This window comes from Phormidesmis sp. 146-12 (assembly GCF_052939495.1).
Genome location: NZ_JBJPHS010000038.1, coordinates 1 through 57320, shown reverse-complemented (window position 1 = coordinate 57320; position 57320 = coordinate 1). Strand labels below are relative to the sequence as shown.

At 48.3% G+C, this 57320-nt stretch carries 47 protein-coding genes; 32 read left to right on the top strand and 15 right to left on the bottom strand.

All coding sequences use genetic code 11. The features are described 5' to 3' along the window. Positions 1-244: 244 nt before the first annotated feature. From ACKFKF_RS17155 to ACKFKF_RS17135, 5 genes are all read left to right on the top strand, one after another. Positions 245-1360, top strand: coding sequence for a sensor histidine kinase KdpD (locus ACKFKF_RS17155; RefSeq protein ID WP_446868798.1), 1116 nt, complete (start codon positions 245-247; stop codon positions 1358-1360). A 108-nt stretch (positions 1361-1468) separates the two neighbouring features. Beyond that, positions 1469-1774: a TrkA C-terminal domain-containing protein gene (locus ACKFKF_RS17150; protein ID WP_446868797.1), complete on the top strand. Its 306-nt coding sequence runs from the start codon at positions 1469-1471 to the stop codon at positions 1772-1774. 86 nt (positions 1775-1860) lie between these two features. Beyond that, positions 1861-2988: a universal stress protein gene (locus ACKFKF_RS17145; RefSeq protein WP_446858112.1), complete on the top strand. Its 1128-nt coding sequence runs from the start codon at positions 1861-1863 to the stop codon at positions 2986-2988. 372 nt (positions 2989-3360) lie between these two features. Further along, the gene (locus tag ACKFKF_RS17140) at positions 3361-4899 is read left to right on the top strand and encodes a SagB/ThcOx family dehydrogenase (RefSeq protein WP_446868796.1); all 1539 of its coding nucleotides are present in this window, start codon (positions 3361-3363) and stop codon (positions 4897-4899) included. 516 nt (positions 4900-5415) lie between these two features. After that, positions 5416-6744 carry an NAD(P)/FAD-dependent oxidoreductase gene (locus tag ACKFKF_RS17135; RefSeq protein ID WP_446868795.1) on the top strand — a complete coding sequence of 443 codons (1329 nt, stop codon included), beginning with the start codon at positions 5416-5418 and terminating at the stop codon, positions 6742-6744. 21 nt (positions 6745-6765) lie between these two features. Here the strand turns inward: ACKFKF_RS17135 and ACKFKF_RS17130 are convergent, their stop codons facing one another. The 4 genes from ACKFKF_RS17130 to ACKFKF_RS17115 form a co-directional block, all read right to left on the bottom strand. Then, entirely contained in the window at positions 6766-7839 is a 1074-nt protein-coding gene (locus ACKFKF_RS17130; protein ID WP_446868794.1) for an ABC transporter ATP-binding protein, read from the bottom strand. A 3-nt stretch (positions 7840-7842) separates the two neighbouring features. Continuing rightward, positions 7843-8640 (bottom strand): ABC transporter permease, encoded by a 798-nt coding sequence (locus tag ACKFKF_RS17125; protein ID WP_446868793.1) that lies wholly within the window; start codon positions 8638-8640, stop codon positions 7843-7845. Then, on the bottom strand, positions 8637-9512 hold the full coding sequence (locus ACKFKF_RS17120; protein ID WP_446868792.1) for an ABC transporter permease: 876 nt from the start codon (positions 9510-9512) through the stop codon (positions 8637-8639). Before ACKFKF_RS17120 ends, ACKFKF_RS17125 begins: the two co-directional genes overlap by 4 nt. Positions 9513-9632: 120 nt before the next feature. After that, on the bottom strand, positions 9633-10688 hold the full coding sequence (locus ACKFKF_RS17115; protein WP_446868791.1) for an ABC transporter substrate-binding protein: 1056 nt from the start codon (positions 10686-10688) through the stop codon (positions 9633-9635). Positions 10689-10876: 188 nt separating this feature from the next. Between ACKFKF_RS17115 and ACKFKF_RS17110 the strand changes: the two genes are divergently transcribed. Continuing rightward, positions 10877-11563, top strand: a complete 687-nt coding sequence (locus ACKFKF_RS17110; protein ID WP_446868790.1) for a Uma2 family endonuclease — start codon at positions 10877-10879, stop codon at positions 11561-11563. On the opposite strand, the gene ACKFKF_RS17105 is transcribed toward ACKFKF_RS17110, so the two are convergent. The 3 genes from ACKFKF_RS17105 to folK form a co-directional block, all read right to left on the bottom strand. After that, on the bottom strand, positions 11556-13004 hold the full coding sequence (locus ACKFKF_RS17105) for an FAD-binding domain-containing protein (protein ID WP_446868789.1): 1449 nt from the start codon (positions 13002-13004) through the stop codon (positions 11556-11558). The genes ACKFKF_RS17110 and ACKFKF_RS17105 overlap by 8 nt on opposite strands. Before the next feature lie 596 nt (positions 13005-13600). Then, positions 13601-14155, bottom strand: coding sequence for an NUDIX hydrolase (locus ACKFKF_RS17100; RefSeq protein WP_446868788.1), 555 nt, complete (start codon positions 14153-14155; stop codon positions 13601-13603). A 77-nt stretch (positions 14156-14232) separates the two neighbouring features. Then, positions 14233-14730 carry a 2-amino-4-hydroxy-6-hydroxymethyldihydropteridine diphosphokinase gene (gene folK / locus ACKFKF_RS17095; protein ID WP_446868786.1) on the bottom strand — a complete coding sequence of 166 codons (498 nt, stop codon included), beginning with the start codon at positions 14728-14730 and terminating at the stop codon, positions 14233-14235. Positions 14731-14830: 100 nt separating this feature from the next. Between folK and ACKFKF_RS17090 the strand changes: the two genes are divergently transcribed. The 4 genes from ACKFKF_RS17090 (at position 14831) to fumC (ending at position 22439) form a co-directional block, all read left to right on the top strand. Beyond that, positions 14831-16255, top strand: a complete 1425-nt coding sequence (locus ACKFKF_RS17090) for a carotenoid oxygenase family protein (RefSeq protein WP_446868785.1) — start codon at positions 14831-14833, stop codon at positions 16253-16255. 360 nt (positions 16256-16615) lie between these two features. Then, positions 16616-18715 (top strand): S8 family serine peptidase, encoded by a 2100-nt coding sequence (locus ACKFKF_RS17085; RefSeq protein WP_446868784.1) that lies wholly within the window; start codon positions 16616-16618, stop codon positions 18713-18715. Between the two features lie 82 nt (positions 18716-18797). Then, positions 18798-20978 carry a caspase, EACC1-associated type gene (locus ACKFKF_RS17080; protein ID WP_446868782.1) on the top strand — a complete coding sequence of 727 codons (2181 nt, stop codon included), beginning with the start codon at positions 18798-18800 and terminating at the stop codon, positions 20976-20978. A gap of 66 nt (positions 20979-21044) precedes the next feature. Next, complete coding sequence (fumC, locus tag ACKFKF_RS17075; protein ID WP_446868781.1) at positions 21045-22439, top strand: class II fumarate hydratase; 1395 nt, start codon at positions 21045-21047, stop codon at positions 22437-22439. Between the two features lie 121 nt (positions 22440-22560). Here fumC and ACKFKF_RS17070 read toward each other — a convergent pair whose 3' ends face one another. After that, positions 22561-22830, bottom strand: a complete 270-nt coding sequence (locus ACKFKF_RS17070; protein ID WP_446868780.1) for a hypothetical protein — start codon at positions 22828-22830, stop codon at positions 22561-22563. A gap of 371 nt (positions 22831-23201) precedes the next feature. Here ACKFKF_RS17070 and ACKFKF_RS17065 point away from each other — a divergent pair, with 371 nt between their 5' ends. From ACKFKF_RS17065 to ACKFKF_RS17040, 6 genes are all read left to right on the top strand, one after another. Next, complete coding sequence (locus ACKFKF_RS17065) at positions 23202-23801, top strand: hypothetical protein (protein WP_446868779.1); 600 nt, start codon at positions 23202-23204, stop codon at positions 23799-23801. 59 nt (positions 23802-23860) lie between these two features. Beyond that, a complete protein-coding gene (locus ACKFKF_RS17060) occupies positions 23861-24118 on the top strand; it encodes an addiction module protein (RefSeq protein ID WP_446868777.1) in 258 nt (85 codons plus the stop codon). Then, a complete protein-coding gene (locus ACKFKF_RS17055) occupies positions 24081-24377 on the top strand; it encodes a BrnT family toxin (protein WP_446858139.1) in 297 nt (98 codons plus the stop codon). Before ACKFKF_RS17060 ends, ACKFKF_RS17055 begins: the two co-directional genes overlap by 38 nt. After that, positions 24364-24720, top strand: coding sequence for a hypothetical protein (locus ACKFKF_RS17050; protein ID WP_446868776.1), 357 nt, complete (start codon positions 24364-24366; stop codon positions 24718-24720). Before ACKFKF_RS17055 ends, ACKFKF_RS17050 begins: the two co-directional genes overlap by 14 nt. Before the next feature lie 48 nt (positions 24721-24768). Beyond that, positions 24769-27423, top strand: coding sequence for a COR domain-containing protein (locus ACKFKF_RS17045; RefSeq protein ID WP_446868775.1), 2655 nt, complete (start codon positions 24769-24771; stop codon positions 27421-27423). Between the two features lie 103 nt (positions 27424-27526). Further along, a complete protein-coding gene (locus ACKFKF_RS17040; RefSeq protein ID WP_446868773.1) occupies positions 27527-30181 on the top strand; it encodes an efflux RND transporter permease subunit in 2655 nt (884 codons plus the stop codon). A 54-nt stretch (positions 30182-30235) separates the two neighbouring features. Here ACKFKF_RS17040 and ACKFKF_RS17035 read toward each other — a convergent pair whose 3' ends face one another. After that, positions 30236-30388 (bottom strand): hypothetical protein, encoded by a 153-nt coding sequence (locus tag ACKFKF_RS17035; RefSeq protein WP_446858143.1) that lies wholly within the window; start codon positions 30386-30388, stop codon positions 30236-30238. A 37-nt stretch (positions 30389-30425) separates the two neighbouring features. Between ACKFKF_RS17035 and ACKFKF_RS17030 the strand changes: the two genes are divergently transcribed. Both ACKFKF_RS17030 and ACKFKF_RS17025 read left to right on the top strand, forming a co-directional pair. Continuing rightward, a complete protein-coding gene (locus ACKFKF_RS17030) occupies positions 30426-30698 on the top strand; it encodes a hypothetical protein (RefSeq protein WP_446868771.1) in 273 nt (90 codons plus the stop codon). Next, positions 30698-31105, top strand: coding sequence for a type II toxin-antitoxin system VapC family toxin (locus ACKFKF_RS17025; RefSeq protein ID WP_446868770.1), 408 nt, complete (start codon positions 30698-30700; stop codon positions 31103-31105). Before ACKFKF_RS17030 ends, ACKFKF_RS17025 begins: the two co-directional genes overlap by 1 nt. Before the next feature lie 19 nt (positions 31106-31124). On the opposite strand, the gene ACKFKF_RS17020 is transcribed toward ACKFKF_RS17025, so the two are convergent. The 3 genes from ACKFKF_RS17020 to ACKFKF_RS17010 all read right to left on the bottom strand — a co-directional run bounded on the left by ACKFKF_RS17020 (position 31125) and on the right by ACKFKF_RS17010 (position 34828). Continuing rightward, on the bottom strand, positions 31125-31268 hold the full coding sequence (locus tag ACKFKF_RS17020) for a hypothetical protein (RefSeq protein WP_446868768.1): 144 nt from the start codon (positions 31266-31268) through the stop codon (positions 31125-31127). Beyond that, on the bottom strand, positions 31252-33603 hold the full coding sequence (locus ACKFKF_RS17015) for a CHAT domain-containing protein (RefSeq protein ID WP_446868766.1): 2352 nt from the start codon (positions 33601-33603) through the stop codon (positions 31252-31254). The genes ACKFKF_RS17020 and ACKFKF_RS17015 overlap by 17 nt, the downstream gene beginning before the upstream one ends. 232 nt (positions 33604-33835) lie before the next feature. Next, positions 33836-34828 (bottom strand): hypothetical protein, encoded by a 993-nt coding sequence (locus ACKFKF_RS17010; RefSeq protein ID WP_446868765.1) that lies wholly within the window; start codon positions 34826-34828, stop codon positions 33836-33838. A gap of 117 nt (positions 34829-34945) precedes the next feature. Here ACKFKF_RS17010 and ACKFKF_RS17005 point away from each other — a divergent pair, with 117 nt between their 5' ends. From ACKFKF_RS17005 to ACKFKF_RS16995, 3 genes are all read left to right on the top strand, one after another. Next, complete coding sequence (locus ACKFKF_RS17005; RefSeq protein ID WP_446858148.1) at positions 34946-35515, top strand: YIP1 family protein; 570 nt, start codon at positions 34946-34948, stop codon at positions 35513-35515. A 39-nt stretch (positions 35516-35554) separates the two neighbouring features. Continuing rightward, positions 35555-36109: a G/U mismatch-specific DNA glycosylase gene (mug, locus tag ACKFKF_RS17000; RefSeq protein ID WP_446868763.1), complete on the top strand. Its 555-nt coding sequence runs from the start codon at positions 35555-35557 to the stop codon at positions 36107-36109. Positions 36110-36410: 301 nt separating this feature from the next. Next, positions 36411-38624, top strand: a complete 2214-nt coding sequence (locus ACKFKF_RS16995) for an ATP-binding protein (RefSeq protein WP_446868762.1) — start codon at positions 36411-36413, stop codon at positions 38622-38624. 361 nt (positions 38625-38985) lie between these two features. On the opposite strand, the gene ACKFKF_RS16990 is transcribed toward ACKFKF_RS16995, so the two are convergent. Further along, positions 38986-39501 (bottom strand): hypothetical protein, encoded by a 516-nt coding sequence (locus ACKFKF_RS16990; RefSeq protein ID WP_446858151.1) that lies wholly within the window; start codon positions 39499-39501, stop codon positions 38986-38988. Between the two features lie 110 nt (positions 39502-39611). On the opposite strand from ACKFKF_RS16990, the gene ACKFKF_RS16985 reads away from it, so the two are divergent. From ACKFKF_RS16985 to ACKFKF_RS16960, 6 genes are all read left to right on the top strand, one after another. Further along, on the top strand, positions 39612-40391 hold the full coding sequence (locus ACKFKF_RS16985) for a photosystem II S4 domain protein (RefSeq protein ID WP_446868761.1): 780 nt from the start codon (positions 39612-39614) through the stop codon (positions 40389-40391). Positions 40392-40834: 443 nt separating this feature from the next. Beyond that, positions 40835-44362, top strand: a complete 3528-nt coding sequence (locus ACKFKF_RS16980; RefSeq protein ID WP_446868760.1) for a response regulator — start codon at positions 40835-40837, stop codon at positions 44360-44362. A gap of 36 nt (positions 44363-44398) precedes the next feature. Then, positions 44399-44761, top strand: a complete 363-nt coding sequence (locus tag ACKFKF_RS16975; protein ID WP_446868759.1) for a response regulator — start codon at positions 44399-44401, stop codon at positions 44759-44761. 5 nt (positions 44762-44766) lie between these two features. After that, positions 44767-46695: a sensor histidine kinase gene (locus ACKFKF_RS16970; protein ID WP_446868758.1), complete on the top strand. Its 1929-nt coding sequence runs from the start codon at positions 44767-44769 to the stop codon at positions 46693-46695. A gap of 473 nt (positions 46696-47168) precedes the next feature. Next, on the top strand, positions 47169-48365 hold the full coding sequence (locus ACKFKF_RS16965; RefSeq protein WP_446868757.1) for an ATP-binding protein: 1197 nt from the start codon (positions 47169-47171) through the stop codon (positions 48363-48365). 316 nt (positions 48366-48681) lie between these two features. After that, positions 48682-49737, top strand: coding sequence for an adenylate/guanylate cyclase domain-containing protein (locus ACKFKF_RS16960; protein ID WP_446858157.1), 1056 nt, complete (start codon positions 48682-48684; stop codon positions 49735-49737). A gap of 294 nt (positions 49738-50031) precedes the next feature. Here ACKFKF_RS16960 and tpiA read toward each other — a convergent pair whose 3' ends face one another. Beyond that, complete coding sequence (gene tpiA, locus ACKFKF_RS16955) at positions 50032-50757, bottom strand: triose-phosphate isomerase (protein ID WP_446868756.1); 726 nt, start codon at positions 50755-50757, stop codon at positions 50032-50034. A gap of 315 nt (positions 50758-51072) precedes the next feature. Here tpiA and ACKFKF_RS16950 point away from each other — a divergent pair, with 315 nt between their 5' ends. From ACKFKF_RS16950 to ACKFKF_RS16940, 3 genes are all read left to right on the top strand, one after another. Continuing rightward, the gene (locus ACKFKF_RS16950) at positions 51073-51591 is read left to right on the top strand and encodes a nucleoside deaminase (protein ID WP_446868755.1); all 519 of its coding nucleotides are present in this window, start codon (positions 51073-51075) and stop codon (positions 51589-51591) included. 378 nt (positions 51592-51969) lie between these two features. Beyond that, complete coding sequence (locus ACKFKF_RS16945; RefSeq protein ID WP_446868754.1) at positions 51970-52929, top strand: orange carotenoid-binding protein; 960 nt, start codon at positions 51970-51972, stop codon at positions 52927-52929. A gap of 334 nt (positions 52930-53263) precedes the next feature. Further along, entirely contained in the window at positions 53264-53590 is a 327-nt protein-coding gene (locus ACKFKF_RS16940; RefSeq protein ID WP_446868753.1) for a hypothetical protein, read from the top strand. Positions 53591-53718: 128 nt separating this feature from the next. Here the strand turns inward: ACKFKF_RS16940 and ACKFKF_RS16935 are convergent, their stop codons facing one another. Beyond that, a complete protein-coding gene (locus ACKFKF_RS16935; protein WP_446868752.1) occupies positions 53719-54585 on the bottom strand; it encodes a hypothetical protein in 867 nt (288 codons plus the stop codon). A gap of 58 nt (positions 54586-54643) precedes the next feature. On the opposite strand from ACKFKF_RS16935, the gene rlmD reads away from it, so the two are divergent. Both rlmD and lpxD read left to right on the top strand, forming a co-directional pair. After that, a complete protein-coding gene (gene rlmD, locus ACKFKF_RS16930) occupies positions 54644-56044 on the top strand; it encodes a 23S rRNA (uracil(1939)-C(5))-methyltransferase RlmD (protein ID WP_446868751.1) in 1401 nt (466 codons plus the stop codon). Between the two features lie 114 nt (positions 56045-56158). Next, positions 56159-57229 carry a UDP-3-O-(3-hydroxymyristoyl)glucosamine N-acyltransferase gene (lpxD, locus tag ACKFKF_RS16925; protein WP_446868749.1) on the top strand — a complete coding sequence of 357 codons (1071 nt, stop codon included), beginning with the start codon at positions 56159-56161 and terminating at the stop codon, positions 57227-57229. Positions 57230-57320 lie beyond the last annotated feature (91 nt).

Here is a 57320-nt window from a genome sequence, read left to right as displayed (position 1 = left end):
GCGAAGGTGGAAAATATTGCTTTTCGGCTTAGACCTCTTATTCCCGATAAAGTCTGTTTATTTGAATCCCCTTTACCTTTAAAGGAAGCGATCGTCTCACGAAAGATTAATCATTCAAATCCAGTGCAATCACAAGTATATTGGGCATTGCCTCAAAAGTTGAGACAGTCAAAACGATTTTGCACAAGTCACTTCAAATCAAGTCACTTCAAATCTAGTTAATCGTCAAAGGAAAGGTTTAACGGTGTGTTCCTTAGCTCCGAGGTTTAATTGCACTCATGAACGTCTGCCCCGTCGCGGTAAACACAAAATTTTTATTGGCATGGCTCCCGGTGTTGGCAAAACCTACAGAATGCTGGATGAAGCCCATCGTCTTAGACAAAGTGGGGTCGATGTGGTCATTGGTTTTTTGGACACCCACGATCGCCAGGAAACCACCGACAAATCGATTGGATTAGAAGTTATTCCGTCCAAAATCACCCTGAGAGAGGGACTCGTCTTGAGGGAACTCGATACAAATGCAGTGATTGAGCGCCATCCAAAATTAGTTTTAATTGACGAACTTGCTCACTCAAACTGTCACGATCGTTGTCAAGATATTGAAGCAATTTTGGCAGCGGGCATTGATATTTACTCCACCGTCAACATTCAACACATTAGCCATTTGAGTCGTCGGGTAGCACAAATCACAGGAACGATCGCAAGTAGCAGTCTTCCAGATTCTCTACTCGACAACGCTGAAGTAATTGTGGTCGATGCCACTCCAGAAACCCTGGAACAACGCTTGCTCAACGGAAAAATTTACCCGCCTGAGCAGATTGACGAGGCTTTGCAGGGCTTTTTTCAGCGTCGCAACCTGGTAGCTCTACGCGAACTAGCCCTTCGGGAAGTTGCTGATCAAATCGAAGGCACTCGCGCAGCCATTCAACGCCGCGAAGATGACTGCAATCTATCAACTAATTTTTGTCAGATTCACGAGCGTGTTTTAGTTTGTATTTCGACTGCTCCCAACTCTTTGCGATTGGTACAACGCGGCGCAAAACTTGCAGACTACATGAATGCTCCTCTTTATGTTTTGTTTGTTCAAAAATCTGAGCGATCGCCCACTAAATCTGAAGCCCGTTTTCTAGAGAGGTGTGAGCGAATTTGTCAAAAGTTTGATGCACAATTTATTCAAGCCACAGGAGAGCCTCTTGGGAAAGAAATCATTAAAGCTGCCCAATCTCATCGGATTACTCAAGTTGTTTTGGGCCAATCTGATCAGTCTTGCTGGCAAGTCTTTTGGCGCGAGTCATTGATCAATCAGCTTGTCCGATCGCTCAAACAAACAGATGTTCACATCATCTCAAACAGCCAGTAAGTCTGAACGTTAGACCTTTACTCTACTCACTTGCTAAAAACTATCCTTACTCTCGTGCCTAGCTGAAACATTCTTCAAAGATTACTCAACTTAGGACAAGGTGTAGCTATGGAACAAGAAAGAATTATGCTCTCAACAAGACCCGTCCAGCCAAGTTTGTTTGCAGTCAAAATTGAGTTCAATAGTAGCTATTGTGGAAGTCAGTTAGCCGATCTTCAGATTCCTGAGAAATGCTTAATTTTAGGGTGCTTGAGACAAGATCGAGTCATTCCCTTGAGCGAGAACCCTACTGTTCGTCTGGGAGATCACATTCTGGCAATGGCGTTTCATCCCATGATGGTTTCAGAGCTTGAGTTTGTTCTCAAAAAAACTTGTCCAGTTTATTATTCACTTCAGACTTGTTCTTTAGAATAAGTAAGACCCTGACTAAAGACATCTGACCGCAAATCCTCAAAAACTTTTATCGGTTACGCTGCTGTCCATATCATCATCTGTGCACGATGAAAAATTTGCCCAATCCCTCTCCTGATATCTCTTACATGCGGGCTGGTCGTCGTGGTAAGCACAAAGCCTTTATTGGCATGTCTCCCGGTGTGGGCAAAACTTACAAAATGCTGGAAGAAGGGCACCGTCTCAAAAAAGAAGGCACTGATGTGGTCATTGGTTTATTAGAAACCCACAATCGCCAGGAAACGATCGCCAAAGCCATCGGTTTAGAACTGGTGCCTCGACAACAGATTACCTGGTCAGGAGTGACGCTGACTGAGATGGATACCGATGCTATTTTGACTCGTCATCCTCAGTTAGTTTTAGTCGATGAGCTGGCTCACACCAACGTTCCTGGCTCTCAGCGAGAAAAACGCTATCAGGATGTTGAGGTGATTTTGGCGGCTGGAATCGATGTGTTTTCCACGGTCAACATTCAGCATTTAGAAAGCCTCAATGATCTGGTTGCGCGCATTACAGGCGTGGTTGTGAGAGAACGGATTCCCGATCGCCTGCTCGATGAAGCGGATGAAGTCGTCGTCGTCGATGTCACGCCAGAAACGTTAGAAGAGCGCCTCAAAGACGGCAAAATCTACGCTCCCGAAAAGATCGATCAGTCTCTACAAAACTTCTTTCAACGACGCAATCTGATTGCCCTACGAGAACTGGCCCTACGAGAACTGGCCGACAACGTAGAAGAAGACGCGATCGGAGTCGAAAACTCAACTCACAAAGCCCCTTATTGCAATGTCCGCGAACGAGTTTTGGTTTGTGTCTCAACTTATCCCAATGCTCTCCAACTGGTTCGACGTGGCTCCCGAATTGCTGGCTATATGCATGCGCCCTTCTATTGTTTGTTTGTTGATGATCCCGATCGCTTTCTCAACAAAGTAGAGAGCCTGCATATTGAAACTTGTGAGCGCCTCTGCCGAGAGTTTGAAGGAGAATTCATTCGGGTTGCAGGACATAACAAAGCAAAAGCGATCGCAGACATCGCTAGAGACTATCGAATCACCCAAATTGTCATTGGCGAAAGTCAGCGATCGTGGTGGAAAAATCTATTACATGGTTCATTAACTCAACAGCTGCTCAAATCTCTCAAGAACATAGACGTACATATCATTTCAGGTGAGAAAGATTGAAGGCATGAGGGATGAGGGATGAGGGATGAGGGATGTCCAAAGTCTTGATCTGATAGTCCTTTGTCAAGAAATCTAAGCTGCTCCAAAAAATGTGTTAGCTTTTCTCTTGTTAAAGAATTTACGTTTGAGGCTCCTGTACGTTGATCATGGTTTGCCAAATTAGATAAGTTTGTTGATTGGCACCGAGGCTGAACGATCGTGATCTGAGCTGTGCTGATTGGCGTGAGAACGATTCATACTGAGATCGAGCAATACTGTAACTTTTTCATCCCTCATCCTTCATCCCTTATCCTTCATCCCTCATCCCTCATCCCTCTTTCATCCCTTTCCATGTCAAGATCAGAGATAGCCGCAGCCCTTCCTTAGAGTCCTATGTCAGATCTTCCTGGATCGATCGCTCAACACTACCACGAGCGCACAAAATACAATCCTGAGACGATTAAAGTCAAAAGTAAGCCCCTCGATTGGAGCCAGCAGCCCGTTCCTTTTAAGGATTACAAACTGGGCACCCCTCTAGACCTCAAACCTTTTTTGAGACAAGACCCCAATGCGTTTGCTCAAGATGCGGTCAAAACCTGGTGGCGCAGACTGTCACATCTGCTGTTTTGTAGCTATGGCATCACGGGCATGATTCCCACGGGGGGCGACCCTCACTATTTGCGATCGTCTCCTTCGGCTGGAGGACTCTACCCCGCAGAAATTTACCTCCTCTCTCGTGGGACTCCGCTGCTCCCGGCTGGGCTGTATCACTATCAGGCAAACACTCATTCTCTCCTGCGATTTTGGGAAAGTGATATTTGGACGACGCTTCAATCTGCCTGCTTTTGGAATCCGACCCTCGAAGGGACACAGTTGGCGATCGTGGTGACAGCCGTGTTTTTTCGATCGGCATGGCGTTATCAGGATCGGGCCTACCGTCGAATTTTCTTGGACTCTGGCCACCTTTTGGGCAATTTAGAACTCGCCAGCGCCCTGAATGATTTTCGCCCCCATTTGATTGGCGGATTTGCAGATGAGGCAGTCAATCAATTGCTGTATCTGGATGCGGATCAGGAAGGTGCGATCGCCGTCATGCCTTTAGCCGATTTGCGAGAAGTTAACCAAAATTTGCCCCTGACGCGGACTGCGCTTCCTGCGACAACTCAGCGAGACTATCCCAAAATTGCCGATGGTGAACTGCTGCACTATCTGCATCACATCACCCAGATTCCTTCTGACCCTGCTGCCAAAGTTAACTGGAAGCTGCCCCCCACAGTTGGCGAACGATCGGATAAGTACAACTTTCCGTTTTGTCTAAAAGTCTCTACCGCGTCACCCGCGATCGCCTGGGGCAGCCAGCTAGAAAATTTAGAACAAGCAATCTTAAAGCGACGATCGACCCGTGGCTACAGTGGCCAATCCCTAACCTTAGAAGAGTTAAATGCGCTGCTTGACTTCACGTATCAACCCCAACACTACATTGACCAGGATTTAGATGGATCGCCCGACTACTTTGATCTAAGTTTGGTCGAAACCTTTATTGCAGTCTCTTCGGTCGATGGGCTAGAAGAAGGCTGTTATTACTACGCTCCGAGAGCGCAAGAACTGCGTCAGATTCGATTTAAAAACTTTCGCCGAGAGCTACATTATCTCTGTCTGAGCCAGGATTTGGGACGCGATGCTGGGGCGGTTTTGTTTCACACAGCCGATTTGCAAAGGGCGATCGAACAATATGGCGATCGGGCTTACCGCTACCTGCATATGGATGCTGGACACCTGGGACAACGGCTCAATCTGGGTGCAATCCAACTCGGTTTGGGAGTCAGTGGCATTGCTGGTTTTTTTGATGACCAGGTAAACGAGGTATTGGGCATTCCTCCAGATGAAGCTGTTTTGTACATTACAACTTTGGGACGATCGCGCCTGCAATAAATGATGAAAATGAAGGATGAAGGCTCTACTCTTCTAAACCAATGACCATGAGTAATTGTTCTTAAGCCAGTGATATTCACTCACCATCATCAATTGAATCAACTCGTTTCTCGATCGCAGATCATTCAAAATAATCATTCAAATATCTTTAGCCCCTTGAATAAGGAGATCTGTTAGAGTACGAATGGTTGTGGATACCAATTCTTCATGAAGCTGGCTGTCTTTTGATCCCTCCTAACCCCCCTTAAAAGCTGCCGTGTACACACAAGTAGATCGATCGGTCATTGCTGAGATCCTTTGCCCCCTAAATCCCCCAAAAATGGGGGACTTTGAGCCGTCGTCATGGCTTTGAACTTTGGAAATCTTTTCTTTGTCAAAGTCCCCCAGCATGGGGGATTTAGGGGGCTAAAGCCGCTTGAAACGAAGCGGCAAGGACTTGTATGTACACAGCAGCCTTAAAAGAGGAGAAAATAAAAGTCTGGTTCCCTTTTTAACGGAGTTAGGGGAATCTGATCTGTGCAAAGTTCTCTAAAGAAGTTCTCTAAAGAGTTGCTGACGATCGGAGTCGGGTGTCACAATCCAGGTTCAAACTTTATTCAACAAATTCCTTTGTCTCTTCAATCTCTCAAAGTCGTGACGATCGGCGGCGGTGCGGCTGGTTTCTTTGGTGCAATCTGCGCGGCTCAAAAGCACCCTCACGCTCAAGTCACTCTACTCGAAGCGGGTCGTCAACCTCTGGCCAAAGTGCGGATTTCGGGGGGCGGACGCTGTAATGTGACTCATGCTTGTTTTGATCCGGCAATTCTAGTTCAGCATTATCCTAGAGGCGGCAAGGCTTTGCGGGGAGCGTTTAGCCAGTTTCAAGCCAAGGATACGGTGGAGTGGTTTACCGATCGCCAGGTCAAACTCAAAACCGAACCTGATGGACGCATGTTTCCAACGACGGACAATTCAGAAACGATCGCCAATTGTTTAATCGAGCAAGCTCACGATGCCGGGGTAAATCTCTGCGTCGGTGCAGGCGTGAAGTCGGTTGAGAAGAAAGACGACGGCTTTAAGATTGAACTGCGATCAGGGGAAGTGTTGACCGCCGATCGAGTGATTTTGGCAACAGGCAGCAGTCCTCAAGGCTACGAATTCGCGCGATCTCTGGGACATACTATTGAATCTCCCGTTCCCTCACTGTTTACGTTCAACGTTGAGGACGATCGACTACAAGAATTGCCCGGAATTGCGGTCGATCCGGTACGGTTGCGTTTACAAGTGGGTGACAGCAAGTTAGAACAGACGGGCGCATTGTTGGTGACGCACTGGGGCTTGAGTGGGCCCGCCGTTTTGAAGCTATCTGCCTGGGGTGCAAGAGCCTTACATGAAGATCACTATCAAGCGACGCTGACGATCAATTGGCTCCCCCAGCAAAATCCTGAAGCACTTCGACAACAGCTATTAGCGGTGAAATCACAACTGCCCCAACGAGCGATCGCTTCTAGTTGTCCTGTCATTTTGCCGCGTCGTCTCTGGGAGCGTCTGACCAATTCTGTCGGCATCCAAAAGCAAACTCGCTGGGCGGAACTTTCTAACAAAACGCTAAATCTGTTGATCCAGGAACTCACTCAAGGACAGTATAAAGTCAACGGCAAAGGCGTTTTTAAGGAGGAATTCGTGACCTGTGGCGGCGTAAATCTCAAAGAAGTTAACTTCAAAACAATGGAAAGTCGCTGTTGCCCTGGTCTTTATTTGGCGGGTGAAATTCTAGACATTGACGGCGTGACGGGAGGCTTTAACTTTCAGAGCGCTTGGACGACGGCTTGGATTGCGGGACAAGCGATCGGTCAGGATGAATAGCACTGTAGATTCAACGTCAAGCTAGGTTTTGATCACAATGCAGTCTTGAGCATTCCAGGAGAGGGTTTGTCCAGATTGGTCGCCCCGCCCGTTACAGAGTTGAGTTACCGTGAGTGAACCGATCGCCGTTTCCATCTGAGATTGCAGCAGTTGACCGATATAAGTAACCGTCTGAATTTTGCCCGCTATCTGGTTGTCCGCTGTACCTAAATGATTGACTTGCAGCCGTTCTGGACGAATCATCAGCGTCACTTTATCCCCGATTTGAACGGAATTGTTGGGCGAAATCGCCTCGATCGTTGCCCCATTCACACTCACACGACAATCGTCATTCGTGACTTCGAGAACGCGACCTTGAAGAAAACTAGCCTTGCCGATAAACTGCGCGACAAATAGAGAATTGGGTCGATCGTAGATTTCTTTGGGTGTACCAAGTTGTTGAATTTGGCCCTTGTGCATGACGGCAATGCGATCGGACAGTGCCAGCGCTTCTTCCTGATCGTGAGTGACGTAGATGAATGTGAGGTTAGTTTGACGCTGCAATTCTCGCAGTTCTTGGCGCACCTCTTCCCGAATTTTGGCATCCAGTGCAGACAATGGCTCATCGAGTAAAAGCACTTTTGGCTGACTGATCAGGGCACGCGCCAGCGCAACTCGCTGCTGTTGACCGCCCGAAAGTTGAGCAGGACGACGATCGCCCAATTCGTCAATCCGAAATCGTTTCAGCGATTCTTGAATCCGAGGCGCAATGTCACTTTTAGAAACGTTGGCGATCGTCAGTGGATATGCAATATTCTCAGCCACCGTCAGATGCGGAAAGAGCGCATAGCTTTGAAAAACCGTGTGAACATCCCGGCGATAGGGCGGCCGCATCGTCACCTCTTCTCCCCCGACAAACACGCGCCCATATTCAGGAATATCGAATCCCCCAATCAAGCGCAGTGTCGTTGTTTTGCCCGATCCACTCGACCCCAACAGCGAAAAAAACTCCCCCGCCCGCACGTCGATCGTCACATCCTGAACCGCATACACCTCCCCCTTCGCCGTCGGATAAACCTTACTCACCGACTCCAAATAAACCACACTATCTTTCATGTTTCATCCCTCATCCCTCATCCCTCCCAGCCTCTGACTCATCAACACCAGCATTGTACTGGCCAGCAAAATCAGAGTAGCGATCGCTGCAATTTCTGGCGTGATATTCGTTCGCAGTCGTCCCCAAATTTCCATTGGCAACGTGTTTTCGCGTCCGGTCAGAAATATGGTAACGATCACTTCATCAAATGAGAGCGTGAACGCTAATAAAGCACCTGCGATCAAAGCGCTACGAATATAAGGAAGAATGACTCCAGTAAAGACCTGTGCTGGCTTTGCGCCTAAATCGTAAGCGGCTTCTTCGAGACTGCGGGGAAACTGACTCAGGCGGGTAAAAATCGAGCCAAGGGCGACAGGTAAACCAAACACCGCATGACCCAAAATCACCGTCCAGAGCGAAAGTTCAAATCCCAAATCAGAAAGATACGCCAGCATCGCTACCCCAGTCACCACTCCAGGCAGCAAAATCGGTAAATTAATCGCAATCCGAAAGGCATTTTTACCAAAAAATTGATAGCGATAAATTGCAAATGCAGCTAATAATCCTAACGTTGTGGCGATCGCCGTCGCCATTGTTGCCACTTTGAGAGAATTGATCAGCGCCAGTTGGAGAGCCGTGTCATGGTAAGCGCGATCGTACCAGTCCAGCGTGAATCCTCGAAACGGCAGAGACAGAATTTTGGAGTCGTTGAAACTCATGAGAATCAGAACAGCGATCGGCAGATACAAAAAGGCAAAAACCAATATTGTCCAGATTCCCAAAAACCACGGTCTGCGCTGAGTTCTCGGTGTTAGAGTCAATTTTCTAGCGCTCCTTGTTTGAGAACGATCGCCAATCCGCTAAACACAATCAACATCACAATCAAAGCAAACGCTGCACCCAACGGAAAATTGTAAGCGACACCAAACTGAGACGCAATAATGTTTCCTAACAGGATGCCGCTAGAGCTGCCAACTAAACTCGGTGTAATAAAATCTCCCATCGTCAGAGAGAATACATTAATGGAGCCTGCCAGAATCCCAGGTGCAACGAGCGGAAGAATCACCCGACGAAAAGTAGTGAACGGAGGCGCATTCAGATCGGCAGACGCTTCGAGAAGGTCGTTGGGTAACCGCTCAAATGCTGTGATGATTGGCAAAATCATAAAGGGTAACCAAACATGCACAAACGTTAAAGTCGTCGAAAACTGATTGTATAGAAAAAGTTGACTGGGTTCTTTGAGCAGTCCGATCGACAACAGCGCCGTATTGAGAATGCCGTTGTAGCCGAGGATAATTTTCCAGGCGAAGACTCGGACGAGATAGCTTGACCACAAGGGTAGAATGACCAGAATCGTGAGCAGACTTCGATAGCGATCGCTATACTTCGCCACAAAGTAACCCAACGGCAGGGCGATTACAATATCGATCAGGGTGACACTCAAGGCAGTCCAGACGGTACGAATGATCACCGATCGATAAGAAGGATTGCTAAAAATCGCCTGAAAGTTTGCAAAACTGAATTCTTTCACCACATCGTAAGACTCCAATCTCCAAATGCTGTAAGAGATGAGGAGTGCGATCGGAATGAAATACAACAGTGACATCCAAAGTAACGGCGGAATTAACGTTGCATACAATCCTAACGATTGAGATTGACGACGCTTTTGTAATGGATTATTGATTGCTGTCATTTAGATGCTAAAAGAACAAAGTGCATCTTCGCACACTAACGAGGTGATTCTAACAGCTAGTCCACGGAGGTGGACTTCGGTCTGATAGCCGCGAATTGATTCTTATTTGATTCACAATCCTTAGCTGCGAATTTCATTCCAGACTTGTACCCAGCGATCGTAGTTGGGGACGTTTTGCCACATCTTAATTTGCTGGTGTAGAGACAGGTCATCCATAAACAATTCTTTGGCTCGTTTTGCGCCCACGGCTTTGACTCCTAATTCAGTTGCACCCGAATAGCCTGTGACATCCATTACGCCTTTTTGGCCGTCTTCGCTCAGGATGAAGTCAACCCACTGATAAGCTGCGTCTGAGTTGCGAGAATTTTTGGAAATCATCCACGAATCTGTCCATCCGGTGAGCTTGCCTTTGGGCGTGACAGAAGCGATCGGGAACCCTTCAGATTTGAGTTGTGTGTAGGTCAACGGCCAGGCATGAGCTAGGACAATTTCACCCGATTGAAATAGGTTTGCCAATTCGCCAGCCGTTGTCCAAAATTTGCGGACATTGGGCCGTAGTTCCAACAGTTTTGCTTTCACGTCTGCCAGATCTGCGTCGGTGAGATTGTAGGGATCGTCTTTGCCCAACCATAATGCAACGTCAGCGATCGTCATCGGGTTGTCGGGCAGTGAGATTTTTCCGGCATACTTGGGATCAAACAGTACATCCCAGGATTGAGGTGCAGACTTGACTTTCTCAGTGTTGTAAAGCAAAACATTCGGCCCCCAGGCAAAGGTTACACCATAAGGTTTTCCGTCAAAGGTATTCCACTTTCCACCTTGAAATGAGTCAAATACAGTGCTGTAGTTTTGCAATTTAGCTGTGTCGATCGCTTGCACCAAACCCGCTTTGTACAACCGTTGAGTAATGTCTCCCGAAGCCGAAATCAGATCATAGGTGCGTCCTTTTCCGGTGCGAAATTTGGCAAACATTTCATCGCTCGACCCGGCATAAGTGGCTTTGATCGTGCAGCCTGTTTTTTCCGCAAATTCTTTAGTAAATGATGAATCGGTGTAGCCTTCCCAAACGATCGCAGACAACTCACAAGTCGCCGCCTGCACAGGTTTCATCGGTAAAAGAATTGAGAATACGCTCACTAAGCCAGCGAATAAGACAATGCTCAAACGGTGCCACATAGTTGTTTCCCCTTGATCCAGATAACAGTAATGATCAACGAAGTCGATCGCTCAGTTGATAAACTTGAAAAATTGTAATATTGATCGCTTTTCTGAATTGTTGGCCATGACCGCAACGACATTGTTTTGACGCGATCGTTGATAATAGAAGTCAACCTAGAAATCAACCCGTTGCCAGGAAACGTCTTATGAATCTGACAGCGCAACAACTAGAGGCTCTGATGCCTGACGCAACTCAACTGTTGAGCGATGAGCCAGAGATGGAAAGTTCTTTGCACTATACGCAGCTTGCTCTGTTGGTGGCTTGTCTAGAGTTTTTGTGGCGCGATCGTACGGACTTTTTTATCGGTGCCAATCTCACGATTTATTTCAGTCGTCAGCAGTTGAGAAACCGGGACTTTCGCGGGCCAGACTTCTTTCTGGTCAAGCAAACTGCCAAAGTGCCGCGCAACTCTTGGGTCACCTGGGAGGAAGACGGCAAATATCCCAACTTGATTATCGAGTTGTTGTCTATTTCTACTGCTGATACCGATCGCAATCTCAAGAAGACGCTTTACCAAGATCGCTTTCGGACTCCAGAATACTTTTGGTTTTCACCAGAGAGTTTGGAGTTTGCCGGATTTCGGTTAGTGGGGCATCAGTATCAACCCATTGCACCCGGTCAGAATAATTGGCTTTGGAGCCAAGAGTTAGACCTCTTTTTAGGAATCGAAAACCGCCAACTTCGCTACTTTACCGCAGACGGAAATCTAGTGCCGACTCCCCAAGAACGAGCAGAACAACTGGCTGAACAGGCTTCTCAAGCCGCTAACCGTTCAAATCAACTGGCTGAATACTTACGATCGCTTGGCATTGACCCCGACACGATTAGCTAACTTCTGATTTGTCGCCTGTGAGTTCTCTTTGCTGTTGATATTGTTGTTTAAAGTGGCGTTGTTGTTGGTTGTGATCGACGATCGGCGCGGGATAGTTGCAGCGATTGCGATCGTATTCCGAAATCGTTCCAGAAATGAGATCTTTCGTATCCACACTGCGAAGCTCTGGTAACCATTTGCGAATGTATTCTGCATCAGGGTCAAATTTCTTGGCTTGACTCGCAGGGTTAAAAATCCGCAATGGTTTTGGATCCATGCCGCTGGATGCACTCCATTGCCAGCCACCATTATTGGCAGACAGATCCCCATCGTAGAGCCTTTCCATAAAGTACTTTTCACCCAATCGAAAATCAACCAGCAAATCCTTCGTCAAAAAGCTGGCTACGATCATTCGGCAACGGTTGTGCATCCAGGCGGTTTCATTCATTTGACGCATCGCAGCATCGACGATCGGATACCCCGTCATCCCCTCACACCACGCCTGAAAATAATCCTCATTGTTCTCCCAGGGAAAGGTCTTTAGCACCTTGCGATAGGCACCCTCCGCCAACTCTGGGAAGTGATACATGACATCCTGATAAAACTCTCTCCAAGCGATCTCTTGCCGCCAAGTTTGAATGCTGGCTTGCGTTTCATCACTGCGGCTTTGCTCCATTGCGTTGATCGTTGCCGCCCAGACCGATCGCACCCCAATTACCCCAAACTTCAATGCAGCACTCAGGATCGAAGTCCCCGGATTAGCCGGAAAGTTGCGCTGTTCTTGATATTCATTAATCGCCGATCGCGTAAATTCTTCTAGTCGATCTTTAGCTGCCTGTTCTCCGGGTTGCAGCATCAGTGGATTGTCCCACACAAAACCGAGATCCTTGGCGCTTGGAAGGGCGATCGTTCCGGCTTGTTTTGCAACCTCGATTTCCGGCTCTGTCAGACCTTCTGCGTTTGCGAGATCAGGGGCGGGGGCTGCTTTGGGTTTGCTGTTCCAGTTTCGCCAAAAGGGACTGTAAACAGTGTAAGGCTCTCCCGATCCCGACTTGATGTCTTCGGGCGAGTGGAGGAGTTGATCCCAAAATGTTTTGACTTCGATGCTGGTCTGATTGAGGGACTGAATGACGGTGCGATCGCGATCGCGGGCGTAAGGCTCTACATCATAGTTAAAGAAGACGGCTTTGGCGTTGAGCGTGTTGGCTAGTCGGGGCAAGCCTTTTCGAGGGTCATCCTGCAAGATCAGAAGTTGGCTGCCTGCTTCGGCATACCGTTGTTGAAGTGACTGCAAACTGCCGATCAGATAAGTGACTCGCGCAGGCGCAACATCGATCAACAGGCTGGGATCAAGACAAAAAACGCCTACCACTTTGGTACTCTGTTGACGCGCAGTAGCCAACCCAATATTGTCAGAAGTTCGCAGATCCCGACGGTGCCAAAACAAGATTAGATCAGACATAGAGAAGACATTAAACCTTGAACTGGGACTTTAGATCTTAGACTTTTTGATGAGGTTGATTAATCCTCTTAAAGTCTCATACCAAACCAAATCAATTTGTTATTACAACCGATCTTCGACCTCCCCCAACACCTCATAATTGTGATAATTGTGGATTTAATAAAACCGACCATTGCGTAGGGTGTGTTGAGCGATAGAGAAAGGCACCGCCAACGGTTGCAATCGGTGCGTCTTGCGTGGCTCAACACACCCTACAAAATCCGATATTATTCAATTCTCATTCCTGAGCAAGGCGATCGTGTGCACAAGTCGATCGATCTGTGTAGCGCCGAGATGCTTTGCCCCCCAATCCCTCAAAATGGGGGACTTTGAGAAAGAAAGGCTTCTAGAAGGCAAAAACTTCTCAGGAGTTTAAAGCTTCTCAGAGATTTAGGGGGCAGCAGCCGACTGAAACGGAGACAATCAACGACCTATGTGTACACCGTAGCCTCAGTAAAGCGGGGATCTAGAAGATCCCACTACTGCCAAGTCCTAATTTTTCGACTGTTTCGCATCCTCTAGATCAAAATTATCAACCCTTCTCCAAAGTCCAACGTCTAAACCCCCTCCAACAAGGGCCGGGCCAGCATCAAGCTACAGATCGATTTTGCGTCTGAGATTGTGCCTTCCTGGATTGCTTTTTCGACTTCTTGAAGTGTCATCAAAACGGTTTCAATGTCTTCGTCGTCGTCTTGGTTGGGTGGATTTTCTAGCAATTCTAAATCGGTTGCCAAAAATGCGTAGATCACTTCATCTGAGTAGCCAGGTGCGAGAAAAAATTCGCCTAGCTTCTTCCACTGGCTTGCTTTGTAGCCGATTTCTTCCTGGATTTCGCGCTCGATCGTCTCTAGCGGATCTTCTCCTGGCTCAACGGTTCCCGCTGGAAATTCTAACAAACGACCCTGTACAGTAAAGCGATACTGCCGGGTCAAAACTAGCTTACCGTCAGGCGTAATGGGCACTGCAAGCGCGCCTCCCGGATGACGAATACATTCCCAGTCACCCTCTGCACGATTGGGTAACCGGAGCCGATTCACTTCAAAGTTGAACTTGCGACCCTTATAGGAAAGGCGCTGTTTCAGGAGTTGAGGAGGTTCTGAACCCAGGGGCATGTGGTAAGGGGGGTGAGGGGTTTAAGGGGGAGAGGAAGGGAGGAGGGAGGAGGGAGGAGGGATGAAAAAAGAGTGGGTTAGGTAAGTTTTTTGAGGTCAGAGGGGTCTAACATTTGGGCGAGTTGGGCGATCGCTCTTCCAGAAACGGGTTCGATCCAGTCGGGGGCAATTTCGGCTAAGGGAACCAGCACAAAGGCGCGATCGGACATTCTGGGATGCGGGATTTTTAGATGAGCCGTGTTCAGGATTACATCATTAAACAGGAGCAGGTCTAAGTCAAGTGTCCGAGGCCCCCATTGTTCTTGGCGGATGCGTCCAAATTGAGTTTCGATACTGAGCAGGGTTTGTAGCAGTTGATCGGGGGTGAGCGTAGTTTTGAGCAGGGCGCAGCCGTTAAGGTAGTCGGGCTGAGGGGGACTGTCTGGCAGGGTGACGGCTTTGGTTTGATACCAATGCGATCGCGTTTCGACTTTGATCCCCATGCTGCAATCGAGCCTTTCTAGCGCAGCGTCTAAAATCAGTTGAGAGTCGCCTAAATTACTACCAAGGGCGATCGCGCAATCTACAAATTCCATTAATTTTTCATTAGACAAGAGACCTTAGATGTTGGACGAGAGACAAAAGTTTAACGTCAAAGGCCCACGCTAGACTAGAAGACTGATTTAGGAGACGATCGTGACCAGTTCCCTGACTAAGAAGACTTGGGCAAAGGCAATTTTACACACGGCAACCGGATTTGAGCCGACTCCTTTGGCGATTTTGTCTGGGGCCATTCCATCGGGCTTACAAGGATCACTTTATCGCAATGGGCCGGGGCGGTTAGAGCGGGGCGGACAGCCTGTAGGACATTGGTTTGATGGCGATGGGGCGGTGTTGGGCGTTCATTTTAGGGCGGCGGGTGCGACGGGCGTTTATCGCTATGTGCAGAGTGTAGAATTTCAGGAAGAAGAACGGGCGGGACGGTTTATCTATGGTGGCTATGGCATGATGCCGCCGGGGGCGATTTGGGATCGGTTTAAGGCTACTAAGAATGCTGGAAATACGTCTGTGTTGGCGCTGCCCGATCGCCTCCTCGCCCTCTGGGAAGGTGGACATCCCTATGGGCTGGATTTAGAAACTCTGGAAACTCGCGGCTTTGATGATCTGGGAGGTTTGCCCAAATCGCTGCCGTTTTCTGCCCATCCCAAACGCGACCCTCAAACAGGAGACATCTACAATTTTGGCGTGAGTTTTGGCAAAACAGCCACCCTAAATCTCTATCGCATCAGCGCAAACGGAACGCTAAAACAAAGAAGCAGTACCGCTTTAGAGGGATATCCTTTACTGCATGACTTTGTGATGGCTGGGAAGTATCTCATCTTTTTTGTGCCGCCCACTCGCCTAAATCCTCTGCCCGTACTGGCTCGATTAAAAAGCTTTAGTGATGCGTTTTCGTGGCAGCCAGAGCGGGGAACTCAGATCCTTGTGGTCGATCGCGACACGCTAAAAGTCGTCAGTCAAGGTGAAACAGCCCCGTGGTATCAATGGCACTTTGGCAACGGTTATTTGGATACAGATGGAAACGCTGTTGTGAGCGTGGTGAAGTATGCTGACTTTAATACAAATCAGTATCTAAAAGAGATTGCTACAGGTGAGATTCAAACAATCGCAAAACCAACACTCTGGCAAATCCGAATTAATCCACACTCTGCAACAGTGCTGGAGATCACTGAACTGCTCGATCGTCCCTGCGAATTCCCCATTGTCAAGCCTCAAGAAGTCGGTCAGCCTGCACGATACACCTACTTATCGATTCATCGGTTGGGGGCAGATTTGAGGCAAGAAGTGTTTGGAGCGATCGCTCGTTTCGATCAATCCACGGGAGCGTTAGTCGAAGCCAATTTGGGAGACAATCACTATCCAACGGAGCCAATTTACGCCCCCGATTCTGAAGATCTCGATCGCGGCTGGATTCTCACCATTGTCTATGATGGAGATCGCGATCGCAGTGAGGTTTGGATCTTTGATAGCGATCGCCTGGATGATTCTCCCGTCTGTCGTTTAGCATTGCCAGAAGTGATTCCTCTCGGATTCCACGGCACCTGGAAACCTGCTGCTTGATTCAAGAGAACGCAAGCAATTTAGAATGCTTATTAGACCTCCTGCGCGAAGCCGGAAACGCCCCCCAAATCCCCCACAAGTGAGGGACTTTGAGCCAAGACTTGCGGTTTCAAAGTCCCCCAGAATGGGGGATTTAGGGGGCACAAGCCGACCCAAACGGAGCAAGACCTAAGCAGCAGGTGACATCGAAAATTCTATTCATGCAGGAGGTCTATTGTTTCCCATTTTTGGAAGAGTTTAGAGGGGAGCGCGATCGAGCATTGTGGCACAAGTCCGATAAACTTAAGGTGATTAGTTCCGTAGCCTGTCGTTTGGGCTGCGTAGTCACCAGGCATCAGACGCTTAAAGGAAGGGACTGCTATGACCAATCCACCGATCGAACCTCCCGCAAATGCCAGTGTTGCCGAAGAGAGTCGGGGCAAGATTCTTCAGCGCGGGGGCGAAGAGTTGGTGATCGAAAAGGTGAACGATCGCTTTGCAGTCCAGGCCAAATCTCAGCAACAGGTTGAAGATTTAGCCAAAAACATTCCCGCTGAAATCGATGCCCAAGCCGGCCCGCCGCAGTTGACGGAGTTTGTCGTCAATCCCACTCAAAAAGATCAGGTGTTAAAAGAGGTGCGCGGATCGGATGCGGTCGATTATGCCAGCAATATTTATCAAATTAAAGACAATCCCGGTTCGCGTATTTACCTGACGAATGAGATCACAATTCAATTTGCGCCCTCTGTAAAAGCCGAAACGATTGCAGCGATCGCCACCGAGTTAGGACTGCAACAAGGGAAAGCGATCGCTGGAATTCCCAATACGTTTGTCTTTCAACTGACCACCAACGCGACCGAAAATCCGGTCAAAATTGCCAATCGATTAATCGCCAAAACAGAAGTTCTCACCGCAGAGCCGAATGTGATTGTGCAAAGTCAGGCGCACTATCGTCCCAAAGATCCGCTCTACCCCAAACAATGGCATCTCAACCACACAGGCGGTCAGGAGTTAGCCGCCAATTCTCATGTGTTTGCCGAACAAGCCTGGGAAACCACGCGGGGAAGCCGTTCGATCGTCGTCGCGGTGATGGACGATGGCGTTGATCTAAACCATCCTGACTTTCAAGGAGTCGGCAAAATCGTCGCGCCCAGAAACTTTAAGGAAGACACCTTCCTCCCGCTCCCTGACGAAACGGATGAAAATCACGGGACTTCTTGTGCAGGGGTTGCGGTTGCCGAAGAAAACGGATTTGGCACAGTGGGGGCGGCTCCCGGTTGTGCGCTAATGCCCATCAAAACCACAGGCTTTTTGGATGATGAAACGATCGAGGCGCTGTTTGATTGGGCGGTCACCAAAGGCGCATCGGTCATTTCTTGTAGCTGGGGGCCGAGCGCCGTCTATTACCCGCTTTCACTGCGACAACGAGCTGCGATTACACGCGCTGCAACCGAAGGACGGAATGGGAAAGGATGCGTAATCTTATTCGCTGCGGGGAATGCAAACCGACCAACCAGCGGAACGATCAATGAATCAGGTTGGCAAAACAATGCACTCACTGGAAATACAAAATGGTTAGGCGGATTTACCGTTCATCCTGATGTGATTACCGTGTCTGCTTCGACCAGTTTGGGTAAGAAAGCAGCCTACAGCAATTGGGGGCCAGATGTTTCTATCTGTGGGCCCAGCAACAATGCGCCGCCGGGAGTTGGCTTGCCTGATTTGGGCTATGTCTACACGCCACCAGAGGTCAGAAGTTCGCTGCGAGGATTGGGGGTGTTTACGACCGATCGCACCAACGCAGACGGCTACGATCAAACCAATTTCACCTCTGATTTTGGCGGGACTTCGAGCGCTTGTCCGTTGGTGGCTGGAGTGGCAGCCCTGGTGCTGTCGGCAAATTCTGATCTGACGGCTCAAGAAGTGCGACAAATCCTTCAGCAGACGGCGGATAAAATTGTCGATGCTGACCCCGATCCGCAGTTTGGGTTACGCAAAGGGACTTATGAGGCGGGAGGACGTTCTGATTGGTTTGGGTATGGCAAGGTGAATGCTGCAAAAGCGGTGCAGGCTGCGACTCAGAGACGATCGATGTTGACGGCTTCGACGCGATCGCTTCAGCTTCAAAATACAACCAGCGTCGTGATTCCTGATAACAATGCTCAAGGAATTGTGAGTGTGATTCAAGTCGGTGATACGGCAGCTTTACGAGAAATACAGGTTGCGGTAGACATTGATCACACGTATTTGGGAGATATTTCGGTCACTCTAATCTCACCTGTGGGAACGTCAGTCACACTACAAGGGAGAACGCTGGGACGCAGAACAAAACTACAAACGATCTACACAATGCAAACCACGTCAACGCTGAGAAAGTTTTTAGGACAACAGACTCAGGGACGCTGGCAGTTAAAAATCGTAGATGCAATTCCGAATGATGGCGGAACGCTGAACTGGTGGAAATTGACGATCGGCGTATAGTTGTTGACAAGCGCGAAGCATGAAAGCAACGGTTGACTAGTCGCTATCAGGGAAAGATCAGAAAAAAGTGTAACAAAAGCATATGGCTAAATTTGGGCTACTGATTGGGGTCAGTGAATATGAACCGGGATTAGCCGCCTTGCCCTGCGCCTCCAGAGATGTAGAGGCACTGAGGCAAGTTTTGATCCAACCAGAGATGGGAGGGTTTGCAGCAGTAGATGTCACTGTGCTAATTGATCCGCAACGTCAACAGATGGAGCGAGCCATTTATACGCTGTTTGCCGATCGTCAAAAAGATGATTTGCTGCTGTTCTACTTTTCCGGACACGGCGTAAAGGACGATAGCGGCAAGCTTTACTTAGCCACTCGTGAAACCAGCAAGGATCGTGGCAGACTAATCAAGCCGACCGCCGTTTCTGCAAGTGCGCTGCATGAGAGCATGAACGAGAGTCGCTCGCAGCGACAGGTGATTATTCTAGACTGTTGTTTTAGTGGAGCGATCGCGCAAGGGTTAACCCTCAAAGACGACGGCACGATCGATCTCAAAACTCAGCTAGGCGGGAAGGGACGGGCGATTCTGACCTCTTCTACGTCTACTCAATACTCGTTCGAGCAGGAAGGAGTAGATCTTTCTGTTTATACCCGTTACTTGGTAGAGGGAATTGGCAAGGGAGCGGCAGATCAGGATGAGGATGGTTGGATTTCAGTCGATGAACTGCATGATTATGCGAGTCGCAAAGTGCAGGAAGCAGCTCCAGCCATGACTCCAAAATTCTATCCTGTTGAAGAGGGCTACAGGATTCGCTTGTCAAAAGCACCCATTGGTGATCCAAAGCTGAAATATCGCAAGCAGGTAGAAGAGATTGCCCGTGAAGAGGACGGAGAAATTTCCAGAATTAATCGCAGCTACTTAGACGCATTGCAAATCAGCTTAGGTTTGTCTGCTTTGGAGGGAGGAGTGGTCGAAGCCGAAGTTTTGGCACCTTATGACCAGCATCAGGAAAACCTACAGCGCTATGAGCAGGTTTTGACCGAGGCAGGTGAACAGCATTATCCAATTCGGGAAAGCGATCGCAATGGATTAAAACGCTTACAGCAAGTTTTGAAGCTGAGAGATGAGGATGTTTCACCCATTGAAGAGCAAGTCCTTGCACCAAAACAGAGAGAGTATGAGCGTCAACAACGGGAAGCTGAGAAATTAGAGCGAGAACGAGAACGAGAACGGGAGAGGGAGCAAGTTAGGCAGCAAGAGGAAGAACGACAGCAACAAGAAGCTGAGAGATTATTACACCAGATGGAAGCTGAAAGATCTGCACGCCTTGAATCGGAGAGACAGCAGGAGCAGGAAGCGTCTCAAATTCTCCAAACAAAACAGGCAGAGTCTCAGCAGCAGGCAGAGAGATTACATCAGCGAGAGGTAGAGGAATCTCAAAAGCAACAGGTAGAAGAACCGCGACAAAATGAGCAGACAGTACAACGTCCAACAAAACAGTCATGGACTCAATGGAAAGTTTTTTCATTAGTAGGTGTGGGAGTTGTGGGAGTCGTTGGGGCGTTCAACCTGTTAACCACTCAGAAAAATCCGCCTCAGCCAACCCCTTCACCCTCAAAAGCGGCACAAGCTTCTAGCAAACCAACCGCTCCACAAGATGCCAAAAATCGACAATTTCCGAACCTTCCTCGCTTAGAAGGTAAGGCAACTGTTGTGATGGTTGTGAACGGATCACCGATTACGATCGAAGTGGATGGAGCCAACTCCCCAATCGCAGCCGGGAATTTCGTCGATCTGGTTCAACGAGGTGTCTACAACGGATTATCGTTTCATAGGGTGGTTCGAGAGCCGCAGCCTTTTGTGGTTCAGGGGGGTGATCCTCAGAGCAAAAATCCAAAGTTTCCATTAGAGCAGTTGGGAACGGGGGGCTTTATTGATCCGAAAACATCGCAAGAGCGACACATTCCTTTAGAAATTAAGCCTGAAAATGCAAGTCAACTCGTTTATAACAAGCCACTTGAGCAGCCTGCAAGCCCTGTGCTGAAGCATACTCGTGGGGCAGTTGGAGTAGCACGGACATCGGTACTTGACTCGGCATCTTCACAGTTCTACTTCGCACTCTCTGATCTCAGCAGCTTCTTAGATGGACAATATTCAGTTTTTGGCTACGTCACGAAGGGAATGGACGTGGTTGATAAGATTCAACAGGGCGATCGTATTGAATCAGCTAAGGTCACTCAGGGTTTAGAGAATTTAAAGCCAGGAAAATAATCTTTCTAAACTCTAGTGCTTAAATTTAGTGCTTAGTTGTGTAATTAGGGGTGAGGAATGAATCGAATGGCAAGTGGAACTCGGAATGAGACGGATAGTATGGGGTCGATCGCTGTGCCAAACGATCGCTATTGGGGAGCACAGACGCAGCGTTCTTTGATGTATTTTGCGATCGGTCAGGATGTCATGCCGAGGGAGTTGATTCGGGCGTTTGGCATTCTCAAAAAGGCGGCGGCGATCGTGAATCATGATTTAGACAAACTGGCTCAAGAGCAGGTCGATTTGATCGCGCAAGCAGCCGACGAAGTGATCGCAGGGAAATTGGACGATCATTTTCCATTGAGCATTTGGCAGACGGGCAGCGGCACTCAGACAAATATGAACGCCAATGAGGTGATTTCTAATCGAGCGATCGAGCTTGCTGGTGGTGAACTGGGTAGTAAAAAACCGATTCATCCCAATGATCACGTTAATATATCTCAATCTTCTAACGATACGTTCCCCACAGCGATGCATATTGCGGCAGTGGAGACGATCACTCAGCGATTAATTCCGATGATCGTCAAATTGCGAGATGCGTTGTTAGATAAATCACAGGCGTATGATGACATCGTTAAAATTGGGCGAACTCACTTAATGGATGCCGTTCCGTTGACATTGGGGCAGGAATTTTCTGGATATGTGGCGCAGTTAAATCAAGCAATTCGACGCATCGAAGCAAACTTGCCTGAACTGTATGAACTGGCGATCGGAGGCACCGCCGTCGGCACTGGGTTGAATACTCATCCTGAGTTTGCAGCGCGATCAGCAGCAGAAATCGCGAAACTCACCCACTTACCCTTTGTTAGCGCCCCCAATAAGTTTGCGGTCTTAGCGGGACATGATGCGATCGTATCCACCAGTGGCGCACTCAAAACGTTAGCCTGTGCCTTGATGAAGATCGCCAACGACTTGCGCTGGATGGGGTCTGGGCCGCGCTGTGGACTGGGCGAATTGATTCTCCCTGCGAACGAACCCGGTTCCTCAATTATGCCGGGAAAGGTGAATCCGACACAGTGCGAAGCGATGACGATGGTGTGTGTGCAAGTGTTAGGAAATGATGCCACCATTGGATTCGCAGGCAGTCAAGGAAATTTTGAGCTAAATGTATTCAAGCCTGTCTTAATTCATAACCTTTTGCATTCTGTTCGCATTCTTTGTGATGCTTGTTCTTCGTTCACCGATCACATGATTGTGGGTATCGAACCGAATCGCGATCGCATTGCTCAGTTTCTCAACGATTCATTAATGCTAGTGACTGCATTGAATCCCAAAATTGGCTACGACAAAGCGGCCCAAGTCGCCAAAAAAGCCTATCAAGAGAATTCTACGTTGCGCGAAGCTTGTATTGCACTAGAGTTTTTGACGGGTGAGGAGTTCGATCGCTTTGTGCGCCCCGAAGAGATGACCCACCCGTCGTAAAACAATGTGAATTTGATGAAACCTTTCGCTGCGGTTGTTAATCTAGACAGCCCCCTAAATCCCCCACGAGTGAGGGACTTTGACTTTTAGAACTCTCATCGGAGACAGATGAGAAAACTATTCATCCCTCATCCCTCATCCTTCTCTTTGACAACACACTCATCACCTCTTGCGAATTGGGAATCGGTAAAGGACGACTCCAAGTAGCCGCTTCTGCAAATCCCCTAGCGTGTAAGTTGCGAATCGTGTCGCTCAAGCCGTCGGGAGAACTAATTAACAACATCAAAACGCGCTCCCAGGCAGGGTCGTAGTCGTAGGGATTGGGGCAAATCAAAGCAGCCCGTTGCGAAGCAGTTCCCTTCGGGTAACCGAGCAGTGATTCAGGGTTCATTGCAATTACTCCTAAAAATGGGGAATCGGGCGATCGCTCAAAATTGCTTTGGAAACGATCGCCCAGACCCAAGACTTGATCGCCCCGCACACATTACAAATCAGGGCAACTTGAGGAGTGGTAAAATACTCCGTTAGCCGCCAGACTGGGTAAATCAGTTTGGGAGGTTAGCTGTCCGGGATTGCTGGTTACAGTCTCGGATAGCGTCAGCGAATAGGCTTTGGGTCGGTTTAGGGCTACTTAATCTCTTCAGAAAAGTAACCTTAATTTGTGAGAATACACGGATTAGCTGCGGCCGTCAAGCGGATGATTTGAACTTGTTACAGAGCAATCAACGATAATAGAAATACTCAATTATTGAATCAACTGCGATGGCTTACAGCGATTTTACCCTGAGAAAAGCCAAAGAAGAACTCAATCTTACTCTCATTGAAGGTGGGCGGTTTTTGCCAAAAGTTGACCCGATCGCTCCCAGTTCATATCTGGTCGAGTTTATGCAGGAAAGTTTGCCATTAGCAGTTGCAACAGGGTCAGAAAAGGCACGATCGGAGCTAATCATTAGCCCTGTTTTGGTGGAAGTCAGGCGAATCCTCGATCGACAGGTGAGCGTTTTTTCGGGAGAAGATTTCACAGTTGCACCCGAAATTGGGCTGAGTGGCACCTGTGATTTTTTGCTGAGTCAATCGTCTGAACAAATGCTAATCGAGGCTCCTGTGTTAGTGATTGTGGAGGCGAAAAAAGGAGATTTGAAAATTGGAATCGGACAATGTATTGCAGAAATGGTTGCGGCTCAACGCTTTAATGCAGCCAAAAATCGCGGGGTTCCAACAATCTATGGAAGTATCACCAGCGGCACACTTTGGAGGTTTCTCAAACTAGAAGAACAGACGATCACGGCTGACTTGACCGAGTATTCGTTGCCCCCGATCGACCAGATCTTAGCCATGCTGGTCTGTATGATGAAGTCATAAATAGGTATGTCTGACAGCGCACGTTAGACTACAAGTAAAATTCAGGAGGTTGTGGGGTCATGAAGTCGATCAAAGAACTCACCGAAGAACTCTTATCTCTACCCAGTGCATCCAGAGCGCTTTTGGCTGAGAAGCTGGTAGAAAGCTTAGAATTTGACACTGATTTGGCAATTCAAACCGCGTGGATTTTGGAGGCAAAGCGGCGACGGGATGAAGTCAGAAATGGAAGCGTTCAAACCATTGCGGGAGAAGATGCTCTGGCGCAGGTAAGGCAAGATCATGAACGTCAGTTACACTTTACACAAGATTCAATTTGAATGGGACAGCAATAAAGCATCGTCAAACTTCATCAAACACAGGGTTAATTTTGAGACAGCTTGCGAAACATTTTTTGATCCGTTTCTACAAGTCGAAGACGCTGGCTACATTGATGGTGAGGAGCGAGAAGCTGTCATAGGAGTCACTGTAGATTGGCGCTTGCTTTATGTGGTGTATGTCCTTCGAGAAGATATAATTCGGCTCATTTCTGCACGGTTGGCAACTAACTCAGAGAGAATTCGCTATGAAGATCAATGATTTGAAGCAGCGATTGAGACAGGATCGCCCAATGATGACGATTCAGTTGAGTGTTCCAGAGGATGTTGTGGAAGATTTACAGCGCATTGCACCTCAGCTTGGCTTTTCTGGCTATGAACCTCTGATTCGAGCTTACATCGGGCAGGGTTTACGGGCGGATCTTGAGCGTTTTGATCAAGATTCTGAGCTATCGAATTTGGTTGAGAGTTTGCGGCGGCATGGCGTGAGCGATGAGGTGATTGCTACGGCTGTTGCTGAAGCAAAGGGCAAGATAGACGCAGCTAAAGTTTCGATCGTGACAACGCCTCCTCACAGCGATCGCCCTTCAGATTTACAGAGATAATTGGGGAGAGCGATCGTCTCAAAATTTACACCCTCCCTCCTCCTCAAGATGACTAGCCAGGAACCTGTAGAGTACGAGACTCCTCATAGCATTCTGGAAAAGATCCAGGAAGCAAAGGACGAACAACTTAAAGAATTAAACTTAGCAGATGTTTGGAATGACGAAAGTCAGAAGCTATCTCAGATTCCGGTTGAAGTTTTTGAATTAAAGCAATTAGAGGTATTGAATCTATCCGGGCATAAAATCACAGTCATTCCTGATGCAATTACCCAACTTGAAAACTTAATAAAACTGGATTTATCAGACAATGAAATCGCGGTGGTTCCGGCTACGATTGCTCAACTTAAAAATTTAGCAAGACTTAATTTATTCAATAATCGGATCACAGTGATTCCGGATGCGATCACTCAACTTCAAAACTTAACAGAACTGTATTTAGCTTACAATCAAATCACGGTGATCCCAGGTGTAATCTCTCAACTTCAAAACCTAGTAGAGTTAGATTTGTACGGGAACAAAATTACGGTTGCCCCTAATACAATCACGCAACTCCAAAATTTGACAGAACTAGATTTAGCTGAGAATCCTCTTGAGTATCCACCTCTAGAAATCGCAGATTTGGGACTCGAGGCAATTAGAGAGTATTTTCGGCAACAGGAAGAAGAAGGAATCGATCGCCTCTACGAAGCCAAACTTCTAATCATTGGCGAAGGCGGAGCAGGAAAAACATCTCTTGCTAAAAAGATTGAGAATTCTAACTATCAGCTTGTTTCTAGAGAGCCATCGACTGAAGGAATTGAAGTGATTCAATGGCGCTTTCCGATGGAGAACGGTAAAGATTTTCGCGTCAATATTTGGGACTTTGGCGGACAAGAAATCTATCATTCAACGCATCAATTTTTTCTTACCAAACGATCGCTCTATCTATTGGTTAGCGACGATCGTAAAGAAGACACCGATTTCCATTATTGGCTCAACATTGTCGAACTTCTCAGCGAAAACAGTCCTTTGCTGATCATCAAAAACGAGAAGCACGATCGACACCGCGAAATCAACGAATCTGCTCTACGAGGACAGTTTACCAATCTCGAAAAAACCTTAGCGACCAATCTCGCGACCAATCGAGGTCTGGATGACATTCTCAAAGAAATCAAACACCAGATCGCTCATTTACCGCACATCGGAACCGCATTGCCCAAAACCTGGGTGAGAGTTCGGGAGGCGCTGGAGAGAGACGATCGTGCCCACATTAGCCTCGACGAATATCTCAAAATTTGCACAGAAAACGGCTTCAAAAAGCGCGAAGATGCCCTACAACTCAGTGGCTATCTGCATGATTTGGGGGTCTGTCTCCACTTTCAAGACGACGATCTGTTAACCGAAACCGTCATTCTCAAACCCAAGTGGGGCACTGATGCCGTTTACAAAGTTCTGGATAGCGAGATTGTGATGGGGAAACTGGGGAGGTTCGATCGCGCCGATCTCTCAGCCATCTGGCACGAACCCACCTACGCCCACATGCGCGGCAAACTGCTGCAAGTTATGATCAAGTTTCGGCTATGCTATCAGATTCCCAACCGCAACGAATATATTGCACCGCAATTACTCACAGTCAATCAGCCTGACTATCACTGGGATGAATCCAACAATCTAATTCTGAGATACACCTACGAATTTATGCCTAAAGGCATTCTCACACAGTTCATCGTATCAATGCACCAATGGCTCGACGAACAGAAATATGTCTGGCGCAGTGGCGTGATTCTTCAGCAAGACAACGCTAAAGCAGAAGTCATCGAAAATTATGGCAAACGCGAAATTAAGATTCGAGTGATTGGTAAAGACAAAAAGCGATTAATGGATATCGTCACTTATGAAATCGATAAAATTCACGCAACTTACAAACGATTAAAATACCAAAAACTCATTCCCTGCAATTGTAAGGGATGCAAAAATCAACAAGATCTCTATTTTTATCCATTAGAAACGCTACGCCGATTTATCGACAATCAGCAGCGCGAAATCCAGTGTCAGAAGAACTTCGACATGGTGAACGTTCTCGGTTTGATCGACGACATCATGGATCGCACCAAACTCTCCAGAGATCCCAGAGATATCGATTACAAAACGCCTCGCGAGATTGCACCCACCCAAGAAGTCTTCATCTCCTACGCCTGGGGCGGCGAAAGTGAGGAAATTGTCAATCAAGTCGATCGCGCCTTCCAGCAAAAAGGGATCACGATCGTTCGCGACAAACGAGATCTAGAATTCAAAGGCAGCATCACCCAATTTATGCAGCGCATCGGTCGCGGAAAATGTGTAATCGTCGTGATCAGCCAAAAATATCTCAAGTCCGAAAACTGCATGTTTGAACTGGTGGAAATCGCTGCAAACCAGTCATTCAAAAATCGTATCTTTCCAATTGTTCTCGACGATGCCAAAATCTACAAGCCTCTCGATCGCATCCAATATCTCCAACACTGGGAACAAGAAAAACAATCTCTAGACGAAGCAATGAAAAGTGTGGGTTCTGAATATTTGCAAGGCTTTCGAGAATCGATCGACCTCTACACCAAAATCAGAATGACGATCGCTGACCTCACCAACACGCTCAAAGACATGAACACCCTGACCGCCAAAATTCACACCGAATCGGGATTTGAGGAACTGTTTGAGGCGGTCGATCGTAAGTTAAACGAATGAACATCCCCCTAACTCAGTCGTTAAAATAGCTCAAACGGCCTGTTGCTTACAGTAGTCTGATAAAGCACTGCGATCGCCGCATCTCACCCCTCAAAAACTCACTATGGCACCTCGCAACCAACCTGTCCGGGAGCGCTTCAACATTTCGCGGTGGGCAATTTCTGCCCCGTGGTTGACGCTGGGCTTCTGGATTGCCGTCACCGTCGCCGGAATTTTGGCATTCAGTTCGCTCAAATATGCGCTGTTTCCAGACATTGCCTTCCCGGTCGTGGTGGTGAATGCGACTGCCCCCCTGTCTACGGCGGTTGAAACCGAACGCCAACTGACTGAGCCGATCGAAGCCTCCCTAAAATCCCTTAAAGGTTTAAATCAGGTCAACGCTTCAACCTATGCCAGTCGATCGGTGGTCAGCATTTCGTTTCAGGTGGGCACCAGTTTAGAAGACTCGACTCGGCTGGTCAAAGAAGCCGTTGAAAAGGTGAGCTTGCCTAAAGATGGGAAGTTTGAAGCGATCGCGCTCAATCTCAACGAATCAGCCGCCGTCAGCTACGCCATTGAGAGTCAGTCTCGCAGTCTCGATGACTTAAAAAAATTAGCCAATGATCAGATTCTTCCTCCGATTCAGAAGATTCCTGGCGTTCTCAAAGTTTCACTACTGGGGCAAGGAAACGCAGCGATCGCAGGATCTCCCATTCCTCAAACGGCGGGAACATTGGCCCGATTTAATGGACAAAATGTGTTGGCATTCCAGGTGATCAAAAGTGGATCGGCGAATACTCTAGAAGTCGTGGATGCCGTCGAAATAGAAGTGGCGCGACTTCAGTCCGACTTATCAGATGTGAAACTGGTTTTGGCCGCCACTCAAGCCGACTACATTCGCAAAGCCAATCGATCGACGATCGATGCTCTCATCGAAGCGATCGTGCTTGCGGTCGTTGTAATTTTTCCTTTTCTCAAAAGCTGGAAGGCAACGCTGATCTCGGCGCTAGCCATTCCCATTTCGCTATTGGGGACGTTTATTGTTATGGCAATACTTGGCTTTAACCTCGAAACGATCACGTTGCTGGCGCTGGCGTTGGTGATTGGAAGCGTCGTGGATGATGCGATCGTCGATGTCGAAAATATCAGCCGTCATATTGATGCTGGAGAATCCCCTCGGCAAGCCGCCTTGTCAGCTACCAGCGAAATTGGGCTTCCTGTGACAGCGGCCACCTTAACAGCCGTAGCGGTCTTTTTGCCGATCGGACTGATGGGCGGCGTGATTGGTCAATTTTTTAAGCCGTTTGGCATTACGGTGACGGCCGCCATGCTGATCTCGATGCTGGTCGCTCGGACACTGACCCCAGTTCTCTCACTCTATTTGCTCAGAGCCAACCCCAACCGATCGCCCGATCACACCAGCGGACTCTGGAACAGATTTGCCGCCGCCTATCGCCGCTTACTAGACTGGTCACTGCGTCACCGAGCGATCGTCGTGGGCATTGCGATTCTTAGTCTGGTGGCGGGTGTGGCGCTGATTCCCCTGATTCCCCAGGGGTTTATTCCTAAGCTCGATCGCGGCGAGTTTAATATTCGGTATACGTCACCGCTGCCCAATCCACAAACCGCGCAAAATCCTGGAGTCGCGCCAGGAATCACAGACGCTAATCAGCCTGCCTCTCCGCCTTTGGTTCTGCCCAATCCGCTGCAAGATTCGCTCAAAGTGGCTACTCAGATTGAATCTGTGATCAGACAGTCGCCCGAAGTGGATAGCGTGTTGACGATCGTCGGGTCGCGTGAAGGTCAGCCCAACAAGGGCATTTTGCAAGTGAAGCTAAAGCCCAACCATTCCATCCCGACTGCCCAGCTACAAGACCAGTTTCGAGCCTCGTTGCCTAGACTAGACGGCGTGACGACCAGTGTAGAAGACATTCCGTTTGTGGAGGCGGGCAACCAAAAACCCTTGCAGTTGGCGATTCGGGGCGACGATGTGAAAGTGCTGTCTCAGACGGCAAACGAGATCAAAACTAAAGTGCAGACGTTACCTGGATTTGCAGATGTCACCGTCTCAGGCAGTCGCCAAGAGCAAGACACGATCGCCGCCATCGATCGCAAAAATGGTCAGCGAGTTGCCTATGTGAGCGCCAATTTGGGCAAAGATTTGTCCCTGGGAGAGGCTACTGAGCGCATAGTGGCTGAGGCAAAGCTGCTGCTTCCTGAGGGAGTGACGATCGCGCTAGGGGGAGATTCAGCAACCAGTAGTGAAATTTTTCAGAGCTTTGGCACGACGCTAGCGCTGTCTGCTTTGTGTATCGTTGTCGTGTTGGTGGCGCTGTTTCGTAGCTGGCTTGATCCGCTTGTGGTGGGCTTTTCGCTGCCGCTGGCGCTGGTGGGTGCAATGCTGGCGTTGTTGTTAACTCGAAGTGACTTTGGCATGATTTCGCTGATTGGCTTTGTCTTCTTATTGGGCTTGACCAACAAAAATGCGATTCTGATCGTCGATTACATCAATCAGCTTCGACAAGAAGGACTCGCGCGCACAGAAGCCATTCTCAAAGCTGGCCCGATTCGTCTGCGACCGATTTTGATGACGACGGCTGCAACGATTTTGGGCATGGTGCCGATCGCGCTAGGTCTGGGGGCTGGATCAGAATTGCGCTCTCCGATGGCAGTGGCGATCGCGGGTGGGCTTGTCACGTCAACGCTACTGAGCTTGATTGTGGTGCCTGTGCTGTATGCCTTGTTTGACGACTTAAAGTTTAGAAGAAAGAAAAGCTAGTCGTTTATCAAGACTCTTTTTGTAACCCTCGGTAGACAATATCGATCGCGGGTTCTATTTTGCGTTCTGAACGTCCTTCCAGGTTTCACCTAAATGGGCGGCACAGCGATCGCGATCGTCCTTCAGGTCTGGGCTGTAGAGCAGATAGTTTTTGAGGCGTTGGCAGGCGCGGCGCAGGAGGCTGTCGAGTTCAACGATTAGCGGCATAATTGAGTGACCCGTTGAATCTTTGAGGAAAGTGGTTATGACCGCGGCAGAAAGAATCTATGAGTTAGTCAAAAGGATGCCGGATGAACAGGTGCGCGAGGTTCTGGCATGGGTTGAGACTTTAAGCGTGAATCATAATTTGCAGACTCAGCCGCGATCTGCTTCAGCAGATATTACTTTGAGAACGAAGCACATTTCAATCGGAACGTTAACGGGGTTGCGGGGAATGGCAAAGCCGCGTGAGCGTACTCCAACCGACGAAGAAGTGCGCGAGGAATATACAGACTATTTGGTGAACAAGTATCAGTGATGAGGATTTTGATTGATACGAATATTGTTTTGGATGTGTTGCTCGATCGCGTTCCGTTTGTGGAAGAGGGAGTTACTTTGTTTGAGATGGTTGAGCGACAGCAAGTTCAGGGATATATTGCTGCAACAACAGTGACGAATGTGTTTTACATTGTCAGGAAAGCGCAGGGTCAAGATACTGCGTTGGATGCAGTGCATCGAATTTTGACAGCATTAGAGCTTTGCCCAATAGACCGTGCGGTGATTGAGCAAGCGATCGAGAGCGGATTGAAAGATTTTGAGGATGGAGTTCAGTTGGCTTGTGCCCAACTTGATCAGATGGATGCACTTATCACTCGCGATCGCAATGATTTTTCAGGTGTAGCCTTGCCAATTTGGTCGATCGCTGAGTTGAGAGTGCGACTGTAGTTCCTACCACAATTCACAATCACTTTTGGGTTCGCTCTCCTTCCCAATTGTCGCCTAGATGGGCAGCACAGCGATCGCGATCGTCTTGCAGTTCTGGGCTGTAGAGCAAATAATTCTTAGCTTTCTTCCCTTTAGATCCCAGATCTTTACCAGGGATTGCCAATAATTGTAAAGCTTGCCCAGTAGTAGGGATGAGATCGCTTTGTAGGCTTTTCTGGCGATGGTCTAGCACCAGCTTTCACCAGGCTCCTATTTTGTTCAATCATCGGACTCTTCAACATTGCGATTTGTGCTTGTCGTAAGGCCTCCGATCTAGTGGGAGCGACTCGCAACTGCTTATAGAACTCAGTCATTAGTTCCGCTGTTGCAAAATCCTCAACATTCCACAGGCTTGCCAGAATGGACTTTACACCTGCCTTTATTGCAAGTCCTGCAAAGCCGAACTTAAACTTCGATTCCTGGTCTCCTATTCCAGTTTCACAGGCACTTAGAACTAATAATTCTACAGATGGGTCGTACCAACCTAACTGGTCTAGCTGATTTAGTCTAAGTTTGGTATCCCAGAACTGAATAAAAGACTTATCAAGTTCTTTAAGTGTAAAGTTCGCGTGAGTTGCAAGATGAATAATTTTGAATGGGTATTTCTGACGCTGCAACTTTAAATTCTGGAGCGTAACCTCCTCATTCAGAAAACTCTTTCCTGAGCGGAGCTTCATAATTTGAGCCACTTCGGTCGCGACACCTGGTAACGCTGTTAAATCTGGTGTCACTTGCTTTGATATTCCCATAACCAGAACTGGAGCATCTCTGAGGTTAACAGGATGGGTATCGGTTAACGAAAAACCAGGCATCATTCCAACACTATATTTTTCAACTAAAAATTTTTGGCCATCATGAAGAGCTGCAATCGGCATGGCGCGGAAGCTAGAGTCTGCTAGAAAAACTAAGTTGTTGATGCCTTGTTTTTGTAACTCTTCTTCTAATGGTTTAATCAACCACGTGTAAAGTTTTTGAGAGGAAACTAGGTAGTTTCTTGATCTAGGGTTTAAAACACTTCTACGAAACTCAAAAACAACTTTCATTACTTCTGAGCGATTTGATTGGGGAACTTGCCACCGAAGTGGCGGCCCTGCGGCAGTAATCAGCAGCAATCCTAAGGGGTCATCTTCACTGGAACGATCACCCTGCTTAGAAGAAATAAAACTGACATAAACAATGGCAGGCTTTTGCCCTGTTTGTTGTGCAATCCTGGCTGGGACATCTCCCACGCCTTCAGTAAGGGCTTGTTGTGAAAGATTGATTTGATTCTGAGCTTGTTTGAGGTCAACATCTAGCTTCTGTAGTGCTGTCACTTTCTGTTGAACTTCAGCCGTCGCGACATTTACCGCTCCCTTGGCTTCTCGCAACCTGCCTTCTGCAATGTTAACCTCTTCATTTGCTATCTGTCGTTTCAGTTCCGCCTCTGCTGTTTGTTGCTTTGCCGCTTGCGTCTGTTGTCCTGCTGCTGCTACCTTGCGCTGGGCTTCGAGACTTTGCTGCTTAGACTCAGCTTGCACCTTCGCCTGCTCTGCCTTTGCTCGATCGACATCTGTTTGTGCCCGCTTCACCTTCGTTTCTGCTAGTTTGACGCGAGCGACGGCCGACTTAAGCTGTTGATCGGCGCGTTGAGTAATCCCCTGTGCCCGTCGTTCTGCGTCCGTTACTTTCTGATTGGCTGCCTGTTCAGTTTTTTGAGCGTTCTCTCTCGTCGATCGGGCATCGCTACGTTCTTTAAATGCCCAGCTTCCCGCGATTCCTGCTCCCATCAAGGCCACCCCAAACACCGCCGAAGCGATCGCTGCTCGTCGTTTGGCATCCTGCACCAGCTTTTCTGCCTTTTGTCCTGCCTCGATCAAAATTTGCGTTGCTTCTTCTGTCGTCCGGCTGGCACGAATGTATTCTCGCTGTAGTTCAGTCGGCACAGGTGTTTTTTGCTCACCAGTCGCTAACCACTGCTCTGCAAACTTAAGATCATCACCTCTGAGAACGAAGCTCTCATTTCGCACCTGGTTTTCCCATTCCACCGCCCGTTCGGTCAACCGCGTATGCGATCGCACATACTCCAAATCCGTTTCGATCGCCGTAATCAAATCAGCAAAGCCACGATCGAACTCATCCGTCTCGCGAAAAAACAGCCAATTGTACTTCGACAACATCGGATGCACTTGGGCTGCCTCAAAACCTTCGCGATGAACGATCGGCACCAATCGCTTATTGTGCTTGACTGCGTGATCGATCTCCTGACGACAAACATCAGACACCACCGAATCAGGACTAATCACAAACACAAAGGTGTTGGTGCCTTCGATGCCTCGCTCGATCTCCTGCCACCAATCAGCCGTCAGAGGAATCGCCTGCCAATCCACCCAGATTTCTCGCTGTTGTGCTCTCAGTGAGTCATGCAGCGTTTGCACAAAAGCTTTATCTTTCCGAGAATAAGAGAGAAAAACGTCAGTCATGCAAACAGATCCAGGATTTCATCCGATGCACATAAAATAGCAATCGAATGATTCAGTCTCCGTAAAACTAAGGAAGTCTTATGAATCGAGTGTGAAGTGCCTCTGTGCGATCGCGCCTCTTCAACTCACCCAAAAATTCCAAAATCTGTCAAATATAAACTTCCGCGCAAAATGCTTGACGACACTGGAGTCACAATCATGGTGGACAATTTTGTTTCCCAAAAAATTGAGCCTACTTGTTGTTAGACCAGATGGGCAACTGATTGACTTTTTGTAGCGTCAGATCGACATAGGTCGTCCGATCGTGGGCCATCGCTTGCCCAAAATAGCCCTGAGCGCCATCGTGCGTATGATTGCCGCTGTCCAAACTGGTAAAGCGTCCCTGTTGACGAGCTTGATTAAACGGAGACTGGATCGCCCACGGCCAGCGAGACGCAAACACCACACGAGGAATGTCATCCACCCAATCGCGATCGCCCTGCAAGTGATACACCCGCTGCGCCGACTCAAACCCCGCCTCACCATCAAACGCACCCCCCGCCGAAACCACCGCTAACTCAGGCTTAATCCACTCGTTTAAATAAGGCACCGCCCCCAGCGCCACCTGCACCCCGCCACTCGTCCCAATCAAAACCACCCGAATCGGCTGACCAGACTGCGAAATCGGGTGAACGGCATTCATACGATCAACGATCGCCGCCGCAATTCCCTGGTTATAAACGGGAGCATAGCGATCGTCCGCAGAAATCGCAAAGCGCCACAAATTCCGAATCTTGATCAAAACATCAGCATTCTTAAACCAGCCTTCTCCTTTTTGGGCAGCTTGCCAGAAGGGAGCCAAAAACCTTTGCCCGGCCAGATCTTGATTTGCCGCAGAATAAGGAAACACATCGCGCACCGTCACACAATTAGGATGAGCCTTTTGCAAGCGATCGAGAAAATATTCCTCCCCCGCACTCAACTCATTGGCCGACGAATCTCCCACCCCCGGTAGATAGACGATGTAGCAGTTAACAATCTTCTGAGTTGCACGAGCAACCGTGGCAGGCAGCTTTTTGGTTTCACGCCTTAAGCCCAGACCTTCGACTCCTTGATTGAGCCACCAGACCAGCGTTCCGATCGGAGCCACCGTCCCCCAAATCAACAGCAGCCCGCCTGCTAAGAAAAACAGCTTCAACGTTTCACCTCGGAGGCGCGATAAAATTCGTTCGATCAGCGACAGCATTTAGTCTCAATAAGGTATGGTTATTTTGGAATTGGCGCAGCAGTTTCGACATCTGTTGCATCAGATCATAGCTCGATCGACCTGTCATCTATCGCCAGTTGTAGGACTGTAACCCCTGTGAGTCGTCAGCCTGCTAGAGAAGGAGTTTGGACAACCTTAATCAAAGCGCTCTCACTGAACGCTGATTTTTATGAGAACGCTCACAACACGCCCAAAACTCATCGTTTAGCATTGACGATTGTATTACTCGCTGCGTTCTCTCACGTATTGGGGACGATGGTCATTTTAATCATCAACCGAGCGACTTTTCCTATATTACCAATTGCGCTTTTTTTAAGTGGTTTGAGTGTTGTAGCAGGCTATTATTTTTGGACATTTACCATTCTCAAAGTTGGTCAGTGGTTGAAACCGATCGACCCCACGTATGGCGATTTACTTGGCCCGATCGGGTTTGCTTATGCGCCTCAAGTGCTCAACTTTTTGACGCTGGTTCCGTTGTTGGGGCGACCGATCGAGTTTATTTTGGCCGTCTGGAGTTTGCTGGCAGTCATTGTGGCTGTGCGACAGGGGTTGGATATTAGAACTCGTCAGGCAGCCTTGATCAGTCTGGTGGGGTTTCCCTTAATCCAGGTGGCGATCGGTTTTGTGCAAGTTTTTACTCAAGAACTGGTCGAGTGGATGGCTTAGAGAAGACGGCTTAGAAAGACGATTTAGAAAGGATTAATTGTGCATAAACCCACGAAAGATGAGATTCGAGCGGCGAGCGGAAAAACCGTTCCAGATATCATTGCGCCCGATTTGCAGATTCTCTTTTGTGGCATCAATCCCAGCCTTTACAGCGTTGTCGTCGGTCATCACTTTGCCCGTCCGGGAAACCGCTTCTGGAAAGCACTTCATTTAGCAGGCTTCACCGATCGCATTCTCTCGCCCTCTGAAGATCAAGACTTATTAAATTTGGGGTTGGGTATTACGAATATTGTCGATCGGGCCACCGCCAGAGCTGATGAATTAGACCCCTCAGAGTTACTACTTGGTCATCAAAACCTGGCCAAAAAGATCCAAACTTATCGCCCCAAATGTCTGGCCGTTTTGGGAATTAGCGCCTATCGAACGGCCTTTTCTCAACCCAAATCAAAAATTGGACGACAGGAAAATGGCTTTGAGAGTACGATTGTCTGGGTGCTGCCCAATCCCAGTGGCTTAAATGCTCACTATCAAATAGATGGATTGGCACGAGTCTATCGAGAACTGTGGCTTGCAATCAGGGAAGCAGGACTTTAGACCGGAGACTTTAGAGCTTTAAACCAACGTGAATTCGATGAAATCTTTCGCTGTGGTTAATCCAGGCAGCCCTCTAAATTTCCCACGAGTGAGGGACTTTGAACCCAAAATCTTGTCTGAAAGTCCCCAAAAATTGGGGGTTGGGGGGCAGAAGCGTTGAAGAACGAAGCAAAAAAACTTCATCGAATTCACGTTAAACCGGAGACTTTACAGACCTACCCAATGTCCAATTTACTCAACCGTTGACCTTGATCTCCGAAGGGGCATTCTAGAGACTAAACGTTTTCCAGGTGTAGGAATAGTGTCACACCCCCGTACACAAAAGTCCGTTCCGCTGCGTCTTATTTTGGTCGTTCCGTTGATTGTGCAAAATTTGACTGCGGTGGTGCTGACGGGCTACTTCTCAGTGCAAAACGGGCAAAAAGCTATCAATCAATTGGTCACAGACTTAGAGAGTGAGATTAGCGATCGCGTCGATCAACACCTGGATACTTACTTAACCAGCCCCAATCAAGTCAATCAGATGAATTTGCGAGCCATTGAACTCGGTCTGGTTGACTTAAAAAATCTTCCGCAATTGGGTCAATATTTTTGCGAACAAATGCAGGTTAACCCAAATTTTAGCTACATCAACTTCGCCAGCTCGATCGGGGAATTTATAGGCATTGAGCGAACGACAACTGGCAAGTTATTGCTAAATGAAACGCTAAAAAGTGATCTAAAAAAACTGGAAGTTTATGAAGTCGATCGTCAGGGAAATCGTACCAAACTTCAAAAAGTTTCTCGCGATCCGGCTGACCTTGAGGTTGAGGACTGGTATACCGATACTGCTAAAGCAAAGCGCCCAATCTGGAGCCAAATCTATCAGTGGGTTGACCAGCCAAACATTCTGTCAATCTCCTCAAGCTATCCTGTTTATGATGTCAAAAAAAGACTTTTAGGAGTCATTGGCATCGATTTGACACTCTCCCAAATTGATCAGTTTCTGCGTCAGTTGAGAATTGGTTCTTCGGGTCGTACCTTTATTTTGGAGCGCGATGGCAATCTGGTTGCAAGCTCTAGTCAACAACCCAGTTATAAAGTGGTTAAAGGTGAAGCTCAGAGGTTGTCTGCCTTTCAAAGTCAAGATCCAACTATTCGATCGACAACTCAAAGTTTGATTCAGCGTTTTGGTAGTTTGAAATCCATTCAAGATGAACAGCAGTTTAGTCTCGATATTAATGGACAAAAAACCTTTCTCAAAGTAAGCGTTTGGCAAGATGATTTAGGTTTAGATTGGCTGATCGTCGTCACTGTTCCAGAATCTGACTTTACAGAGCAAATTAATGAAAATGCTCAAATTACTTTTTTGTTGTGTGTAGTCGCTTCAGCGATCGCCACCCTCTTAGGAGCCGGAACTTCGCGCTGGATTGAGCGATCGATTCGTCACTTAAATCAAGCTTCTCAGTCCGTTTCTGATGGCCACTATGAAGCGATCGCAGAACCAGGAATCCGAGAATTGGGAACCTTGACGCGATCGTTTAACCGCATGACCGAGCAGCTAAAAACCTCGTTTGAAACCTTAGAAAAAACCAACGCCGAACTAGAAGATCGAGTCGATGAACGCACCGAACGGCTGTCAAGCACCCTCCATAGTCTACAAAAAGCTCAGGCTCAAATGATCCAAACTGAAAAGATGTCTAGCCTGGGACAAATGGTGGCAGGAGTCGCCCACGAGATTAATAATCCAGTCTGTTTTATCTACGGCAATTTGACTTATGCCAATGAATATATTTATGAGTTATTAACTATTTTGCAGCTTTATCAAAAGCATTATCCAAACCCTAATAATGAGATTCAAGAACAGTTATTAGACAGCGATTTTGAATTCATTGTAGAAGACTTGAGACGACTGTTTAAGTCGATGCAAGATGGAGCCGATCGCATTCAAGCCATTGTTCTGAGTTTACGAAATTTCTCACGACTTGACGAATCTCAAATCAAACTCGTTGACCTGCACGAAGGGCTAGAAAGTACCTTACTGCTACTTCAACATCGTCTCAAAACAACGGTTAGCCGCAGCCAAATTAGCGTGAGCAAAACCTATGGCGATCTCCCCAAAGTCGAGTGTTATCCAGGGCACCTCAATCAAGTATTTATGAGTATTCTCAACAACGCGATCGATGCCCTAGAAGACAGTATGAAAGTAATACTCAAAGAAGCAAAAGAAATCGCATCGTTGGGAACTTCTGACACGTTTCTACCTACTATTTGGATCGAGACAAAAGTCGTCAACTCTAATTGGATCATGATTCGCATCTGGGACAACGCCAACGGCATGACTCCAGAAACCCTCTCCAAAATGTTTGACCCTTTCTTTACGACCAAAGCGATCGGCAAAGGCACAGGACTAGGCTTATCCATCAGTTACCAAATCGTCGTCACCCAACACAACGGCAACTTGAGCGGTCGATCTGAACTGGGAAAAGGCAGCGAATTTGCGATCGAAATCCCCATAAAACAAGTGCGAGTGTAGGCATCTTTTGAGATTTAAGGAGATTTCCTTTAATAAAACGTCAATAAAGCGTCAGTTCGATGAACGCTTCGCTTGCAGATCCGAGAACGCCCCCTAAATCTCCCACGAGCAGGAGACTTTGAACCGGAATTCTTCTCTTAAAGTCCCCCAAAATTGGGGGGTTGGGGGGCAGAAGCCGTGAACAACGAAGCGAAAAAGTTTCATCGAATTCACGTTAGTAAATCTACCCGGCTGTCTCCATTGAGAGTTCTGAAAGTCCCCCAGAATTGGCGGATTTAGGAGGCTTTCCAAGGTTGGTAACTTCTTTGCTAGAAATCTCCTAAGCGGGCATTTGGTAACGGTTTTTCGCTTCGCTATCCAATTACACATCGCTTGAGTAAAAGTAGCCCTGCAAGTTTTCGGGATCAAACCGTCTCAAAATCGTTGTGGCTTTGCGCGTCAGGGCATCCGACCCCTTAACGACGACCAGATATTTGCCTGCATTCAGCCGATTTCGATACGGTAAAGCATCTCCACCGCCAACAATCAGCCCCACGCCTCCACCGATAAACAGACTCCCCATTCCCCCGGCCAGCGCGCCCAAAACACCCCCGATCGCTTGATTGCCAAACTCACCCGCCCAGGGAAAGGTATCTAGCTTAGTGATCAAGTTAAAGCAAAATCCCGCCACAAACCCAAAAGGCATCAGCCACGCCGCCATCAACTTCGACTGTTTTCGCGCCTGCTCATTGGGATCGATCAAGCCATATTCATCGGCACTCTTATAGCCTCTGCCCAAAATCGACACACTCTCCATCGGCAGCCCGTCCCGCTCCAGAGCCGAGTATGCTTCTTCTGCCTGAATGCGATCGCCCAACACTGCCACTAGATAATTCATAAGTCCCCTGTCCTTTATCGATCGTCACCTGTAGAAATAGTATCCAACGAGTGATGACCCTGCCTGGAGAACAGTCGGTAGAATAAAGATTCTTTTGAAGTATTGTCTCTATGTTGCCAAGAGAAGATTTGCTCAAGGGTGTCGAAAATCGAGACTGTGTTGCACGGGTGATTGACCAGGCAGAACAAGCCGTCAAAACCTGGGAAGTCGTCATGACCGATTTTTTGTCACCTCCCGAACTGGCCGAAGTTCAGCAAGCTTTTGGGCGCTTGTCAGACGTGCAGATGGTGGCCTGGGGGGGCTATCCTCAAGCAGAACGGCAGCGTCTTGCGATCGCCCGCTCCGAATTACCGCTAGACCCCTCCCAGGTCGAAGTCGCACCCCTGAGCATTGCGGGTAATTTTTTGTTTGACCCGGCCAGCCATCGAGACTTTTTGGGGGCGCTTTTAGGAACGGGGATCGTACGCGAAAAAGTCGGAGACATTCTCGTACTCGGAGAGCGAGGCGCTCAAGCGATCGTTGTCAAAGAGCTAGTCGATTTTTTGCAGGCTAGTCTGACTCAGGTGCGATCGGTGCCCGTCAAAACGCAGCCCATTCCTTTAGAAGAGCTAAAGATTCGGGAGCCAAAGAAAAAAGAACTGACGACAGTGGAGGCTTCGATGCGGCTGGATGCGGTCGCCTCGGCGGGCTTTGGCATGTCGCGCAGCAAAATGGCCGAGATGATTTCGGCGGGAGATGTGCGCGTCAACTGGAAAGAAACAACTTCAACGAGCTACACCGTCAAGCCTGGGGATCTGATCGCCATCCGGGGCAAGGGTCGAGTCGAAGTGGGCGAAGTCATGGTTACCAAAAAAGACCGCTACCGAGTGCAATTAACGCGATTTGTCTAGTTCAGAAGCCTTTGTTACGGAGTCTTGCTATCTTGAGCGCCTCTGTGATTTTACAGATTTTTTTGGGCAATATATAAACAAGGGGCTACGTTTTGTCGGTTCAGTTCTGTTAACTCAGTGTTAAAACGGTGTTAAAACTACCAGGTGTTGTGTGGGAACTTGACCGAAGCATCAAGCGTTTGAGTTATAGGGCAGAAAAAAAGTAGTCTGTAGTTGGCTTACGTTCAATCAGGTTTGGCGATCGCTCAGTCGGGAATGCTCTACTTCGTTTTATCAACCGCTTCAGTCATAAAGAATACATTAGTTCCTGACGACTTCCGGATTTTTCTACACAGGCTTGATTGATCTGGTAGGGCTTGGTGAGGGCGAGGAGGTTGCCCCAGGGAGCCAGGTTGTCGTCAAAAAGACGAAAGCGAAGACTCTGAAAGTTTGAGGAGACCAGCGTGAAAAAAAACGGACTCAAACAGTGGCTCGGACAAGTCAGCCTGGTGACGTTGTTAGCAACCTTCACGTTGCCGCTTGCGGTCGTCGTTCAACAATTGGTCGCCGAAATTGATGTCGAAATTCGCTTTACTCAAAACGAGAAACATGGGCTGGAATACAATAAAGCACTGAGGAAACTGTTAGAAAATGCCATCCAATATCGCAGGTTGGCTAATCTTTATCTATCGGGTAATGCCAGTGATGAAGAGACATTATTAGCCAGTCAACGAGCGATCGCCGCTAACATTCAAGCCATTGATATCGTCGATCGTCGGTTAGGAAAAACGCTTAAGACGACTAAAAACTGGACTGCAATTAAGCAAGATTGGGCATCCCTTAAAGCAGAAGAGTTAACCACTGAAAGAAGCTTTGTGCGTCATACGGCTCTGATCGAAAGCATTCTGGCTCAAATTACGCATGTAGGGGACACCTCTAACATGATTCTTGACCCTAATTTAGATGCTTATTATCTGCTAGATGCGCTGATTACCAAACTACCGTCTGCGGTCGAAAAGACCGCCCAAGCAAAAGAATTTGGCACAGAAGTCGCAGCGCGTCAAAAAATTACCTTGAGTGAAGAAGCCCAAATGACGGTCTTTAATTACTCAATTAATACGCCCATGAGCGCGATCGCCAGAGGGACTCAAGTCATTTTTGAATACAACCCCCAAGTGCGGGCAGCTTTACAAACCTCAGTGCGAACTAGCCTCAGCAGCACCAACGATTTTCTACAACTTATTCACGAAGATACACTGCAAACAATTTCGTCGGAATCGATTGATTACTCAGGCGTTGGGAGTCAGGCGATCGCGGATCAGTTCAGGCTTTATGATGCGATGGTGCCCGCTACAGATCAGCTCTTACAAATCCGTCTAGATGACTATGTTTGGCGAAAATATCGAGCGATCGCGTTCACCTCGTTGGTGTTAGTTGCGGTGACTGTCATCTATGGGGCGCTCACTCGAAATTGGCAAAAAAGACAGCAAGTAGAGCAGCGATTGAGAGTGCAATATACGACGACAAAAGCAGTTTCAGAATCAGAAAATCTAGACGAAGCAACCTCCGAAATTTTGCAGACAATCTGTGAAAATCTTAACTGGGAACTGGGCGAACTCTGGACGATCGACCCGACCAGCCAGATGATGCGCTTGGTGAAATGCTGGTGTCGATCGCAAACCAAAGTCGCCGATTTTGCGGCCCACAGTCAATCTAATAGCTTCGCGATGGGAGTGGGTTTGATTGGGCGAGTTTGGGCAGCGACAAAACCAATTTGGATTAGCGATCTCAATCAAGAACCTGGCTTCTTTTTACCCGGAGGGTTGGCTACAAAAGCAAATTTGCACAGTGCCTTCGGCTTCCCAATTTTGCAGGGCGATCGCTTCGAGGTACCCACAAAGGGTCGAGTTATTGCAGTCATGGTTTTTTTTAGTACAGAGTTTCGTCAATTAGATCCAGAAATGCTGCAAATGATTGCCACGGTCGGCACTCAAATCGGCCAGTTTATGCAGCGCAAACAAGTTGAAATTGCCGTACGCCATGCCGAAGAACAATATCGCAGCATTTTTGAAAACTCGACCGAAGGCATCTTTCAAACAACCCCCACTGGCGAATATCTGAGCGTCAACCCGGCTCTCGTTCGCATTTATGGCTATCAGTCACCAGAGGAGTTGATCAGCCATTTGTCTAACAGTAACCAGCGGTATGTAGACCCCGATCGCCACGCCGACTTTGTGCAACTGATCAATCGGGACGATCGCATTGCCGATTTTGAATCTCAAGTCTATCGACAAGACGGCAGCGTGGTCTGGATCAGCGAAAGTGCGGTTGCAGTCCGTGATCACGATGGCAGCCTCTTGTTTTATGTCGGAACCGTACAGGACATCGACGATCGTAAGCGCACCGCCCAAGAACTCTACAACGCCAAAGAAGCGGCCGAGACGGCCAGCCAGTCCAAGAGCCAGTTTTTGGCCAACATGAGCCACGAACTTCGCACCCCCTTGAATGCGATCATTGGCTACAGCGAGATGCTGCAAGAAGACGCGGCGGATCTGGGCGTGACAGAAATTTTGCCCGACTTAGATAAGATTCGCGGCGCAGGCAAACATCTATTGGACTTGATCAACGACATTCTCGACATCTCCAAAATCGAAGCAGGCAAAATGGATCTCTTTTTAGAGACCTTTGAAGTGTCCCTGCTGATTCGAGACATCGAAACCACGATCGAACCCCTGATCGCCAAACACAACAACACGCTACAAGTTTCCTACCCTGACGACATCGGAAAAATGTATGCCGACGTAACCAAAGTTCGACAAGTCCTCTTCAACCTCCTCAGCAACGCCGCCAAATTCACCGAAAACGGCACCATCACCCTCACCATTGAGCAAAGCAGCCCATTCCCCAGTTCCCTCCTCCCTCCTCCCTCCTCCCTCCTCCCTCCTCCCTCCCTCCTCTTCCACGTCTCCGACACTGGAATTGGCATCACCCCAGAGCAAGCAAACCGACTATTTCAAGCATTCACTCAAGCAGACACCTCCACCACGCGCAAATACGGCGGCACCGGGTTAGGACTGGCCCTCAGTCAGCGATTTTGTCAATTGATGGGCGGCGACATTACCGTGACCAGTGAGATTGGCAAAGGGTCAATCTTCACGGTGCAATTACCGATCGCTGTTCTTGATCGCAAACTGGCTCCCCCTCCAGACTCCCTCGTACCTTTTTTAGATGCGACAGGTGAACCCTGCTTCACTGTTTTGGTGATCGACGACGACGTAGCCACTCAAGAGTTAATGGTGCGCGCTCTGACCAAAGAAGGCTTTCGCGTAGAGACAGCCTCGACGGGAGAAGAAGGCGTGAGGCGATCGATCGAGCTGCGTCCTGATGCGATTACGCTGGATGTGTTGATGCCCAAAATGGACGGCTGGGCCGTCTTGTCCGCCCTCAAAGCCAACCCAGACGTGGCAGATATTCCCGTCGTCGTCTTAACGATCGTCGATGACAAAAATTTAGGATTTGCGTTGGGCGCGTCTGACTATTTGACCAAGCCGATCGACTACAAACGACTGTTAGCCATTCTCAGCAAATATCGCCCTGCCGACCCCCACACCGGACAAGTCCTGATTGTCGAAGACGACCTCGCAACTCGCGAATTATTTCAGCGCACCCTCGCCAAAGCAGGCTGGACAGGCATCGTCGCCCCCAATGGCAAAGTCGCCCTCACCTGCCTGTCTCAACAAAAACCCGACCTGATCCTGCTGGATTTGATGATGCCAGAGATGAATGGCTTCGAGTTTATTACCAAACTGCGGCAGGTGGCCGAGTGGCGATCGATTCCTGTAATTGTCGTAACGGCCATGACGCTCACGCCAGCCGATCGGGCCCAACTCAGCGGCGATGTCGAACAAATTTTGCAGAAAGGAGCCTATACCCGTGACGATCTGCTGCAAGAAGTCCGAGAAACGTTAACCAGTTTGGACAAACGGCCGTAGCCCCAGCCCGCTTAAAATTGCTCTAATCAGTCAGCCATGCCTAAAATTCTTTTAGTCGAAGATAACGAAATCAACCGCGATATGCTGTCCCGTCGGCTGTCTCGGCGCGGATTTGAAGTGGTCAGCGCGATCGATGGTGAGCAGGGAATTAAGGTTGCTCAGGCTGAGTTACCAGACTTGATTTTGATGGACATGAGTTTGCCCGTCTTAGACGGTTGGGAGGCGACTCGCCAGATCAAGTCCGTGACGGCGACTCAGCAGATTCCGATTATTGCGCTGACGGCCCATGCGATGTCGGGCGATCGCGAAAAGTGTTTGGAGGCGGGATGCGACGACTACGACACCAAGCCTGTAGAACTGCCGCGACTGCTCGAAAAAATTCAGACCCTTCTCGGATAGACCGCATGATGAAACTAGGAAAGAGCAATTTTCTCACGCTGCGGAGAAGAACCTTACTGATTATTGGTGTGACGTTGGTCAGTTTGAATGCGGCCATCTATACGGTTGCCTCGACGCTGCTGTTGGGCAGTTCTAATCGTGCCGAAGACCAGGACACGCGCCAGATGATGAAGGGCGTTTTGAATGTTTTTAACCAAAGTTTGGAGCAGTTCAACGCAAATTTTGCTGATTGGTCATCCTGGGACGATGCCGCCAAATTTATTCGCGATGGCAATTCAGAATTTATTCGCACTAATTTGATTGATCCGCAGTTAGCCATGCTGCAAGTCAACCTGATTTTATTTATCGATCGCTCCGGCAAGATCGTGTTTGGCACTGGATTTGATTTACAAGAGGGGCAAAGAGTTCCCATTCCCCAGGGCGTAAAACAGCACATTGCAATCGGCGATCGCCTGCTCCAACATGCCACGCCTCAAAGTACGACCACGGGCATTCTCATGCTGCCAGAGGGGCCGATGATGGTGGCTTCTCGCCCGATCGTCAACAGCGCAGGTAAGGGGCCCATTTTGGGCAGTTTGATTGTCGGTCGCTATGTGCGAGAAGAAGACGTAAGTCAGTTGACCCGATCGCTGCAAGTGCCCCTAACCGTGCAGCCACTTTTGGATCGCAAAATGCCGATCGAATTTTTTAGCCCGTCTGCGATGAGACTCGAAAATGCCACCGTCACGGTGCGCCCAATCAATGAGAAAACGATCGCGGGATCTGCGTTGCTCAGAGATATTTACGGCAAGCCCGCCATCATTTTACAGGTGCAAAATCCTAGAGAAATTTATCAGCAGGGCAAGGAAGCGATTCGATTTTTGAGTTTGCTGATTGTTGTCGTGGGCTTTGTGTTTGGGGGGGTGACGCTGCTGCTGTTAGAAAAGCTGGTTTTGTCGAGACTATCGCGCCTGAGTGACGAAGTGGCAGAAATTGGGGAAAGTGGCAATCTATCGCTGCGAGTTTCTGCCCCTGGCAAAGACGAGCTTTCTAATCTGGGCACTACGATCAACATTATGTTAGGCGTATTAGAGCAATACGAACAAGAACTCCAGAAATCAACCAGCGAGATTCAACAGGCCAAAGAAATTGCAGAGCAAGCAAACTGGGCCAAGAGTCAGTTTTTGGCTAACATGAGTCACGAGTTACGCACGCCGATGAATGCAATTCTGGGATACAGTGAAATGCTGCAAGAAGAAGCGATCGATTGCGGACAAGATAGTTTAGTTCCAGATCTACAAAAAATTAACAGCGCTGGCAGGCATTTGTTGAGATTGATCAATGACATTCTCGATCTCTCTAAAATTGAAGCTGGAAAGATGGATTTATACCTCGAAAGTTTTGAAGTTCATCCTCTGATTCAAGAAGTATCTAGCACAATTCAGCCGCTCGTTGAGCAAAACGGCAATGTCTTGATTGTTCACTGTGCTGACAATGTGGGCTGTCTCTATGCTGACCTGACCAAGACGCGCCAAAATTTATATAACTTGCTGAGTAATGCCTGTAAATTTACGGCTCAAGGCACGATCGCGCTGACGGTCGAAAAAGGCGCTGGGGCGGGTAATTCTCACCCCTCACCTTCCAAGGCTGATGCGTCACTCAAACCTCAATCGTTTATCATATTTCGCATTTCTGATACTGGAATTGGCATGACAGCAGAGCAGATAGAGAGAGTGTTTCAGGCGTTTACGCAGGCAGACGCATCGACGACTCGCAAATATGGCGGCACCGGGTTGGGATTAGCGATCGCCCAAAGATTTTGTCAAATCATGGGGGGCACGATCGCCGTCGAAAGTGAATATGGCAAAGGGTCAACCTTCACAATGTATCTGCCAGTCGGTCAAGACCCCAAAATTTCACTGTCCGCAACACGAGAGAAAATGCAGTCGCTCTAAATCAAACAACACAGCTTGCATCGATCGCGGTTAGTTTGAGAATTGCTAGAGAAAACACTGAAATATCGGCTAGATGACCAACGAAGCCGTTAAAAGTAATCACAAACGGGAATAACTAACTGAGCGGGACTGAAGATAGACCTTAGACGTTAGACCAAACATAAATTCGCTGAATTCGATAAATGTATTCGCTGCGTTTTTCCACTAGGAAACGCCCCCTAAATCCCCTACCAATGAGGAACTTTGAGCTAGAATTCTCCTCTTAAAGTCCCCCAGAATTGGGAGATTGGGGGGCAAAAGATTTGATCGACGAAGCGAAAAAACTTGATCTCTTCGAGTTACCCGTAAGGGGTCGAACCAACGCTAGACCAAAGACCAAACATTAAAGTCCAACGTCCAACGTCTAAAGTCTAAAGTCCCGGCTACAACCCCGACTACTGCCGTTAAAAACACGCATAACCCTGGATCGAACCATGAGCGATACCCTATGGATCATCAGCAGTGCCAGCCTTGTTTTCTTGGTGCAGGCTACTTTCTTATGTTTAGAATCTGGGCTGATGCGCCATCCAAAGTATCGGAGCGCCTTCAAAAAATTGACCGATTTTAGCAGTTCCGTGCTGTTTTTTTGGGCGGGTCATGGACTAATGTTTGGCGCTTTGATGGGATTGGTTTTGCTCACGGGCAAGTCATCTTTAAGCAGCGGTCTGGCCGTATTGACGGGGGCGATCGGGACTCATCTCATTCATCGATTCACAGCCTTACGGGGCACGGTTCACTCTGATCTAGACGCTGAAACTTCCTGTACCCAAATGTTTCAAGAGATCGCCCAGCGCAAACAAATCGAACAAGAACTGCAAGCCGCCAAAGAAAAAGCCGAAGCCGCCAACCGCACCAAAAGTCAGTTTTTGGCCAACATGAGTCACGAACTTCGCACACCCATGAATGCGATCATTGGCTACAGCGAAATGCTTCAAGAAGACGCGATCGAACGCCAACAAACTGAGTTTCTCCCCGACCTTCAGAGAATTCACGCCGCCGGAAACCATCTCCTGGGACTGATCAACGACATTTTAGACCTCTCCAAAATCGAAGCAGGCAAAACCGAGTTATTTGTAGAAAGCTTCGATGTCGCCCAACTGATCCAAGAAGTCGCCTACACCGTCAAGCCGCTAATTACCCAAAATCACAATCAGCTAATTGTTTGCTGCCCAGAGGCGATCGGTTCTCTCAACGCAGATCTGACCAAAGTTCGGCAAGTTCTCTTCAACCTCCTCAGCAACGCCGCCAAATTTACCGAAAACGGCACCATCACCCTCACCGTTGAGCAAAGCAGCCCATTCCCCAGTTCCTCCCTCCTCCTTCCTCCCTCCTCCCTCCTCTTCCGCATCTCTGATACCGGAATCGGCATGACCCCCGACCAGTCCACCACCCTGTTTGACCCCTTCACGCAAGCGGACACCTCAACCACCCGCAAATATGGCGGCACCGGACTGGGACTGGCCATCTCTCGTCACTTTGTCCGTATGATGGGCGGCGATATTTTTGTCGAGAGCGCTCTAGACCAGGGATCGACCTTCACCGTCTCACTCCCGATCGTCGCTTCAGAATTTTTGCTCGATCACGATGGCCCAATTAACGGAGACTCGATCACGCTTTGTGCGTCGCTCTGAAATTTTCTAAATCCCCCGATAAGGGCAGATTTTGAACCAGGAATCTTAAAGCCCCCAAAAATTGGCAGCTTGGGGAGCAAAAGCCTTCAACACCAGAGCTAAGAAACTTTACCAACCTTAATTAGCGCTCTCTAGAAAATTTTCCAGAAACCCATTTATCTTCGTGAAAAACGACTCAGGACAATCAGTTAGCGAATCTTGATTTTTTGAAGGGCAAAAAGCAGAAGGCATAGAATAATGAAACTAAGCTTGTAATCTAAGCGACGGGTTAGGTCAGATTGTGCAACTCGATGCAGCAGTAGAGCGGAACAGTGGAATGAGTGACGAACAGGGAACTGTGCTGATTGTGGACGATATTGAGACAAACCGCGATTTGCTCTCTCGTCGATTGAAGAAGCAAGGGCACACGATCGTAATGGCCGAAAACGGACAGCAAGCGCTATGTCTTCTACAGGAGCAGTCTGTCGATGTCGTGTTGCTCGATATTATGATGCCGCAAATGAATGGCTACGAGGTTTTAGAGCATCTCAAAGCCAATCCTGCCCTGCGCCATATTCCCGTGATCATGATTTCTGCATTAAACGATATTGAAAGCGTGGCGCGCTGCATTGAGCTAGGGGCCGAAGATTATTTGTTTAAGCCGTTTAACCCGACGTTGCTCAAAGCTCGGATCGGGGCCTGCCTCGAAAAAAAGCGGCTGCGCGACCAGGAGCAAGCTTATCTAAAACGTCTGCAAGAAGAACAAGAAAAGTCAGAACGCTTGCTGTTAAGCATTTTGCCCAAGTCGGTCGCCGAACAACTGAAACAAAGCTCCAGCACGATCGCTGACACCTTCCCCGAAGCGACGGTTCTGTTTGCGGATATTGTTGGATTCACGCAGCTTTCGACTCAGCGATCGGCGATCGAGATTGTCACTTTACTCAATAAGATCTTTTCTGCCTTTGACCAACTGGCGGATTTGCACGGCTTAGAAAAAATCAAAACGATCGGCGATGCTTACATGGTGGTTGGTGGACTGCCTACGCCCAATGAGTTTCATGCGGCTGCAATCGCAGCAATGGCGCTGGACATGCAGATTGCGATCGCCGACTTTAATCAAGAAACGGGCGAGTCTTTTAGAATGCGAATTGGCATTAGTACCGGGCCGGTCGTCGCTGGCGTGATTGGCACTCGCAAATTTATCTACGATCTGTGGGGCGACACCGTAAACATGGCCAGCCGCATGGAGTCGCAAGGCTCGGCCGGATGCATTCAAGTCACCGCTTCGACCTACGATCGTCTGTTCGATAAATACTGGTTTGAAGAGAGAGGGGCGATCGAGGTGCGCGGCAAAGGCGAAATGATCACCTACTGGCTCAGGGGCAAAAAGTAAATTTAAGGCAACCCTTTTGACATCCAGCCTGTAAATTTAACGTCAGTTCGATGAACGCTTCGCTTCGCTTTTAGATCCAGGAACGCCCCCTAAATCCCCCACGAGTGAGGGACTTTGAACCAGAATTCCTCTCTTAAAGTCCCCCAAATTGGGGGGTTGGGGGGCAAAAGCCGTGAACAACGAAGCGGAAAACCTCTCATCGAATTCACGTAAATTTAACAACTTAAAATGGGTGCGTTTTGCATGGCTCAACACACTCTACCGATCACGTTGGGCAACCACGGGGCATTGACCCTACTTAAAATTGGCAATTCGGGCAAACCCTTTGGCATCGAGGCTGGCTCCGCCGACCAGAACACCATCGATTTCAGGTTGGGTCATGATTTCGTCGATGTTGTCGGGTTTGACCGAGCCGCCGTATTGAATGGTGACGTGGGGGTTGGTGAGTTTGCTGCGGATCAGTCCGATGACGCGGTTGGCTTCACTAGAGGCGCAAGTATCTCCGGTGCCGATCGCCCAGATCGGTTCATACGCGATCACCAGATTGTACTGGTTGACCTCTATCAGTCCTTTCTCAAGCTGACTAAAGATGTGAGATTCGGTGTCGTTTGCGTCGCGCTGCTGTTTGGTTTCTCCGACACACAAAATCGGGGTGAGTCCTGCTTTTTGAGCGGCTTTGATACGAAGATTCACCGTTTCGTCAGTTTCGCCAAAATATTGACGGCGTTCGCTGTGACCGATGACGACAAATCGCGTTCCTAGCTCGGTCAGCATGGAGCCAGAAATCTCGCCCGTGTATGCGCCTGCGGTTTCCCAATGGACATTCTGTGCGCCAATCTGGATGCGGCTACCATGCAGGCTTCTTGACAAAATCTCCAGATCGGTGAAAGGGACACACAGCACAATGTCTCGATCGTCTGGAATCGTCTCTAGCTCAGAAGTAAAGCCTTGCAAAAACTCTAGGGCTTCTGCCTGAGTTTTATACATTTTCCAGTTGCCAGCAATTACAATTTTTCGCACAGGTCGTCAGGTTAAAAGATCATTTATTGCATCATTTAGTCTACGGCTTTGGGGGATCACTTTTGCAAATCTGGCTAGAAGAAGCTAAGACTACGGTGTACACACAAGTCATTAATTGTCTCCGTTTGAGCCGGCTTCTGCCCCCTAAATCCCCCACGAGTGAGGGACTTTGAAATCTTGAGAAGTTTCTCTGCCTTCTAGAAGCCTTTCTTTCTCAAAGTCCCCCAGACTGGGGGATTTAGGGGGCGAAGCCTATCGCCAACCACAGATCGACCAACTTGTGTGTACACGGTAGAAGAAGCTAAGGAGAGCCGTTTGAGACATCTAGATGAACCGACACGAGAACAGATGATTCGACATTTGCGGCGATCGCACCAAATCGCCCTTCGCGCTCGTCAGTTTGGGCACCATCCGTTTGGGTCAATTCTGGTGGCTCCTGATCACGAAACGGTGCTATTTGAGCAGGGCAACGTCGATACGGTGAATCATGCTGAATCGGTGCTAATTCGCACAGCCTGGATGAATTTTGATTCTGATTATCTATGGAACTGTACGCTTTACACGACAGCGGAACCCTGCGCTATGTGTGCCGGAACGCTCTATTGGGCAAACATCGGTCGCTTAGTCTACGGCATTTCTGAAGCGCGATTATTGGAGCTGACGGGCAATCATACTGAGAATCCGACATTAAATTTGCCCTGTCGATCGCTCTTTGAGCAAGGTCAAAAGCCCATTAAAGTGTGGGGGCCGATTCTTGAAGTTGAGGCAGAAATTGTGCAGGTGCATCAAGAGTTTTGGCAGGCCGCAAGCTCCCCTGATTCAGCTTTCTCTTGAAATGATGTGAATGCGATCGACAACCTCGCTACAGTCTACAGCGATCGAGTTGAGAACGCCTTCTAGATCAAGCTTGATCGAATTGATCTTAAAATCGCAGGGTGAATGACTCACTTAAACATTTGAAAAACATATGAACTCTATTCGATTAAGAAATGTATCTAAACTTAATTTCAAAATAAGAGATAAGTAATTCCAATGGAGCAATTCCTTTGCGCTTTGTGGCGTTTATCTATTTTGACCTTCTGAGATGAATATGGAAGGGTTTTAACTTTTGTAACGTTCTGTGATAATTTGATAACCGAGAGCAAAACAGTACTTCCAAAATGTCTTGCTTCGCCTTTGGTCAGTTGGAAACTTAATGAGGTAGCCTTTTTTATGGCGATTACTATTGACTCCGCTCGTGGCATTTTTCCCGGCACTTTGTCTGCTGATGCAGTGCCCGCATTAACCGCGCGATTCAACCAACTTAGCGCTGAAGATCAATTGGCATGGACTTGGTTTGCATTTCTGGAAATGGGTAAAACGATCACCGTGGCGGCTCCCGGTGCAGCGAGTATGCAGTTTGCCGAAGGCATTCTTAACGATGTCAAGCAGATGACCTTTGAGCAACAAACTCAAGTCATGTGTGACCTGGCAAACCACGCAGACACCCCGATCTGCCGCACTTATGCTACTTGGTCGGCCAACATCAAATTAGGGTTCTGGGATCAGCTTGGGAAATGGATGGAGCAAGGCATCGTCGCTCCCATTCCGACGGGTTACCAGCTTTCTGCCAACGCAAAGGCCGTCTTAGAAACCCTCAAGTCCCTGGATCAAGGACAACAGATCACCGTTCTGCGAAACTCTGTCGTAGACATGGGATTTGATGCAGGTAAGCTCGGCAGCTACACCAGAGTTTCTGAGCCTGTCGTCGCACCCAAAGAACAGTCTCAACGTACCAAGGTCAACATTCAAGGTCTCAACAATCCAACCGTGTTGAGCTACATGAACAACCTGAACGCCAATGACTTTGACGAAATGATCAAGCTCTTTGTCGCAGACGGTGCGTTGCAGCCTCCCTTCCAGAGACCGATCGTGGGCAAAGATGCGATCCTGCGCTTCTTTAGAGAAGAGTGCCAAAACCTCCAGTTACTCCCAGAGCGCGGCGTGTCTGAACCCGCAGACGATGGCTACACTCAGGTAAAAGTCACGGGCAAAGTGCAAACTCCCTGGTTTGGGGCAGCCGTCGGCATGAATATGGCCTGGCGCTTTTTGCTCAATCCTGAAGGCAAAATTTTCTTTGTTGCTATTGACCTGTTAGCGTCTCCTAAAGAGCTTTTAAACCTGGTTCGCTAGGAAGCGCTTAAAGGCAAATCAACAGGATCGAGAACGATCGCAATGGGCGCTCTCTCAACCGGGGCGCTCAATTTTTCTAAGGATCGTGAATTGAATAAGATCGGTGATTGCCTGGTTGCTTCGCCCCCTAAATCCCCCATTCTGGGGGACTTTGAGAAAGCAGACATTCTAGAATTTAAGGCAGTTTCGCGGTTCAAAGTCCCCCAAATTTGGGGGATTTAGGGGGCAGAAGCCGAATCAAACGAAGCGAAACCGCGAGAATTACAGGTTGTTTAATTCACGATCCTAAGCATTTTTAACCCACCCTAAAACCGTACAAACTTTAGACTGGATCATGCAAGTGACTGAAGCCGAGTGGACTGACACCGAAAAAAAAGTAGCCAAAACTGTTTTTGATAAAGCATACAACCGAGAAGTGGAGGCTTTGCTAAAACAAGTTCAAGAACAAGCCAGCACGATCGTTGAGTTGAGTGATCTTTGGAAATTACACGATTTTTTGAGTGCTAAGAGACATGAAATTGACGGTAAATACGACTATCAATATTCCGTTCTACTTTTTGTGTTTGCTGGATTGGTCAAAGAAGGCTGGCTACATCTTACTGAATTAGAGGGATTAGCTCAAGACAAGCGATCAAAAGTGATTGCCCTATCGCGCATGTAGTCTGACCGAATGTAGAGAGCTTTGTATTTAGAGCTTTCAACTTTTTGCGGAGATTGGATGCTTTGCACTTTTCGAGGTTGCTGAGATTTCTCTTGATCTAGCGATCTTCTGATCTGACGATAAATCATTCAAACTGGCAGAGTTGTTACTTCATAGTGAACGGTTCCCAGCCAGGGCGCTTGGGGCAATTGATAGGGCTTAAATCTTACGGGATCTAGGCCCGATTTTTGAATGAGAAAGGTTAAAAAGTGCAGAGAACCTTGAAGAATATCAGCGCCGATCGTGCTCTCTTTCTCCGCCCATTCAATCTTGAGTTTTTGAGTAAAGATCTTATTCAACGACTTCAAAACTCCTGAATCTGGAGACAGTTCTAAATAAGCAAACACACAACTACGAATTTCGGCTTCTAACTTAGCAGGATTTTTTAATTGATTGCCTTCAACCACGCCCGCAAAGCGATATTTAATCAACAGTTTGATCTGCTCCGACAATGCTTTTTTATCGTATTGCAAAATCAGCGTTGACAGGGGGATTTGAGTATTTGAATTGATGATGGCTCCCATTACAAACGCCACCACATCCGCCGCATAATCAGAATTTGAAGCAAACCGATCGAGCGCTTCCCCCAAGTTCTTAAATTTTTCTGGAGTCGTGCGATAAAGCCCGATCGCTGACCCAATATCCCCAGCCCACGCCGTATGATCAGCCGTCCAGCGCGTAAAGTCTGACCAGCGTAGCCCCGGTTGATTAATTTGATCCGACAGCGAAGCAATTAGATGCCCAAGATCGGTCACTTCACCTGCTAAAGTAAGGTCTTGATTCAGCGTTCCTTCGATAAAAGCTTGCTCAAAACCAGTGGCGATTGTCCACATTTTTGTCGTGTAGCTAGGCTTGGTGTAGCCGCGCAAAATATTAGCAATTTCGTAAACAGACTTACCGGGATTTTGTCGCTCGATCGTTGCGATAAATTGCGAGACACTCGTTAGATCAGCCATATCTCAAAAAGAAACGCCACAATAGAGTTCGTCTATCTTACTTAACAGGACAATTTTTGTGCCCACTTCCCATCCCTCTGAAACAACCGACGCGACCAACCAGTGGCAGCAAGGAGAACTGGTCGAAGTCGAAATCACAGACCTCAGCGACAGTGGCGATGGCGTGGGTCGATTTGAGCAGCGCGTGGTTTTTGTGCCCGATACGGTGACGGGCGATCGTGTCTTAGTTCGTTTGATCCGAGTCAAGCCCCAGTATGCACAAGGCAAGGTACATGAGCTTCTCAACCCCTCACCACATCGGATTCGCCCCGGCTGCATTGTGGCCGACAAGTGTGGCGGCTGTCAGTGGCAACATGTCGATTATGACTATCAGCTACAAGCCAAACGCAATCATCTCGTGCAGGCATTAGAGCGACTGGGCGGCTTTCGCGAGATTGATATCAATCCTGTTCTCAATGTTTCTGAACCGCTGGGCTACCGCAACAAAGCTACTTATCCGCTGCGGCGCTCCTCCACTGGACAGGTGCAAGCGGGATACTACCAAAAAGGCAGCCATCAGATTGTCAATCTCAATCAGTGCCCGATTCAAGATCAGCGGTTGAATCCGTTGTTGTCAGAGGTCAAACAAGACCTGCAAACTCGCGGCTGGGGCATCTATGACGAAACGCTGCATCGCGGCAAAGTGCGTCATCTGGGTCTGAGAATTGGTCGCCACACGGGTGAAATTTTGCTGACGTTGGTCGCCAGAGATGCCAATCTAGAAGGGCTTGAAGAACAGGCGCAAACCTGGTTAACTCAACATCCCAATCTCGTGGGCGTATCGCTAAATCTGAACGCCGATCGCACCAACGCCATTTTTGGCAAAGAAACGAGAACGATCGCAGGTCAGTCTTATCTCAAAGAAGAGTTTGCGGGACTCAAGTTTCAGATTCTCCCTGACACCTTTTTTCAAGTCCACACTGAGCAAGCCGAAGCCCTACTGCAAGTGATTTTGAGCCAATTGGATCTTCAGGGTCACGAAATTGTCGTCGATGCCTACTGTGGAATTGGGACGCTTACCTTGCCGATCGCCAAAAAAGTCAAACAAGCGATCGGTCTCGAAGTCCAACCCGAAGCCGTCGAACAAGCTAAATTGAACGCCGAACTAAATCGATTGGAGAATGTCACGATCGAAACGGGCACCGTCGAAAAGATTCTGCCCTTGCTAGAAGTCCATCCTGACGTTGTTTTATTAGATCCTCCTCGTAGAGGCTGCGACCCAGCTGTAATCCAAACGCTGAGAGAGATGAAGCCCGAACGCATCGTCTACATTAGTTGCAATCCGGCTACTCTAGCCCGCGATCTCAAGATGCTCTGCGAATCAGGTGCTTACAAGCTTGAACGAGTCCAACCCGCAGATTTCTTCCCACAGACGGCTCACGTTGAGAGCGCTTCGTTTTTGAGAAAAAATGAAGGGTAACAGTTGACAGGATGAGTTCTAAATTAGGAATAGAAAAGATGAGCGGTGCAGTTTGCTAAAATCATCCACACTATTCGATATCACGAATTCATCCCTCATCCCTCCAACCCGTCTATGAAGTTTAGTGAAATTGTCGAAAGACTCAGTGCCTCTATCGTTTCACACAGCTTGTCGATCGCCCCTGACAACGATCCTGAGATTATAGGCGTGGCAGCGATCGATCAGGCAACTCCAGGCACAATTAGCTATGCCGACGGTCATAAGTTTGGCTCACAAATTGACACGACTGGAGCCAGCGTTCTGATTTTGCCGCCTGACGAAACGCTACAGGCCAAAGCCAACGATCGACACATTCCCTGGATTGCGACTCGTCAACCTCGATTGGTGTTTGCTCAGGCGATCGCGCTCTTTTATCAGCCGTTCAAACCTGCACCAGTCATTCACTCAACAGCCGTAATTGATCCATCGGCGCAAATTGGTAAAGAGGTGGCGATCGGGGCCCATGCCGTCATTCAGGCAGAAACTCAGATTGGGAATGGGGTGGTGATTCATCCCAATGTGGTGATTTATCCGGGGGCAACTGTGGGCGATCGTACCGTTCTTCATGCCAATTGTGTAATTCATGAGCGATCGCAGATTGGGGCAGACTGTGTAATTCATGCAGGAGCGGTGATTGGCTCCGAGGGATTTGGCTTTGTGCCGACTCGTGAAGGCTGGCTCAAAATGGAGCAGTCTGGCTACACCGTGTTAGAAGATGGCGTTGAGGTGGGCTGTAACTCGAATGTCGATCGTCCCTCAGTTGGTGAAACGCGCATTGGTCGCAATACCAAAATCGATAATCTGGTGCAAGTCGGTCATGGCGTGACGGTCGGAGAAGCCTGTGCGTTTGCGTCGGGATGTGGCATCGCAGGGGGGACGACGATCGGCAATCGGGTGATTCTCGCAGGACAGGTCGGAGTAGCGAATAACGCCAAAATGGGAGACGGTTCTGTCGCTTCTGCGAAAGCTGGAGTTCATAAAGATGTGCCACCGGGGATGACGGTTTCGGGCTACCCTGCGGTCGAACACAAGGTTTATCTCAAAGCCTCTGCGATGTATAGCCGTTTGTATGACATGTATCAGGCGATTCGACAAATTCAAAAACAGTTGGGAATTGAAGCGATCGGGCTAAAAGACAAAGAATAATCCTGTTGGAAGATAAGAGGTCAATCAACAGTGATTGATTTTCTCACAACTACTAACAATTGCTCATCTTTGAGAACTTGGAGCAACATCC

Coding starts and splice junctions, on each gene's coding strand:
- ACKFKF_RS17080 (WP_446868782.1), top strand. CDS start 18,798: ATGGCTAAATTTGGGCTACTGATTGGGGTCAGTGAATATGAACCGGGA.
- ACKFKF_RS17045 (WP_446868775.1), top strand. CDS start 24,769: ATGACTAGCCAGGAACCTGTAGAGTACGAGACTCCTCATAGCATTCTG.
- ACKFKF_RS17055 (WP_446858139.1), top strand. CDS start 24,081: ATGAACGTCAGTTACACTTTACACAAGATTCAATTTGAATGGGACAGC.
- ACKFKF_RS17070 (WP_446868780.1), bottom strand. CDS start 22,830: ATGAACCCTGAATCACTGCTCGGTTACCCGAAGGGAACTGCTTCGCAA.
- ACKFKF_RS17065 (WP_446868779.1), top strand. CDS start 23,202: ATGGCTTACAGCGATTTTACCCTGAGAAAAGCCAAAGAAGAACTCAAT.
- ACKFKF_RS16990 (WP_446858151.1), bottom strand. CDS start 39,501: ATGAATTATCTAGTGGCAGTGTTGGGCGATCGCATTCAGGCAGAAGAA.
- ACKFKF_RS16970 (WP_446868758.1), top strand. CDS start 44,767: ATGATGAAACTAGGAAAGAGCAATTTTCTCACGCTGCGGAGAAGAACC.
- ACKFKF_RS16965 (WP_446868757.1), top strand. CDS start 47,169: ATGAGCGATACCCTATGGATCATCAGCAGTGCCAGCCTTGTTTTCTTG.
- ACKFKF_RS16960 (WP_446858157.1), top strand. CDS start 48,682: ATGAGTGACGAACAGGGAACTGTGCTGATTGTGGACGATATTGAGACA.
- ACKFKF_RS17025 (WP_446868770.1), top strand. CDS start 30,698: ATGAGGATTTTGATTGATACGAATATTGTTTTGGATGTGTTGCTCGAT.
- ACKFKF_RS16985 (WP_446868761.1), top strand. CDS start 39,612: ATGTTGCCAAGAGAAGATTTGCTCAAGGGTGTCGAAAATCGAGACTGT.
- ACKFKF_RS17010 (WP_446868765.1), bottom strand. CDS start 34,828: ATGCTGTCGCTGATCGAACGAATTTTATCGCGCCTCCGAGGTGAAACG.
- ACKFKF_RS17115 (WP_446868791.1), bottom strand. CDS start 10,688: ATGTGGCACCGTTTGAGCATTGTCTTATTCGCTGGCTTAGTGAGCGTA.
- ACKFKF_RS16945 (WP_446868754.1), top strand. CDS start 51,970: ATGGCGATTACTATTGACTCCGCTCGTGGCATTTTTCCCGGCACTTTG.
- ACKFKF_RS16975 (WP_446868759.1), top strand. CDS start 44,399: ATGCCTAAAATTCTTTTAGTCGAAGATAACGAAATCAACCGCGATATG.
- ACKFKF_RS17150 (WP_446868797.1), top strand. CDS start 1,469: ATGGAACAAGAAAGAATTATGCTCTCAACAAGACCCGTCCAGCCAAGT.
- ACKFKF_RS17140 (WP_446868796.1), top strand. CDS start 3,361: ATGTCAGATCTTCCTGGATCGATCGCTCAACACTACCACGAGCGCACA.
- ACKFKF_RS16940 (WP_446868753.1), top strand. CDS start 53,264: ATGCAAGTGACTGAAGCCGAGTGGACTGACACCGAAAAAAAAGTAGCC.
- ACKFKF_RS17040 (WP_446868773.1), top strand. CDS start 27,527: ATGGCACCTCGCAACCAACCTGTCCGGGAGCGCTTCAACATTTCGCGG.
- folK (WP_446868786.1), bottom strand. CDS start 14,730: ATGGAATTTGTAGATTGCGCGATCGCCCTTGGTAGTAATTTAGGCGAC.
- ACKFKF_RS17015 (WP_446868766.1), bottom strand. CDS start 33,603: ATGACTGACGTTTTTCTCTCTTATTCTCGGAAAGATAAAGCTTTTGTG.
- ACKFKF_RS17030 (WP_446868771.1), top strand. CDS start 30,426: ATGACCGCGGCAGAAAGAATCTATGAGTTAGTCAAAAGGATGCCGGAT.
- ACKFKF_RS17085 (WP_446868784.1), top strand. CDS start 16,616: ATGACCAATCCACCGATCGAACCTCCCGCAAATGCCAGTGTTGCCGAA.
- lpxD (WP_446868749.1), top strand. CDS start 56,159: ATGAAGTTTAGTGAAATTGTCGAAAGACTCAGTGCCTCTATCGTTTCA.
- ACKFKF_RS17035 (WP_446858143.1), bottom strand. CDS start 30,388: ATGCCGCTAATCGTTGAACTCGACAGCCTCCTGCGCCGCGCCTGCCAA.
- ACKFKF_RS17130 (WP_446868794.1), bottom strand. CDS start 7,839: ATGAAAGATAGTGTGGTTTATTTGGAGTCGGTGAGTAAGGTTTATCCG.
- ACKFKF_RS17100 (WP_446868788.1), bottom strand. CDS start 14,155: ATGCCCCTGGGTTCAGAACCTCCTCAACTCCTGAAACAGCGCCTTTCC.
- ACKFKF_RS17120 (WP_446868792.1), bottom strand. CDS start 9,512: ATGACAGCAATCAATAATCCATTACAAAAGCGTCGTCAATCTCAATCG.
- ACKFKF_RS17110 (WP_446868790.1), top strand. CDS start 10,877: ATGAATCTGACAGCGCAACAACTAGAGGCTCTGATGCCTGACGCAACT.
- ACKFKF_RS17105 (WP_446868789.1), bottom strand. CDS start 13,004: ATGTCTGATCTAATCTTGTTTTGGCACCGTCGGGATCTGCGAACTTCT.
- ACKFKF_RS17145 (WP_446858112.1), top strand. CDS start 1,861: ATGAAAAATTTGCCCAATCCCTCTCCTGATATCTCTTACATGCGGGCT.
- fumC (WP_446868781.1), top strand. CDS start 21,045: ATGGCAAGTGGAACTCGGAATGAGACGGATAGTATGGGGTCGATCGCT.
- ACKFKF_RS17060 (WP_446868777.1), top strand. CDS start 23,861: ATGAAGTCGATCAAAGAACTCACCGAAGAACTCTTATCTCTACCCAGT.
- ACKFKF_RS17050 (WP_446868776.1), top strand. CDS start 24,364: ATGAAGATCAATGATTTGAAGCAGCGATTGAGACAGGATCGCCCAATG.
- ACKFKF_RS16935 (WP_446868752.1), bottom strand. CDS start 54,585: ATGGCTGATCTAACGAGTGTCTCGCAATTTATCGCAACGATCGAGCGA.